This is a genomic window from Clostridium sp. AF17-21AC, assembly GCF_003461365.1.
In the GTDB taxonomy this organism is placed as follows: Bacteria; Bacillota; Clostridia; order Lachnospirales; family Lachnospiraceae; genus Coprococcus; species Coprococcus ammoniilyticus.
On sequence record NZ_QTWY01000007.1, the window covers coordinates 1 to 57,671 of the forward strand.

The following is a 57,671-nucleotide window of genomic DNA, read 5'->3' on the forward strand; positions in this document are numbered from 1 at the left end:
CAAATCAGGTACTAAAGGATTATCTGGCATCTGTGTAACATATGTTTGACAAACCTACATACCTGACATTTTAAAAGGGTATTTTCGGAATTTGTTCCAAAAATACCCTGGATTCTTATTTTATATCAGTATTGTACCTCTTATAAATCAATTACTTTTAGAAATCAACCTCTGAATCATAATAACAGCACTTTAAGAGTTTCTCCATCTCTTCCTGACTTGGCTGTCTTGGATTTGATCCTGTACATGCATCCAATATTGCATTTGCTGCGATCTCAGGCAACCGCTCTAAGAATACATTCTCAGGTACAAAGCCCTGCTCTGCCGGATAGCTGTCAGCACCATAATGTTTGATACAGTGTGGGATATTCAGATCATCGTTCATCTTACGCAGATAGTTGATCAGAAGTGTTACCTTCTCATCTAATGTATCACCGCCAAGTCCCATAAAGTCTGCGATCACTCCATATCTTTCTTTTGCAGTTTCATCCTTTGCATTAAATGCGATGACCTTCGGCAGATACATTGCATTTGCCGCACCGTGAATGATGTGTGCGCCATAATCCGCAAATGCTGCACCTGTTTTATGTGCCATAGAATGAACAATACCCAGAAGCGCATTTGAGAATGCCATACCTGCAAGGCACTGAGCGTTGTGCATTGCGTCACGTTTTTCCATGTCTCCGTTATAAGAACCAACCAGATCATTCTGGATCATCTTAATAGCATGTAATGCAAGCGGATCTGTGAAATCACAGTTTGCGGTTGATACATATGCCTCGATCGCATGTGTCATTGCATCCATACCGGTATGAGCAACTAACTTCTGCGGCATCGTCTCTGCCAGCTCAGGATCAACGATCGCTACATCCGGTGTGATCTCAAAATCAGCGATCGGGTATTTGATACCCTTCTGATAATCCGTGATAATTGAAAAGGCCGTTACTTCAGTTGCAGTTCCTGAAGTAGATGAAATTGCACAGAAATGAGCTTTTTTACGAAGGGAAGGAATACCAAATACCTTACACATATCTTCAAATGTAATGTCCGGATATTCATATTTGATCCACATTGCCTTTGCCGCATCAATCGGAGAACCTCCGCCGATTGCTACGATCCAGTCCGGTTCAAACTCCAGCATGGCAGCAGCACCCTTCATAACTGTTTCAACAGACGGATCCGGTTCAATGCCTTCAAATAACTGAACTTCCATTCCTGCCTCTTTCAGATTCTTTTCTACTTTATCCAGAAATCCAAAGCGTTTCATCGAGCCACCGCCAACACAGATCATCGCCCTTTTTCCTTTAAAAGTTTTTAATGCATCTAATGCATCCTTTCCATGATAAATATCTCTAGGTAACGTAAATCTTGCCATCTTTCCATCCTCCTATTACTCTATCTTATTGGTACGACTAAGGAGCCGCAAACGGCTCTTGCCTATAAAAAACAAAAAGTAGTGTACTACTACACTACTTTCTGATTATATCACAATTCTTTTCATTTCTCATTATATTTTTGTGAAATTTAAACAACTGTTTTTGTGAAAAATTAAATTATCTAAACTTTTTATATAAAAAATGGCATTTTTCTAATGTTGAGCTACTTTCCTGCAAGAATCAGCTGAAGCAGGCTCTTATCCAACATTAATGCACGGTTCCAGGGATTCAGAATAATGCCCTCTATATCGTCCGTCATTAAAGCTGCCTCAAAGAGATGGCTGATATCTGCCATAAAGGTCGACATTACGGTTTCACCGCCCTTTATCTCCTCATCAAAGCTGGTAAATGCCATCCACCAGTACCTCTCATCCTCGGTCTGGATCGCCTGGATCTGCAAACTGCTCTCCGCACCCGCCGGTGGTATAACAGCAACAATGAACTGTCCATTTGCTCTCGCACGCCGTCTTATCACTGTAAGTGTATGTGCAAGCATTTCTTCTGTCGGTTCCTGCTGTAAAACAAGGATTGCTTCTTCAATTGTCTCATTTCCCTGTAAGCCTTCATCTACAGGTATCTGATCTTCATATTTTTTCGTATCCATATACCGTCTGATCTCCCAAATATCTTCTCATATTTCATCTTGAAAATCTTCTTTATAACACTCCCTGAATCAGAATGATCAGGATCAGAACAGGAAGTACAAACTGGAAATATGGTTTTAATTTTACGGACATTTTCACTCCGGAACCGGTATTTACTTCCTCAATATAATTATCAAAGCCCCAACCCCATTTCGTAACACAGAACAACAGATAGATCAGTGAACCGAGTGGGAGCAGAAGATTACTTACCAGGAAGTCCTCACTGTCTAATACATCCCTGCCACCGATCAGGTGCAAATCACTCCACACGTTGTATCCCAGAACACAAGGAAGACTTGCGATCAGTATGATGATACAGTTGATGAAAGCCGTTTTATTTCTGCTCCATCCAAACATATCCATCGCAAATGACATGATATTTTCAAATACGGCGATAACCGTAGAAAAGCTTGCAAATGTCATAAACAGAAAGAACAATGAACCCCAGATCCTGCCGCCTGCCATATTTACAAATACATTCGGCAGCGTTACAAATATCAGCTTTGGTCCTGCAGTGACCTCTACTCCATAGCTGAAGCATGCCGGAAAAATGATCAATCCTGACATAACAGCAACAAATGTATCCAGGGCACAGATTCGCACACCTTCGCCTGCCAGCGCATGATCCTTGCTCATATAACTTCCGAAGATCTCCATCGCAGCTACACCAAGACTCAGAGTGAAGAAGGCCTGATTCATAGCCGCGGAGATCACATTTCCGATACCGACTTTCTCAACCGTTGACAGATTTGGAATCAGGTAGAACCGTAAACCTTCACCGGCTCCTGATAAAGTAATGCTGTGAACTGCCAGTACCACGATCAGCACCAACAGTGCTGTCATCATAATCTTACTGATTCGTTCCAGACCATTCTGAAGCCCACGGCTGCATACGATAAATCCGACAATAACCGTCAGGATCATCCAGAAGCCCATCTGCTTCGGATCGGCAAGCAGATCCGAGAATACAGATCCGGTCGCATCCGCATCCATACCGGCCTTGAATTCGCCTGTGACAAATTTATAAAAATAAGATACCATCCAGCCGGATACGGTTGTGTAATACATCATCAGAACATAACAGCCAAGGATCGCAAACCATCCATGAATGTGCCATTTACTCTTTGGTTTTTCAAGCTCCTTATAAGCCAGAACTGCACTCTTTCTGCTGCCTCGTCCGACCGCAAGCTCCATCGTCAGAACCGGAAGCCCCATCGCCACAAGGAACAGCAGATAGAACAATACAAATATTCCTCCACCATTTTCTCCTACCACATATGGGAATCTCCATACATTTCCAATTCCAATCGCACATCCCGCACTTACTAATAAAAAGCCTAAACGGGATTTAAATGATTCTCGTTTCATATTTTCTACTTTTTCTCCTGTATTTCTTGCTTCTCTATGCCGATGCCTTAAGCATCCGATCTCGCATAAGAATTCTTCATCTGATTACTCAGTTCATATAAGACTTTGGAAAGCGTATTACCGGTCTCTTTCCGGAGGATATCTGCCATTTCCTGATTGGCCTGCTCTCGAAGCGCACTTCGTTTACCGACATCCGGTTCTTTTTCTATCTGCTCATCGTATCGGTTGATCACCTCATGCCCTTTCGCAAGCATGGTTTCCTGATACCGTTCGATATGAAACAGCGACTTGCTGTAAGATGCATCTGCCATCGCTGCGATCATCCGGCTGTTCCAGTAGAAATTATCGGTAGATACATCAGCGGTCGTGTTCGCCAGATATTCCGGTGTTGTGTCCACATTTGCATAAAATGGCACCATGACATTAAACGCATTTGAAGCAAATGCCACCCACTCGATCACACGGCTGTCCTCTGCTCCATATGGTCGCATCTGGATCGCAGACATGAAATCAGTCCGGTTAACGCCGATGGAACGATATGCACCTGCCATCTTCTTATCTCCATATGGAAGATATGGGTCATATGGTGTTCCCTGATAATGCGAGGACAACACATATTTGACATCCTCCATCGTCACCTTATACTCCGGAATCAGACTCCATGGAATGTCGTCCGATACCGGTGTGTAATCTGCATTTTCACCATCCCAGCGGTACGTCTTCGGATTCAGGTACCGCTCCATAAACCATGCTCTTGGCGTATTGTAGACATGATCCGAATCATCATGGCTGCCAAATATCTCTCTTGGATTAATGAATCTACCAAACGGCAGATCCGCATCTTCGTCCTTACGTTCTGTGCTTCTTCTAATAGTCAGATCCAGATGATTCTTCTCGATAAATTCCGCCAGATCTTTTGAGCACATATGTGCGTTCTGATCCGTTAATGCATCCTTCATATCAAATACATCCGTGCCGAACTGATTCGGCATCACAACATAGACATCATCCGGCACTTTCTTCGCGATCCAGTGATGTCCTCCGATCGTCTCCATCCACCAGATCTCATCCTGATCCTGGAATGCGATTCCATTCATCTCGTAGGTTCCGTACGTTTCAAGCAGATTTCCAAGACGTTCTACACCTGCTCTCGCACTTCTTATATATGGGAGTACCAGACAGACAATATCTTCTTCTCCGATTCCGCCCGATATTTCTTCGTTTCCGTTCTCTGCCGGCTGATACTCGACCAGAGGATCTGCACCGAGCACTCTCGGATTCGATGTAATGGTTTCGGTCGCTGTCATTGCAACATGGGCTGCATTTACACCGCTTGCCGCCCAGATGCCCTCACCATCGACTGCATTTGGCATCGAGGTATAGCGCATCGCTTCTTCCGGAAGCGGAATTTCCAGATGCGCCAGAACCGAATGGTAGATCTTTGGCTGTTCTTCCGGTTCTACGACTACAAATTTCTTCGGCATATAATGACCGGATCCTGAATCATCGTTTCTGGCAATGATCGTTGATCCATCATAGGATGCCTTCTTTCCAACTAATATCGTTGTACATGCCATCAGGCTTCACTCCTTTTTCAATCACAACTACTGTCTAAGTTTATTTTAACAGCTGCTCCTTTAACACCTTGATCACACCCTGATTGCGCATCGTATCTGCTACATGGGCTGCTACCTGCTTTACCTCATCTCTGGCACTTCCGATCGCATAGCTTTCCTTTGCACAGGCAAGCATACCAAGGTCATTGATATTATCACCAAATACCATAACTTCATCCGGTTTGATCTCATATTTATCAAGCAGAAACTGTAATGCACTTCCCTTGTTGATCGATGGTTCCGAACAGTCTACCCAGTAAACTCCGGCAGGTGCCAGTAGAATGGTATCCTTCCATTTGTCATAAAACCAGTCTTTTACGATCCGCTCTGCATCCTCCGGGTGAAATATCGAGATCTTCACGATATCATCATTAATATCGGTAAGATCCGGCACTGCCTTGATCTCATAGCGATATGCTTCCCGCATCCAGTTATACAGTCGTCCATCCTCGCTTCCAACATAGGCATAATCCCTTCCACAGAGCAACAGCTCTACATCCGGCAGCTTCTCTGCATCCTCCACGATCGCACGGATCAGGTCTTTCTCCATCGGACGTTTGAGCCATGTTTCGCCCTTGCTTCCTCTGACAAATCCGCCATTATCCGGGATATATAAGATCTGATCTGCAACCGGTGCAAATAACTTCTTAAGGCTCGCATACTGCCTGCCGCTTGCTGCTACAAAAGTTATATTCTTTTCTTTTAATGCCTTTATTACATCATAGATCTCAGGATTGATCTCAAATGTTCCGTCAGGAACAAGAGTTCCATCCACGTCACTTGCTACTAATTTTATCATTTTTACTTACGCTCCATTTTCATTTAACTAAAAACAGCCGTCCGGCAACATTCCTACAGGAAATCTCCTACAGGAACAAATGTCTCACGCCCTCCGCGTCAAAGGTCACCTGTGGTACATGATCTACCTCGATCTGGTAGAGTGCATTTGCTGCCAGATGCTCGGCTGCCTGCTCCAGATCACGGATACCGGAGGTATTCTTGAATTCTTCTATGACCGCATCCAGCCCATCCTCTGTAATGATACATTCATTCTCTTTCAGACCGATCCGCTTCAATACCTTTGGCAATGCAAATTTACTGAAAATGATCTTCTTTTCTTCAAAGGTATAATCCGGTATGTCGATAACCGCAAAACGTGACATCAATGGCGCACTGATATCTTCTTTATTATTTGCCGTTGCGATCGGATATACGCCAACGGTCGGGATCATACACTCCATATAGTTATCTGTAAATCCAAGATTATCAAGCAGGGTCAGAAGTACATCCGCGGGATTTCCATTTCCCTTTCCGGATGCAGCCTTATCAAGCTCATTGATAATAAATACCAGATTGGATTCTCCTGCGATCGAGAATGCTTCCATGATGATACCCGGCTTTGCATTTGCATAGATTCTGGAGCTTCCTGTAAGCTGCTCCGGATCATTGATCGAACTCATATCAAGGGTTGTCCATGGCAGTTTCAGAATACGGGCAACCGCATACGCGATCTGTGATTTTCCGGTACCGGCAGGTCCGACCAACAGAAGTCCATAAGCAGGAAGGGTATGAGTTCGGTTGATCTGGATAACCGTCTCCATGATCCTCTGCTTTACACGTTCCATTCCATATAATTCTTCATCCAGAATCCGTCTTGCTTCAACCGGATCGATCGCTTCAAAATAATTGCTCTTCCACTGAATATTCATCATGATCGAGAGTGCTCTCTGTGCATGACGACGCTCCTCCGGTGACACCTCGTTTGATCTGGCAACAGCAAGATTTCTTCTCGCCCAGAGACGGATATTATCCGGCATCGTTCTGCCCGCACATGTCATAAAATCAGAAATGCTCTGAAGACTGGTCAGCTTCATATCGTCGCCTTCCTCGTCTGCATCGTCATCCTCCTCGACTTCCTCTGATGCTGTACTTGCAAGCAGTCGTTCGATCATAAACTGTAAAAATCCATCTGCCGCAGATAACTTGGTTCCGCCACCAAATGCTGTCTCTCGGATTCTGTATACTGCATATCCGTCTTCCAGATTTTTACCGGACAGACGTACACTGATATGATTTTCTCCCAGCCATTTGATCAGACTGACAAATCTGGAATCAATCTTTAAAATATCTGCTGAAAATGTCTCCCCATTTTCCTTGAATTCAAAAGTAGTACGCTTTGCCGGATTTGTAAAAACGCCCAGCGCATGATGGATCCACTGTCTCTCACTGTTATCTAACACCAGAATCGGTTCCTCCGGTGTCTTTTCCTTTGCATTTGACTGAAATGCCGTATAGGTACAAACCGTATCCTCATTCTTTACCGGTTTATCACTGAAATCAAAAACTGGCATATATAATTTCTCCTTTTATCATTTTTTCTATTCTTCTACACCCGCAAGTGCTGTAATCTGTGCTTTTTCTCCTGTCAGTAAACATTTATTCTTATAAATGGCACCGTTACAGGTCAATATCAAGTTCTACCGGACAATGATCGGAACCCAACACCTCTGTATGGATCTTTGCATCCACAAGTCTGGATTCCAGAACCTTTGAGGTCAAAAAATAGTCGATCCGCCATCCGGCATTCTTCTCTCTTGCCTTAAAACGGTAAGACCACCAGGAATAAATGCCTTCTGCGTCCGGATTAAAAAAACGAAACGTATCAATAAATCCACTGTCAAGCAGGGTGCTGAATTTTTCTCTTTCCTCATCTGTAAATCCGGCGTTCTTACGATTGGTCTTTGGATTTTTCAGATCGATCTCTGTATGTGCCACATTCATATCCCCACATACTACCACCGGCTTTGTCTGTTCCAACTGCTTCAGATACTCTCTGAAATCATCCTCCCACTTCATACGATAGTCCAGTCTGGCAAGCTCATTCTGTGAATTTGGCGTATATACAGTGACCATATAAAAATTATCATATTCGAGTGTGATGACTCGTCCCTCATGGTCGTGTTCTTCTATACCGATTCCATATGCCACTGACAACGGCTCTTTCTTTGCGAAAATAGCAGTTCCGGAATATCCCTTTTTCTCTGCATAATTCCAATATTGATAATAACCCGGAAGCTCCAGTTGAAGCTGTCCTTCCTGCATTTTTGATTCCTGAATACAAAAAATATCTGCATCTGCCTCTTTAAAGAAATCCATAAAATTCTTTCCAACACATGCGCGAATTCCGTTCACATTCCACGATATCATCTTCATTGTAGTGCTTCCTCCTGTCTGATCTATATACATAAAAAGACCATCCGCTACCTTCTGAAAGCTCCGCTCTGCCTACGCAATAGAAAAAAGAGTCATGGGTAATACGGCAAATGCCGCACTTATTTCTAAACGAATGGTCATGTTTATTATACTACATGTGGTTTATCCGTCAAATAAATTCATTGCATTGTCGGTATTTCAGATTACTATATCTATAACCGGTATCAGAATTTTATCTGTTCATCGGAATCTCAATATCGAACTTTTTTATATCGATTATCGCATTTCCATCACAGAAAAACGAAATGCCATCTGCTGTCTGCGGCGTATAAATTGCTGTACTCATTGACAACTCTCCGTCATTCACAAACAGTTCTACCGAATTGCGGTCAAGAATAAACCGTAATGTTATCTGCTCTGATTCTGATTCTACCTCTGCCCGCCTGATGCAGGCTACATCCCGGTTCATTCCGGCAAATGTCCGGTCAACTTCGATCTCCCGTTTTCTTCTGTTATATGTAATTCTGGTATAATGCTCTGCATCTTTTGCTACATCAATGTAAAACTCCTGAAATTCACCGGATTTTATTGTTACTGTCATATCCAGCGTTCTTCCCTCTATCCCATCAAAGTTCTGTCCGCCTTCTACCTTTTCATTCGAATAGGAAACCGGCCGAACCCGATATTGCTCCAGTTCTTTCACAGGCTTCTGGATGATCCTGCCATCTGACAGATATAATTCTCTTGGAATTGTCATCATGCCCTGCCACTCCTGTCCATCCGGGATAAATGAATTATGCCATGACTGCATCCATGCGATCAGGATTCTCCTTCCATCCGGAAGTTCTGTCGTCTGTGATGCATAAAAATCCAGACCTTTATCAAGTGTATGTGGCTGCCCCATTTGAAACTGCTTTTTTGCATGATCATATGTTCCAACAACATAGATCGCATTATTACCATTATGCAGTTCATTTCCCTGCGCCTGTACATCAGGTGGTGAAAACAACAGCACATCTTTTCCGTCTAACCTGAAATAATCCGGACATTCCCATACGCTTCCTAACCGTTCCATGTGCTCTGCAAATACACCTCCATATTTCCAACAACCTGCTGCTTTCTCAAAGGCTTCTGTCTCCTGTTCGGTAAGCTCTGTTTTTTCCAGATATTGATATATTTCAGAATTTGAAAATAACGCGATCATTCCTTTATTCTGAGCATCCCGGCTGCAGGTCAGCATATAGTAAATACCATCTTCTTCCCATACCTTCGGATCTCTGAAATCAATATGGCTGAATCCCTCCGGCATCACCGCTCCTGTGAGAACAGGATTGTTCTTCAGCTTCTTATAACCTACACCATCTCCAACTGCCATACACTGATTCTGAAGATTGCAGCCACCATTCTTATCTTTACTGACTCCTGTATAAAACAGCACATGTCCAAGATTTGTCATAACTGCCGAACCGGAAAAGCATCCTTCCTCATCATATTCCATATCCGGTGCAAGTGCCGTCGGATACTGCTTCCAACTTATCATATCTTCACTTACCTGATGCCCCCAATGCATCGGTCCCCATACATTGCTATATGGATGATATTGATAAAACAAATGGATTTGTCCCTTATATACTGAAAATCCATTGGGATCATTCATCCAGCCGATCGGTGGTGTCACATGAAATAACGGTCTTTTATCAGCATCAACTTCATATTCTTTTTCATATTTTCTGGCTACTTCTAATGTATGCATATTCTTTCTCCTTATCCAAGCTCCAACGCTGTCTTTGCAATCGCCTCCGGGATACCCTTTCCCAGTTTACACGTCATCTCATGCCACTGTTCGCCGCCCCACGAAGAAACCGACATGCCGTTATCCTCGTATCCCATCTTCCGGTACATGGCAACCTTGGATTCCAGGCAGGTAAGGATCAGTCGCTTTCGTCCATTCTGTCTTTCCCTGTTCTTATAACATTCCATCATCTCGGAAGCCAGCCCGATCCTGCGGTATTCCGGCAGGACATCAACACCAAGGATCATTACATTTTCTCCGGCAGGATCATACAGATCTGCATTCTGAAAGAATTCATCACGCAAAACCGTTTCATTTGTAGACAGCCCATTAATAAATCCTGCAATCTTACCTGTCGCTTTATCTACCGCAACCAGAAACATTTCCGGTGCCTTCTCTACACGCAAATACATCATCTCTGGAGTACATGCCTCATTCGAAGGAAAACAGATCCGTTCGATCTCTGCTGTTTGCTCTGCTTCATTCTTTTTAATATTTCGGAACTCAAATCTTACTAAATTTTCCTGTGTCACTGTTAAACTCCTTTTTGCTATTTGTTATGAACTCTGTATTATAGATAATATAGGAACTATTTTTTCAGGAGGTACTATTATGGGTATTAAAGACATCGATATAAACAAAGACGGGGTTACACTCGGCGATCATATTGAAAACATGAAAGAAAATCAATATATCTTTGGAATCTCCGCATTCTGCGGGATTCCATATTTTTTCCGGAAGACTTTCAGATCTTCTTTTCCACGGATCAACATGACATCTTCAAATGTCCCGTTATGAATATCCTGAAAACCTGCGACCTGCTCACCGGTGCAGATGCTGCATTTGATGACCGGTCGTTTTTTCTGACTATCATATGATGCCTGCTCTTTCTTTTTTCGAAATAATCCCATATTAAACTTCCTTTACATTTCAGGTTTTAATTCGCCAGTTGATATTCTTTTAACTGCTTCCGTCTCGCTCTATAGTCCGGGCAATACCGCGCTACCTCTGACCAGAATTCTTTGGAATGATTCATATGACGTCTATGTGCCAGCTCATGCACTACCACATAGTCAAGTAATTCATCCGTCAGATAATATAACTGATAATTAAAATTCACATTTCCGGCACTGCTGCAGCTTCCCCATCTGGTCTTCTGGTTGCGGATCGTGATGCGCCCAACTGTCACCTGCATAACCGCACAATAATACTTTACCCGATCTGCTATCTTATCCTTGATCTTCTGAATCTCTGCATCTGATAACGCATCCACAGATGGAACCTTAATTTTCGTTCGTGCATCCGCACGCTTTTTTACCTGATCCACCTTCTTTAAGATCCAATCCTGTTGTTTCTCTATAAATGCTTTTAATTCCCAGTCAGATAATCTCGCCGGAATCCTTGCAAGTACCGTTCCATCCGGTCGCACCTCCAGACCAAGACTTTTTCTCCCGGATCTTATAACCTGTACCCGGATGTTTTCATTTGTCACTTTGTCATTCAGTATTATCTCTGTCAGCATATTTATAGCCGTCTATATTCCTACGAATTGTAGACGTTCTTCACCTCATATTTATAACTTCATTTCTCATACTAAACTATATGTGCTATCAATTACAGACAGCCTTATATTTTCTACATAAAAACTGCCTGCAATACCTTTCTTTATTACAGTGTCAGCACACTGTACTCTTCCAGATTCCACACCTTTGTCACGATATCCGAATAGAACTCCGGCTCATGGCAGACTAACAAAACCGAACCGTGATAGTCTTTCAATGCTCGCTTCAATTCGTCCTTTGCATCCACATCCAGATGGTTTGTCGGCTCATCGAGGATCAACAGATTCGTCTCCTGATTGATCAGTTTACACAGGCGTACCTTTGCCTGCTCACCACCGCTTAATACCTTTACCTTACTCTCGATATGCTTGGTTGTCAGTCCGCATTTAGCAAGTGCCGATCGCACCTCATACTGTGAAAATCCCGGAAATTCCTGCCAGATTTCTTCCAGACAGGTATTTTCTGTTCCGGCCATTTCCTGTTCAAAATAACCTTTATACAGATAATCACCCAGATGTACCGTACCGGATATCGGCTTGATGATTCCAAGCAAACTCTTAAGCAGCGTACTCTTTCCTATACCATTTGTACCAACGATCGCGATCTTTTCTCCACGCTCCATTCGCAGGTTGATCGGTTTGGAAAGTGGTGCCTGTTTGTCATACCCGATCACCAGATCCTCAGTTTCAAATAACATCTTGCCCGGTGTTCTCGCTTCCTTAAAATAAAATTCCGGCTTCGGGCGCTCCCTGGCAAGTTCTATCACATCCATCTTGTCCAGCTTCTTCTGTCTGGACATCGCCATATTTCTTGTGGCAACACGCGCTTTATTTCTGGCAACGAAATCCTTCAGCTCGCTGATCTCCTGCTGCTGTTTCCGGTAAGCAGCCTCCTGCTGTGCCTTTCTCGCCTCGTATACTTCCAAGAATTTGTCATAGTTGCCGACATAGCGGTTCAACTCCTGATTCTCCATATGATAGATGATATTTACGACATCATTTAAAAATGGAATATCATGGCTGATCAGGATGAATGCGTTCTCATACTCCTGCAGATACCGTTTCAGCCATTCGATATGTTCTGCATCCAGATAGTTTGTCGGCTCATCAAGCAACAGAATCTCCGGCTTCTCAAGTAACAGCTTTGCAAGCAAAACCTTGGTACGCTGACCACCGCTCAGATCTGTTACGTCATGATCCAGTCCAAGTTCCAGAAGCCCCAGCGCTCTCGCTACCTGTTCCGTCTTGGCATCGATCATATAGAAATCATGATTTGTCAGAAGATCCTGCAACGTGCCGACTTCCTCCATCATTTCCATGATCTCATCATCCGTTGCATCCGCCATGCTGTCATAAATCTGGTTGATCTTCTCCTCCATCTCAAACAGATAAGAAAATGCTGACTTCAACACAGATTCGATCGTCATTCCCTTTTCCAGCACCGCATGCTGATCCAGATAGCCAACACGCACATGCTTGTTCCATTCCACCTTACCTTCATCCGGCGCAAGTGTTCCTGTCACAATATTCATAAAGGTACTTTTACCTTCACCATTTGCTCCAACCAGTCCGATATGTTCACCGGCAAGCAGCCGGAAAGATACATTATTGAAAATGGCTCTGTCTCCAAAACCATGTGTCAAATTTTCTACATTTAAAATCATTCGTCTTACCCTTTTCCGTTTATTTCGTGATAAGGTTACTATACCTTATGGATGGGATTCAGACAAGATAACTTTTCCCATTCCTTCGATTTTCTTTTTCCCCCACCTATGCTAGAATGTGATTGCAGATGGTATTCGTGTGTGCACTTATCTACTTCTATATTTGTGTATCCTTAACATTCCCAATCAGGGGACGCTTCCGCTCGTTTCGGTCTGCAGCGGTACTAAGATGCCACTTATGTGCCATCAAGTACCGGCGACCTCAAATGCCCCTGTATTGGCAAGTTAAGATACACAAATAACATATAGGTTACGAATGCACACACGAATATCATCTGCAAATACAGCAAGAGGTGATTTTTATGATTCAGATAGATTTGATCACCGGATTCTTAGGCTCCGGTAAAACTACTTTTATAAGGAAATATGCCAAATACCTGATCGATCAGGGCTTAAATATCGGCATTCTTGAAAACGATTTTGGTGCAGTGAATGTCGATGCCATGCTGTTACAGGATATCCTTGGTGATAACTGTACACTGGAAATGGTTGCCGGCGGTTGTGATGCCGACTGTCACCGCAGACGATTCAAAACCAAGCTGATCGCAATGGGAATGTGTGGTTATGACCGCGTTCTGGTAGAGCCATCCGGCATCTTCGATATGGATGAATTCTTTGATGCCCTGCACGAAGATCCGCTTGACCGTTGGTACACGATTGGAAATGTTATCACGATCATCGATGCCACACTGGAGCAGAATCTCTCCGAAGCTTCCCGTTATCTTCTGGCTTCTCAGGTGGCACAGGCCGGCACTGTCTTATACAGTCATTCACAGGAAGTCACACCGGAACAGTTAACCTCTACCAAAGATTATGTAAAACAGTCATTTGACATTCTGCATTCTAAGTCCACGCCAAAGCAGATAGTTCTGGAAAAGGACTGGAAAGATCTGACCGATGAAGACTATAAAGCGATCCTCTCATCCGGCTATCAGGATGCCAATTATACGAAACTCTGGTTTGACGACAAACAGACCTACGACAGTCTGTACTTCATGAATATGGATTTTACAGAGGATTTCTTAAAAGAAAGCTGCCAGAAAATCCTGCTCGATCCAGCCTGTGGTAAGGTCTTCCGGATTAAAGGATTCCAGAAGCTCGCTGATGGAAGCTGGATATCCATCAACGTCACACACCAGAAGACCGAGATTGAGCCGATCCCAAATGGACAGGCAATCCTGATTGTCATCGGCGAAGGGTTGAATCAGGAAGCTATAGAAGGATATTGGGGAAAATCGAAGCCTTGAGCAAATTTTCTCTATATTTTCTCCCCTCTCTGTGGTATTCTCTTATAGGGCACTTCATTTTCTTAAGTGTCTTCCGTATATTGATTAATTTACGAAGGAGAATTTCAAAAAATGAAACGCATTGGCTTCGACAATGACAAGTACCTGTCCATGCAGTCTGCGCACATCAGGGAACGTATCGAACAATTTGGAGATAAACTGTATCTGGAATTTGGCGGCAAATTATTTGACGACTATCATGCCTCCCGCGTACTTCCGGGATTTGCACCGGACAGCAAATTACAGATGCTCTTACAGCTTGCAGATCAGGCAGAAATGATCATCTCGATCAACGCCGCCGATATCGAGCGCAATAAGATCCGTCACGATCTGGGAATCACATACGATCAGGATGTTATCCGTCTGATCGATGTATATAAAAAGAAAGGGCTGTATGTCAGCAGCGTGGTTATCACACGATATGCCGGACAGCCATCTGCCGATATTTTCCAGAAGAAACTGGAAGCGATCGGCATCAAGGTCTACCATCACTATTCCATCGAGGGTTATCCGAATAACATTGACTATATCGTAAGTGATGAAGGCTATGGAAAAAATGATTATGTAGAGACAACCCGTCCGCTTGTCATTGTTACCGCACCGGGTCCGGGAAGCGGCAAGATGGCGACCTGTCTGTCACAGCTGTACCATGAGAACAAGCGTGGCATCAAGGCCGGCTATGCCAAATTTGAGACTTTTCCGATCTGGAATATCCCACTTAAGCATCCAGTCAATCTGGCTTATGAAGCTGCTACCGCAGACTTAAATGATGTCAACATGATCGATCCTTTCCATCTGGAAGCTTATGGTGAAACAACCGTCAATTACAACCGTGATATCGAGATCTATCCGGTTCTGGCTTCCATGTTCGAAGGAATCTATGGATACTGTCCATACAAATCTCCAACCGATATGGGTGTAAATATGGCGGGAAACTGCATCATTGACGACGAAGCCTGCAGAGAAGCGTCCAAGCAGGAAATTATCAGACGATATTACCAGTCTCTGAACCGTTTCGTCAAAGACGAAGCGACCAAAGACGAAGTATACAAACAGGAACTTATCATGAATCAGGCGAAGATCACAGTCAACGACCGCGCTGTTGTTCCGGTTGCAAATAACCTTGCACAGGAAAACGGTTCAGCCGCCGCAGCCTTAGAACTGCCGGACGGAACGATCGTTACCGGTTCCACTTCCGATCTGCTCGGTCCTGCATCTGCTGTATTATTAAATGCAATTAAGGTACTTGGAAATATTGATAAAAATACACATCTGATCTCACGTACCTTTATAGAACCGATCCAGCACTTAAAGACCGGATACCTTGGCAGCAAGAATCCTCGTCTTCATACCGACGAAGTTCTGATCGCATTATCCATGTGTGCTGTATCCGATCCAAATGCAAAGCATGCATTGGAACAGCTTCCAAAGCTGTCCGGCTGCCAGCTCCATGTATCATCGATCCTGTCCACAGTCGACATGACAACCTTTAAGAAGCTCGGCATTGAACTTACAAACGAAGCCGTATACGAAGGTGCTGCTACGCAGGAGAATGCATAGAGAATCATAAAAAAGCCAGATAAACACAATAATTAATGTTTATCTGGCTTTTTTGCCCTATAACGCTCTTTTTATAACCGCATATTTAACAATATCCTGCATGTCCTGATAACTATCCAACACCATATCACGGACACCCCTACTTCTTCAGAAAATGCTCCCGGTTCGGGAATTCCTGTCGAAAGGCTTCAAGTGCTGCCTGTTGGAATACCGCAAACTCCTTATCCATATGAAGCATATGCGGTGTGGCAAATGCGATCGTGCTGACCTGATCTGCGATCTTCTTTGCTACACTTTCATCGGATAACTGCCCCATGCCAAATACAACAGAAGTAAATCCACGTCCGTTCTTGCTGACACCGATCAGCTTCAGGAAAGCATTTTTAATCTCATAAAATATCATTTCCTGCTTCTCGATATCCAGATTGTCATAGTTTCCGAGGAATAAACCTGTCAGGACTTCCGCAGCCTGCTTTCTTTTCTGTGCGCCAAGGCTCATGCCGCCACCTTCTGCGATATATTTCATCTGCATCAGATAGCCCACAAATGCATCATTCTTTGGTTTTCGTTTGCCATACCGGGCAATCCAGAGCTTCTCTCGAAATGCGTCCAATTCGTCCTTTGGATCTCCTGTATGTTCTTTTAGAAATGCCTGTCGTTTCTCAGCATCAATTTCATTATAAAAAGATTCAATCCATATATCCTGCATACCTGCAAACCTCCTGTTGCATAGCTATTTTTGCAAAAATTCATCCACATTATCGACATCGACCTTACGATACTGTGCCATATAATACCGTTCATCCTCAAGTCCTAATACGCTCACATCATTTCCACGGAACAAGGCTACTGCAATCAGCGCAATCTTTCTTGCCTGTGCTTCTCTGTCATTATAGACAGTTCCTTGCATAGTGCCCAGCCGAACAGCTTCCAGCGCATCATCTAATCCATCGATACCAAAGATGACCGGATAATCACTCTGCATATATCCGGCATTCTTATAAGCCTCGACTGCACCGAGTGCCATCTCATCATTATTGGAAATAAGCATTTCTATCTGATCCCCATATTGACTGATCAACCGGCTCATTCGGTTCTCTGCCTGTGCGCGGTTCCAGTCTGCAAACTGATAGGTCAGTTTCTCAAGCTTCACACCATTTTCAAGAATGGTCTTTACCGAACAGTCTGTCCGGCTGATCGCATCCTGATGTCCGGCTTCACCCTCTAAGAGTACATACTGGATCTTACCATCCTGATTGCGATCCACCTCCGGATGATTCTTTATATATTCCGCAGCAATCTCCCCCTGCATCTCGCCGGACTGTGCTGCATCACATCCGACATAATACAGCTTATCCCATTGCAGCAGATCCTCTCTTACCGGCTCTCTGTTAAAGAAAATCACCGGAATATTATTCTGTCTTGCGAGTCTTATAATATTTGACGGAGCAGTTCGATCGACCAGATTTACACAAAGCACATCGCATCCGGCATCGATCATTTCCTCCACCACTTCATCCTGCTCCTGCTGACTGTTATCTCCGCTTCTGACTGATACGATAACCTTCATATCACTTGCTTCTAATGCTTTCAGATCCTCCTTCAATATATCTGTCATTGCATTGATAAACGGATCATCCGGCGTATACGTAACAACGCCGACCCGCAGAGTTCTGTCTTTCTGATTTTTCCTGCTGTCGCAGGATACCAGAGACATCATAACTGCCAATATGCATATACAGGCTATTATTTTTCTTATTTTCTTTCTATTCATACGAATATAAAAACCTTTCTGTCTCTTCCGAAAACAGGTCATCCTTATAGATTACCCGTATCGCTTCTTCATGACTTTTTAATGTATATAATGGTCGTCCAAGTTTCTTTGCGAGCTCATTTACACTCTCATAACCGATGCTGTACCCATCCGGCACAACAAGGCATTTAATCTTGTTGTAATCAAGCAGGGCTATGGATTTCATGCTTGTACCTACCCCATATATTTCTGCCCCTTTATAATACCCATTTTCAGCATTTTCTCCGAGTGTATCGAGAGCTTCTGTATCCATAGCTGCTATATAATCAACCGCTTCCAGAGAATCCACCGCCTTACAGGTATCTTTACCGCTATTCTGATTATATGTCCAGACAAACTCACAGTTATATCCTGCAAGTGCATCGGTAAGTCCCTTTACACGGCTGACACTTGCCTCAGTCTCTGCCCGTCCGACAATCACTCCGATCTTCTTGCCTGCCGACTTATCTGTATCATTTTTTATGATCTGCCTGCCGAGAGTATAGCCGATCTGATAGTTATCCGGCTTTATCGTTACAAATCCGGTCGATTCTGTGTCATCTGCCATATATGCATCCTCCGTTATCAGAACAAAGGTCTCTTTCTCCGCCTGCAAAGACGTAAGCATATCTTTTGTATCTGTTCCGGGAGCCGGACAGATGATAAATGCATCCACATCATTTTCAAGCTGTTCATCGATCAGCTCTTTTTCATCATCTGCACTTACGATCTCATCTGTATTACAGATGATCAAATGAATATTATTTACCTGCGCAGACTGCTTCAGTCCATTAACCAGACCTTCCCATCTGGTATTACCGGAATCCGGAAGAATAACTGCCACACGTTTCTGTGGATTATCTTCCCGAAAGATCCGGTTGATAAATATACCGGCAATGGCAACCAGGATCAGCTCTGCTATGAGGAAAGTAATTCTATTTCTCTTCATCTGTCACTCTCCCCTTTCCATAATTTTGTGTTTCAAGCTGTTCCCGATTCTCCTCTGTATATGGAATAGCCGGTATGTGGATCACAATCCTTGTACCCTCGTCCGGCTCACTGTAAACCTCCAGACCATATTCATTTCCAAACATCAACTGAATTCTGGAATGAACATTGATCAGACCGACACCTGAACCATGTTTTGGTACTTTGTTATTATCTTTTAATATATTCTCTACAATGTCCTCATTCATTCCCATACCATTATCTTCTACGGAAATATATATATCGTCGTCCTTTTTCTCTCCCCGGATCGTGATTTTGCCGCCGTCATCCTCATCCATATTCCCTACACCATAATAAATGGCATTTTCAAGAATCGGCTGAACGATCAGCTTTACTGTACAGTACTCATTAATCTCTTCATCAATATCAAATTCGATCTGAAAACGCTCCTTATATCGAACTTTTTGAATATTCATATAACTTCTGCTATGTTGGATCTCATCCGATATTCTGATCACCGTTCTGCCCTTTGACAGACTGATACGAAGCAGCTTTGCAAGCTCGGAGATCATAAACACCGCATCCAGGTTCTTCTTTGCTTCTACCATCCATGTGATGGATTCCAGGGTATTGTAGAGGAAATGCGGATTGATCTGGCTCTGCAGCGCATCCATCTCACTCTTTCTTCGTTCCGTCTGTTCCCGTATGATCTCCTGCATCAAAGCTTCGATCTGTTCATAGGATTTCTGAACGGAATATCCCAGATGACGGATCTCGGACGATCCACCGATGTAGATATCTGTCGGACCACCTGCCTCATATGCTTTGACTGATTCATTTAACTTCAGAATCGGCCTGGATATCTTCTTCGAAATAATACGGTTCACCCCTAAAAGCATCATCATAAGAATGATAACCGTTGTAATGATATAATACCGGAACCGGTTGATGCTCGCGATCTGTACACTTTCCGGTACTACACCGACCACCTTCCATCCGGTATAAGCAACACTGTTTACGATCACATTGCTTGTCCTGCCATTGAACGTAAGTTCATATGTTCCATCCTCATAGGTTGCTGCATCCCTGTATTCTTCTTTGAAATATCCTCTGTCCATATCGGTTCCGCGCGGATGATAGATCATCTGACCATCACGGCTGCACAGGTAATAATAGATGCCATTTGACGCATCATTGATCCGTGCCAATGTATCCTCTATCACCGAATATTTCATATCGACCAAAAGGACACCACTTCCCGGCTGCTCACCATCGTTAATATCAACTGAACGGCTGAGAGATACAACCCAGTAATATCGATATGTGCCATCGACAAACAGATTCTGGATATGCGGTATAGAGAAATGAATATTCTCGATATCTGCCTCTGCATCCTGATACCAGTCCTGCTCCGACGGTTCCACAGCATCCTTCTGTACCGCGACCGGTTCTGCCGTAAGAAGATTTCCTTTATCATCATATAACGCCATACTCTGGATTTTATCGGCATTAATCTCATATAACAGACTGAACTGCCGGTTAAAATCCCGACTGGAAATATCATATTCCTGAATAATATTATAATTCACCGCATTCGTAATCTGACGCACATTTAACAGATCCGCATCCAGCTTTTCAACAGTATTTTCCACCATATTTTCCGTATTCGTGACCGCAGTCTGCTTAATTGCCATCTTAAAACGATTATACAACAGCAGACCCATGATAACGGTTGTGATGATCGTCAGGGCAGTAAGCACCGTCATAATGATCGACTGAATATCAAAACCTATAAATCTGCCGTGATAAAACCACCCCCGAAGACGTCCGATAATAGAACTTTCATTTTTCTTCTTTTTATTCTTTCTTATATCCTTCAACACGCTTCCCCTTATTTACCCTTTATTTTTTCAGATGCTCCGTTCTGTATTTGGATGGCGATACCCCAAAACGCTTCTTAAATACATAACTGAAATAATTTGCATCAAGATAACCGACCCGCTCTGCAATCTGATAACTTTTCTCATTTGTTTCGAGAATCAGTTCTGCCGCATGATCCATCCGGTAATCAGTCAGATATGTTACAAATGCTTTTCCTGTCTCTTTTTTAAATACACTGGAAAAATAAGAATTCGATACTCCAAGTGCCGAGCACACGGTATCCAGGGAAAGATTCGGCTCCATATACCTGTCATGCACCAGATTCTGCGCATCCGTAACCATACGCCTCGATGTACTGTTTCTGGCATTTTTCAGCTCCTCACTGATGGCTTTTGCCGAATCGATCATCCATGCGGTTAATGTGCTTTCATCCATCTCCGGTACACGTTCGTATGGATTTCCGACATTACCGCAAAACTCATTAAAATCTATAAAATTATTAGCACAGAATCGATAAAATGCTCCCACCATCTCCATGATCGCAAGGTTATACTGGCTCACAGTCTGCGCATTATTGTGAAGCTTCTCCACTTCCTTCCGCACCGACTGTTCAAGTGTCTCCGGTACTCCCAGATGAATAGCCTTGAACAGATCATGCATCTTTGTATCCTCCGGCTGGATTAGGATCTCCTGCTCCTTCGGTGCGATCTCACCAATATTGATCGCACGGCTCGTTCCATATAACACGCGATAAGAAACTGCTTCTCTTGCTCCATCATAAGAAGAATTAATGCTGATCAGATTATCACAGACTCTTCCGATTCCCGCAGTCACAACAGCTCCCATAACACGATATGCCCATTTGCAGAATCGGTCACAGGCATCTGTAAATGCAACGACCATTTCTTCCGTTTCCAGTTCTATGATCATAAGCGCATTTCCCAGATATGTGAACATATGATTCTTCCATTCCGGTGCTAAACGATCCTTGATCTCATGCTCGACTGACATGGCAAGCAGCAATGGATTCATACCATCCGGAACATGATGCTCCGAGGTATGAAAGATCGCACAGCAATAATACGGTCCTTTTATATCGATCTGATACGCATTCAAAAATTTCTCGCAATATTCTTCATTTACACGACCCTCGATCAACGAAACAAACAGATTCGTCTGAAGCACCGGAAGGGAATCCTTTAGATAATTCTCAAGCTTTGTTACATTCAGACGTTCTTCTCTCTCCTTATCCAGCGTCTTTTTCAATCGTTTCATACATTCCGTAAGCTCCAGCGCATTGATCGGTTTCAGCATGTATTCCTCTACTTCCAGATGAACCGCTTCCTTCGCATATTCAAACTCATCAAATCCTGTAAAAATGATGATATGGATATTCTGATATTCTTTATTCAATCTTCTGGCAAGCTCCAGTCCATCCATATATGGCATCTTGATATCCGTTATCACGACATCCGGCTGCTGCTTCTCCACAAGCTCCAGTGCTTTCACACCATTTGTCGCACTTCCAACGACTTCAAATCCTAATATATCCCAATGAATTCTCTGTTCGATCGCATCGATTACTTCCACCTCGTCATCGACGAGTACCACTTTATAATTATCCATATCTCATTCCTCTTTTATTCTTTCTATCTGTTCCTTATTATAACAAATCTACGTTCAGAATGAACCCCAAAATCCCGTTTTACCGTATATATCCCAAATAAAATAGCAGCGTACTCCTGATATTTTAAAAGCCGCCCCGTTCAGTCTGGAGCCTGCATCTGTCAGCCTGACAGAAAGCATATCAAAGACGAACGGAGCGGCTTTTGATTTATATCGTTTTTTTTGTGAGCGATTATTACATTTCCTTACTTCTTCTGTACATACTTGAGACAGTCAAGAGTTACAGCCGCAAGGATGATGATACCTTCGAAAATGAACTGAAGGTTTGTATCAATACCAAGGATTGTCAGTGAGTATGTTAATGATGTGAAGATAAGTACACCAGTTACAACACCGGAGATCTTACCGATACCACCTGTAAATGATACACCACCAACTACACAGGCTGCAATGGCATCCATATCCCAGCCCTGTCCATAAGCAGCACTACCGGAACCTACCATTCTGTTACATTCAAGCCATGAACCGAATCCGTAAAGGATACCTGCAAGGATGAATGCGCCAAGTGTTACTTTGAATACTGAGATACCTGAAACTGCTGCTGCTTCCGGGTTTCCACCTACAGCGTACAGATTCTTACCAAATGTTGTCTTGTTCCAGATGAACCATACAACAATGATTGCTACAATTGCCCAAAGAATAATAGATGGGAAGCTGCCAAATGTAGGGATGAACATGCTAGGGATGGAAGAATCAATCGCACCGAATGATACACCCTTTGTTGCGTATGTTACTAAACCAAAGATAATCAGCATGTTCGCCATGGTCGAGATGAAAGGATGCATCTTGTACTTCGCCATGAAGAAACCTGCGATACTTGCAAATACTGTTGTAAGAATTATACAGGCTACCAGGGCAAGAATTGCTCTAGGAGCGGCCGGAATATTTGAGAAATCAAAGATATGTCCGAATACGCCACCTGTGTTAGGGCCGTTATGCATGATGATAGTTGCTGTAACCATACCCATACCTACCATACGTCCGATGGAAAGGTCAGTACCTGTAAGTAAGATCAGACCGGCAACACCGAGTGCAAGGAACATTCGAGGAGATGCCTGCTGTAAGATATTCAGGATATTGGTAACGGTTAATAACTGTGTATTCTTAACGATTGGTGTGATAATACAAAGTGCAATGAAGATCAGGATGATTACGATATACAGACCGTTCTTATAAAGGAACTGGGATGTATTAAATGTGTATTTGTAATTCTCGATCTTCTGAGCCTGCTTCTGACCAAATGTGTATTTGGACATCCGTAAGAGATCGATCAGATGGAACTTATGTGCAAATGCATCATGCTTTCTGTCCTTAATCTCCTGTAATCTGGATTCATGAGACATCTGTGCATCAAACAATCTGTTCTTATATACATATTTCTCATCTTTGATCTCATCTGCAGCGGACAGCTTGGCAAGTGTCTGTTCGTGCTCTGTCTTGATCGTTGCACGAACCTTCTCATACGCTTCGTTTTCTGCTGCTTTTTCTGCCTCGCAGCTTGCAACTACTTTATCATAGTATTTGCTGTTATAATTCTCGGAAAGGTACTTTTCTGCTTCTGCGATCAACTTGGATACTTTATCCTTGTTTGCTGCTTCCACACTCTTTGCTTTTTCCAGTCCGGCTTTTGCTGCTGCAACTGCTTTTGTTCTCTCATCCTTTGATAAGTTCTTGTCTTCCTTCGCAATTGCGATCTGGTTCTTATAGCTCTGAACCTTGTCAGATCCGTCTACACGGAGTGCATCGATCTGTGACTGTATTTTTCCTACATATTCATCAATCGGCTTTAAAAGCGCTGCTTCTGCATCAGCCGAAAGGATCTTACTTTTATCTGCCATAACCAAAACTCCTCTCTATTACAAATATTTCGCACTAAGTCTTAATAATTCTTCCTGGTTGGTCTCTTTTGTATTTACAATTCCTGCAAGATGACCGTTCGACATAACACCGATACGGTTTGTGATACCAAGGATCTCAGGCATCTCTGAGGATACAACGATGATCGTTTTACCCTGCTTTGCCATGTTGATGATCAGTTCATAGATCTCGTACTTGGCTCCTACATCAATACCTCTTGTAGGATCATCCATCATAAATACGTTAGGCGAACGCTCCAGCCATTTACCGAAGATAACCTTCTGCTGGTTACCACCGGAGAGGTTTGCGATCATATCATCCGGTCCCATACATTTTGTATGCATGACCTTGATCTCCTCTGCGGTTGCACGAACCATATCGTCATGGCTAAGTGCGATTCCGCTCTTATAATGGTTCATATTTGCAATTGTTGTATTAAATGTGATATCTGCTTTCAGGAAAAGTCCGTTTGCTTTTCTTTCCTCTGTGATCAGGGCAAAACCATGATCCATGGCATCCTTTGGTGATGAGAAGTTCATCATCTTGCCATTATAAAGTACATTTCCTGCTGCTCTTGTACGCATACCAAATATGGTTTCAAGGAGCTCTGTACGACCTGCACCTACCAGACCATACAGTCCGAAAATCTCACCTTTCTTAACATCAAATGTAATGTTCTGGAGCTTTGGTGCATACTTTGTTGACAGGTTCTGTACGGAGAGCACTGTCTCACCAGGCTCATTGTCTACAGGTGGGAATCTATTGTCAAGGGAACGACCAACCATTGCGGAGATCAGTTCGTTCATGTTTGTATCCTTACTGTCTTTTGTCATTACCAGACTACCATCTCGAAGAACGGATATCTGGTCACAGATCTCGAAGATCTCATCCATTTTATGTGATATATAAATCAGGGAAATACCCTGTTCTTTTAACTGTCTCATCATCTTGAACAGCTTTGCAACCTCAGGTGCTGTCAGTGAAGATGTCGGCTCATCAAGTACAATTACTTTTGAGTTGTAAGAAATAGCCTTTGCGATCTCACACATCTGACGCTGCGATACTGACATTTTCTTCATCGGCTGTGTCAGATTTACGGTAATACCGAGCTTTCTGAACAGATCCGAAGCTTCTTTTTTCATTCTGCCCTCATCGATCACACCGAGGGAATTCTTTGGGTAACGTCCCAGGAACAGGTTGTCCACAACGCTTCTTTCAAGACACTGGTTAAGCTCCTGATGAACCATTGCAACTCCGTTTTCAAGGGCATCCTTTGGACCTGAGAAGTTTACTTCTTTACCATCTAATATTATAGTTCCTTCGTCCTTCTGATAGGTTCCGAAGAGACATTTCATCATTGTCGATTTTCCGGCACCGTTCTCACCCATAAGACCCATGATCGAACCCGGTTTCACATTCAGATTGATGTGATCCAGAACCTTGTTTCTACCGAATGATTTGCTCATGCCCTGAATCGATAAGATGTATTTATTCTTATCTTCTGCCATATCTCTACTTCCCTTTCTTAGTAAAAGAAGGGTATCAAATCTTGTATCTGACACCCCTCTGAGTTAAATCATTATTGCCTGCCGATCCGTTATCTTATTTGTTAAGAAGTGTTGTGTATGATGCTGCATTATCTGTCTTAACCATGTTGATCGCAAATGCGTCATATTCGCCCGGGTTACCAAGACGGTTTGTAATGTTAGACTCTGTCTGACCATCACCACCGATGTAATCTACTTTCAGGTTGAGCAGATCATCGTAGTTCTCAAGAAGTGGCTGGTATGTTGAGCTTAAGAAGTTATCTGAAGCGTTGTAAATATCAAGCCATACTTTCTTTGTTGGGCTCTTGCTTGAATCAAGCTGTTTTGAAACCTTGTCATAAACCTTTGTTGAATCTGTGAAATCCTGATAGTTTTCAGCAGTTACTGCTACGTTTAATGCGTAGTATGATCTTTCTTCCTCGCTATATCTGTAATCTTCACCTTCTGTTAAGCAGTTGCCGGCTTCATCTGCTGTACCGATACCTGTATCAACGTCTACACCATCAAGTGCGTTACGAAGAACTCTGAGTGTTAAGTAAGCCTGAACATCTGCATGCTGTGAAATTGTTCCGCCGTAACCTTCTGCAATAGCTGCTACTGCATCGCTGTTAGCATCGTATCCAAATGTAGGAACCTTGTTATCCTTTGCCCATGCATTGAACATTGACATTCCCATACCATCGTTATTTGAAACAACTACATCAATCTGATCACCGAATGAAGCTGTCCATGTTCCAATAGCGTTTCCTGCTGTTGCTGCATCCCATGTAGCACCTGCTGAGTTCTTCATTTCCTGTGAAGCAAGCTCACGGATTGTATATGTCTTACCACCTACATCAAGCTTTGCATCCTGAACAACTTTTGCTGATCCGTCTACGTTTGTACCTGCAGGTGTTGAATCAACTGCACCATTTGCATCAACTCCTGTGCCAAGTGCTGAACGAACACCACGAGTACGAGCGATTGAGTCATTGTGTCCGATATCACCGATTGCTAAAACGTATCCGATAACACCATCACCGTTACGGTCGATTGTTGCTGCATTTGCTTTGATATAATCAAGTACCATCTGACCCTGAAGCTCAGCACCCTGGTTAGCATCGAAGCCTACATAATAAGTATCTTTGTTGAAGCTTAATGCTTCCTTATCAAGTTCTCCTGTTGAGCTGTTGGATGGCTGACGGTTGAACCAGCAAAGTGGCTTATCCTTATTTGCAACTCCGCTTGAGCTGCTTCCGCCTGATCCGCCTGATCCGCCTGATCCACATCCTACCATTGATAATGCAAGTGTTGCTGCTGCAACGACAGCTATAATTTTTTTCTTTCTCATATTTCATTCCTCCTGTTTGTACATTTTGTTTATTTTTCGCTCTGTCTCATTGACTAAATTCATTATAATGTGACAAGCAGGAAGAAAGAATAGAATATTTTTGGATTTATTAGCAATTTTTTTGGATTTATTAATATTTTTATGTTTATTTTGACGAACCAGTCTATATGTTCTGATAATAATTCATATATTATTTTACTTTTCTTTGTAATATAACTGACAATGGCAGTATCCCTCAAACTCCGGATCATTGATCTGATCCCGAAATTCTTTACAGATACATTTATTCTCCGGTATCTTTTCAAGCCTGCACGGACAATATCCATCCTTCCTTTTTAGTCCTTCTTTTACAGCTGCAACTATTTCTGTATTATCATTGAATCGTACTTTTCCCATTATTAATCCTCCATTGATCTGAATTCTCTTGATTTTTTCAGTCTATCATGAAGCAGTTCCGCATTCTACAACAGATTTTATTTTTTTGCATCCGCTACATGAATTGTCACTATATGTGCATGAAATGTCAGTCGATTTGATCAGAACTATGCTATAATGAACTCAGGTCAATGAGTACGCCTGTACAAATGACGATCAACGACCGGCTTATCATATATTTGTTAAGCCATGATAAGGAGTAGATTTTTTGATACATATAGCGATTTGTGACGACAGCAAACAGGAACGGCAGATACTGGCAGCGCTTTTCAAACGATATCAGGAGCTTCATGCCACACCGCTTCAGATCCATATATTTCAAAATGGCTTCTCATTACTGGATGCCATTGATCAGGGAAAACGATTTGATATTACGATCCTGGACATTTTAATGCCCGGAGAAAACGGAATTGAAATTGCAAGAAACATCAGAGCTTCCGGGACAGATACCGAGATCATCTTCCTGACAAGTTCTCCGGAATATGCGGTAGACAGCTACGAAGTAAAAGCCCAAAACTATCTGTTAAAACCGGTAACCGAAGGAAAATTTTTTGCCTCCATAGATTCCATTCTTGCCGAACTGGATGAAAAAGATACCGCAAGCTTCATCATTTATACGACAGAGAAGCAGTACAGCCGGATCCGGGTATCCTCTCTGGTCTATGGTGAGGTCACACACAGAACCATCACCTTACATCTGGCAGATCAGACCATGATCTCTGCCGTAATGACCTTTACGGAATTTCAGGATATTCTGAAAGCCTATCCGGACTTTATATATCCACATCGTTCTTATGCGGTAAATATGCATTACATTCAATATGTTACGAAAAGCGATATCATCCTGACAGATGGTCAGAAGATTCCGCTTTCCAGAAATAACTACACGAAGATTTCGGAACAGTTTTTAAATTTTGCCTATACAAACTCTTTTGGGAAATAAGGAGACAATGATATGAGTTTTCTCTGCGACAGTATTTATTTTATTACCGTATTCCTCTTTGGTACAGTAGCAAGCGTATGTTTTACCGGTGTTCCTTTTAACCGGAAAAACATACTCTCTCTGTCTGTTTTCTGTGCCCTCGACGGAATACTTCAGATCATTTCTTTCGCAGTCTTCGGACAGGAGATCTCCAGAGGGCTGTATCCGGTCGTTGTACATCTTCCGTTGGTGCTTTTTCTCTGGCTGATATACAAATGCTCATGGATCACTTCAATCGTCAGTGTCTTAACTGCCTATATGTGCTGCCAGATTCCTCTCTGGTGCGGACTGGCCGTTCGCTTATTTTCTGACAATAAGATCATCTATACGATCGTTTATGTCGGATGTGCCTTTGTAACCTTTTATTTCCTATACCACTATGAAGCAAATCTGACGCAGCATTTTATGCCAAAAGCAAATAAATCCGTCTATATTCTTGGCATTCTTCCGCTCTGCTACTATCTTTTCGATTATGCCTCTACGATTTATACCGATATGCTTTATACCAGCAACGAATTTGTAGTTCAGTTCATGCCGTCCATCTGCTGCATTTTCTATTTTGTTTTTATCTTTTATTATTATTATAAACTGGAAGAACAGGAACAGGCAGAACGCCTGGCAGAATCTCTTCATATGCAGCTTACACATGCTGCCATTGATCTGAATCATATGCGCACCATGCAGACACAGGCAGCCTCCTACCGCCATGATATGCGCCATCATTTTACTTATTTGCAGGCACTTGCAAGGACCGGGAATCTGGATAAGATCCGGGACTATATACAAACCGTCCAATCCGACTTAGATGCGATCACTCCAAAACGCTTCTGTTCAAATGAGCTGATCAATCTGCTTCTGTCCGCCTATGATACAAAAGCGGAATCAGAGGGCATCTCCCTGCTGGTTCAGGCTTCTATCCCTGCGGAGCTTCCTTTGTCCGACACAAAGCTATGTGCCATTTTGTCAAATGCTCTGGAAAATGCGCTCCATGCATCGATCGAAACAGAGGAAAAATTCATACAGGTTCAGCTCGCCGAACGAAATCAGACACTTCTGATCCAGATCAGTAATCCGTTTATCGGAACGGTTTCTTTTCAAAATGGAATGCCTGTCTCCACACAGACAGGACATGGATTCGGAACTAAGAATATTGCCGCAATCGCCGACTCCTATCATGGTCAGTTCCAGTTCTTTGCAAAAGACGAGATCTTCACCGTCAGAGTATTACTGCCACTGGTAGAAACCTGATACTTCTTACTCTGTCCGTCCGAAAAGCTCATATATGACCACATCACGCTATGATCAGCAACCAGCCATCATTCTCAGCTTCATTTTTCCATTTTACAAACAAATATACAATATAGAAATAGCCATGCAACTATTTTCTTTGTTCATCATTTTCCTTCGAACTGCCTTCATTTGCCTTTGCCATCCGTATGAGTTTTTCAAAGGATTGAGCAAAACGTAAATCATCATCTTCTGTACGTTTTCTCGGTCCTTTCATATGATGCTTATGAGAACTTCGCCTTGCTTTCTTGTTAAGATGCCGTTCCATCAGCATCTGGTCAATATTTTCATTTGTATACCACTTACCGGATTGATGAATGGCATATGCCCCTTTACCAAGTGCCATAGCAGCAACGCCATAATCCTGTGACACTACGATATCCCCTTTATGGCATATGCTGATCAGCTTATAATCTACTGCATCCGCACCGGCACCAACCACTATAACTTCACTGTAATCAGAATACAGCACATGGTTCGTGTCACACAAAAGTGTAGTTGGTATATTATATTTTTCTGCGATCGTCTCAACAATGTCCACTACCGGACACGCATCTGCATCAACAAATATCTGCATTATTATTTCTCCATCTAAATCATTCTTATCAGCCTTCACCCACTTAAGAAAAGCCTTATTCGCAATGACTTTGAAAAAATGTATGAGAGGGTATGTTCTCTGCCGGCAGCTTAGTTGGCAGAACTTCTCATTTTATTTTGTGCTAAATCTTGACACAGGACCAATGATTATTTTTTTGTTCACCAACCACATATTATAGGAAATGGAATTATGAGTCAATGCACTTTTGAATGATTATACTGTCCAAATGTTAGATTGTACAAAAAAGAAGACCGGAAACTCTCCGGTCTTCAGGGTTAAGGGAAAATTTTATGTGAAAAATTGTAGTACACTTACTTTACTGCGAGTCTCTCAAATGTCTCGCTCTCTTCAGGAATCGATCTGAGTCCTCCGCGCTTCTCGACACACAGGCTCGCCACCGCATTTCCATATCTCGCAAATTCTTCAAGCTCGTCTATACTGAATTCCTCCAGGCTCTTGTCCGCCCTTATAAGCTGCGATACAAATGCCCCCCAGAACGAATCTCCAGCTCCGGTTGTGTCGACCACATGGCTGACAAATCCAGGAACTTTTCTGCTGCCATCCCTGCTGCATATCAGCACACCCTCACTTCCCAGGGTGACCGCAACAAGTCTGACGCCTGTTCCAAGGAGATACTCCGCAGCCTCCTTCGGATCTTCAAATGGTGTGAGGAGTGCCGTCTCCTCATCCGAAAGCTTCATTATATCTACAAACGGGAGAATACTCTTCATTCTCTCCATCGCATTTTCTCTGTTGTCCCACAGCGGCTCTCTGTAATTTGGATCATAGGATATCACCGCTCCGTATTTTCTCGCCTCTCTCACCGCCTGGAATGTGGTGGTTCTGGCCGGTTCATCCGTGAGAGACAGCGAACCTATATGGAACACCTTTGTGTCTCTTAGCAGGTCGGCATCCACTTCCTTGTAACAGAGCATTGTGTCCGCTCCCGGCTTTCTGGCAAATGAGAATTCACGCTCTCCGTTCTCATCCAGAGTGACAAATGCCAAAGTGGTAAATACCGTGTCATCGACAACTATACCTCTGGTATCTATCCCTGCCTGCTTTGCCGTCTCAATAAGGAAATTGCCATGCATGTCATCCCCGACCTTTCCTATAAACGCGGTCTTAAGTCCGGCCTTGCTGACTGCCGTGAGCATATTTACCGGAGCGCCTCCGGGATTCTGCTCGAAGAGCTTCATCCCGGAATCAGTGCTTCCGGCAGGGGTAAAGTCTATCAGGAATTCACCAAGAGCCACAACATCATATTTCTTTTCCATGTTGGATCCTCCTTGTGAATTTTACTTTCCTGTGATCTCTATGTCATAGAATTCTACTCTTGCATCCTGTGCCAGAAGTCCTGTCTCAAACTCAGGCTTTGCATATATCCTGTATGTAAATGCCACCTGTTCTCCGACAAATACCTCCACCATATCATGGTCAACGATGATCTTCACATCTATCTCGCTGCCCTCTGTTATGTCAAATGTCTTCTCGCACACTCTGACTCCATCAGGGCCCGGCTCCGTTGCAGGAGGCACAGCCTGACAAGACTGAACCCAGAACGGGTCAACTCCCATAGGAAGATTTACCAATGACACTCTCTGCATGGCCACATCGAACTCAAGGAGAAGGCATCCGCTTGCTTCCTTGTCTGACTTGAGCAGTATACCGAAATGGTCATACACCTCTCTAGGCATGATCTTGCACTTCAGCATGTAGCTCTCCTCGTTGTGTCCAAGGAATCCGTATGTACATGTGCTTACTGAATCCATCTCAACCAGTCTGTCTCCGTGAAGCTCTGCATTTCCAAGTACAGGGATGTAATCCCATGCCACAGGCTTCTCAAATACATGCTCATATTCCTTTGGAAGCTTTACGTCAAGTCCTCCATCCGCTGTGGCAACTACCTCGTGCGGCACGCAGAAGGTTCCGCCCCAGTACCATTCACCTCTGTCGCTTCTGTCTGCTCTGTCGTGAGCCCAACCGAAGTAGAAGCGTCTGCCGTCATCATCCTGCATGGACTTGGCTGCGTAGAATCTTCTTCCGCCTATGCCATCCTTCTTTGGCTTTCTCCATGGGCCAAATGGCGACTTTGCAACTCTGTATATTGTATTTACATATTCTGAGAATCTTGAGTATGAGAGATACCAATTGTCTCCCATCTTGTACATCTCAGGGCACTCAGGACAGTTGGTGTGTCCCGGTGAATATATCGGTCCGTAATATTCCCAGTTGACCAGATCCTTTGATCTGTAGAGAACTATACATCCTCTTCTGGTTATCGGCATATCCAACCTTCTCGCTGATATGAGGATCCAGTAACATTTGTCCTCCTCATTGTAGAATACATATGGATCTCTCCAGTCAAGCTTCTCGTAAAGCTCTATCATAGGTGTGATGACCGGATTGGCTGCATCCTTCACCCACGTGATTCCATCGTCACTTGTAGCGTGGCATATGGTCTGCTGATACTCTGCGGTGAGGCAGTAGCCTGTATAGAATGCATGGTATTTGCCCTCGCCGTATATGACTGATCCAGTCCATACTCCTGATGCATCCGGCTCGTCGCCCTCGCCCGGATAGAGCGCTGTAGGAAGCTCCTCCCAGTGCACCAGATCATCTGATACACTGTGGCTCCATGTTGTTCTGAGTCTTGCCGGGTACACTGTTGTTCCCGGAGGGGAAGTCAGTGAGAATATATGATATTTGCCCTCGTGGTAGAAAGGTATTGCATCTCCCGTGGAATCCGCGAAGGACATCTTTCTAAAAATCTCCATATTATCATTCCTCTCTTTCTACTAGTTTGCTGCAAGTTTCTTCTTTTTGAGGAGCTCAAGCTTGCCCTTCTGTCCATCAAGGAGTACCGCACATGCGATGATGAGACCCTTGATGATGAGCTGCCAGTATGATGACACTCCGATAAGGTTAAGACCATTTGAGATGATTCCGATGACCATGGCACCAAATACTGTTCCACTGATCCTTCCTTTACCACCTGTCATAGAGGTTCCGCCAAGTACACAGGCCGCGATGGCATCAAGCTCGTATCCGCTTCCAACTGAAGGCTGGCCTGAGTACATTCTTGAACAGAGTACAAGTCCTGCGAATGCTGAGAGAAGTCCTGATATTGTAAACACTATGATCTCTATCTTCTTGATAGGTACACCTGAAAGTCTTGCAGCCTCGCGGTTACCACCTATCGCGTATACGTATGTTCCGAACTTTGTCTTACTGAGGATGAAGCTGAACAGTATGATGAGCACTACCATGTACACTACCGGAAGTGGAATCACATTGAACAGATATCCTGTACCGATCTCGATGAAGAGCTTGTTTGTGATACGTGTTGACTGTCCACCTGTGTAGACATAAGCTATACCACTTGCTATGTTCATCATGGCCATTGTGATGATGAATGCAGGCACCTTGAAATTGGCTACTATGAAACCACTTACAAAGCCAGCCGCTGTGCCGACCAGAAGGCCTGCTGCTATTGCTACACCGAGAGGAAGTCCCTGATTAACTATAAAACCTACGGTCAGAGTTCCCGACATAGCTACTATCGATCCAACTGACAGGTCAATGTGACCAAGTATGATTATGAGTGTCATTCCAAGTGCTATGTATGTGTTGATCGATATCTGTCTAAGCACTGATATGATGTTGTTGGTCGTTAAAAACTTGTCTGTGGCAAGTGCTACGGCCACACACATGATTATCAGAACCACTATGATTCCTATGTTGCCCTTGACTATGGATGTCAGGGGATTGTTTTTTAATATAGAAGTTGCTTTTGAATTCTTCTTTGTCTCGCCCATATTATTCGATACCTCCTGCAGCGTATTTCATTATCTCTTCCTGTGAGAGCTCGTCCTTTGACAGCTTCTTCACGAGTTTTCCGGCTCTGACCACACATACGTTGTCGCACATGTTGATGATCTCAGGAAGCTCACTGGATACCATGATTATCGCTATGCCTTCCTTTGCCAGTTCATTGATTACTGTGTATATCTCAAATTTTGCATTTACATCAACGCCTCTGGTCGGCTCATCCAGAATGAGCACATCCGGCTTGGTTGCAAGCCATTTGCCCAGAACTACCTTCTGCTGATTTCCACCTGACAGGCTGCCCGCCTCGATCTCAGGTGACGCCGCCTTGATCCGCAACCGCTTTGAATAATGGTCTATGACCTCACCGCGCTTTTTCTCGCTTATGGCGATTCCATTCATATAGAATCTGAGGGATGAGAGTGTAAGGTTGAACGCCACGCTGTTGCCGAGCACCAGTCCCTGCTTCTTTCTGTCCTCAGGAACCAGGGCTACGCCTGACTTAATCGCCTGCATCGGATTCTTGAAGTGTACCAGCTTTCCGCCGAGTATCACCTCGCCTGATGTAGGCTGTGTGGCACCAAATACCGCCTCCATGATCTCGCTTCGTCCGGCACCGACCAGACCTGAGAATCCCAGGATCTCACCCTTGTGTACCGAAAAACTTATATCTTCAAAGACACCTGTCTGCGAAAGGTTCTTTACCTCCAGAGCAACCTCTGCCTTGTCCATGTCACAGTAATCCCTGGCATAGAAGCTCTCCAGATCTCTTCCTACCATCATCGCAACCAGCTCATTCGGGTTGGTCTCAGATGTCTTTTTTGTTCCTACGTATGCACCATCCCTGATGACGGTAACTCTGTCAGATATCCTGAAGAGCTCCTCCATTCTGTGGGAGATGTAGATTATACTTACCTGTTTCTTTCTGAGATTCTCAATGATCTCAAATAACTGCTCCACCTCTTCATTTGAGAGTGATGAGGTAGGCTCATCCATAACTATGATCTTACCGTTGAATGAGACCGCCTTGACGATCTCCACCATCTGCTGCTGTGCGATGGTCAGATTCTCTACTATCGTGTCTGCTTTTATATTCACACCGAGGGACGATATCATCTCCTCTGCTCTTCTGTTCATCTCTGCAAAGTCCAGCGTTCCAAGCTTTGTCCTTATCTCTCTGCCGAGAAACAGATTCTGTGCCACCGAAAGATATGGAACAAGTACGATTTCCTGATGTATTATTCCTATACCATTTTCTCTGGCAGCCGGAACTCCGTTGATCTTGACCTCCTTGCCATTTACCTTGATGATTCCGCTGTCGGGCTGGTAAATTCCGCCGAGGACCTTAATCAGTGTGGACTTTCCTGCACCATTCTCACCGAGCAGTGCATGTACCTCTCCCAGCTCAAGGGAAAAGTCGATGCCACTTAAAGCATATATTCCGGAGAAGCTTTTCTTTATCCCTATCATTTCCAGAACTGTCTGTCCCATATTAAACCTCCAAGTTTCTAAAATAGATCTTTTGTTATCCTGCTTTTTCGGGATCTCGGCCGGAGATCTAAGATCCCCGGTCTCTCCCGTGTTATATACACCTATGTTGTGTCATGTATGTCCAGCCGGGGGCAGCCCCGTGCTGTTACTGCCGGCTTCGATCCGGCCTTACTGCCAATCGTTAACTGTCTGCTCAGCCTCATCCTTGAGTACGAGGTGTGAGTCAAGATATACCTTCTTCTCGTCGATCGTTGTATCTCCGCCCACATACTTCTGTGCTGCGTTGAATGCGTACTCAGCAATCTGTACAGGAACCTGACATGCAACTGCTGTGAACTCGCCGTCGAGGAGTGCCTGCTTGCCATCTGGTGAAGCATCGATACTGTATACACCAATCTGGCCTGTCTTGTTGGCTGCCTTAACTGCTGCTGCAGCGCCAAGTGCTGAAGGATCATTGATACAGAAGAATGCCTGAAGATCTGTGTTTGCTGTGATGATATCCTCTGCAAGGCTCATTGATGCATCAAGTGCTGCCTCGCCATCCTGCTGTGCTACGATGTTGAACTTATCCTTGTTATCACCGAGTCCGTCAAGGAAACCATTTACACGGTCTACACAACTCTCATTTGATGGGAAGTCAAGGATCGCAATGTCTGCTCCGTCCGGATAATCCTTAGCCATCTGCTCACCGACAAGCTGTCCTGCCATGTAAGCATTTGTTCCAACGAACTGTGTTACGAAGTTCTCTATGTCATCCTCGATAACTGCTGTATCTACATTGAAGATTGGGATTCCTGCATCCTTGATCTCTGCAAGACCTGATGTGATACCTGCTGAATCAACCGGGATGATGAACACTGCGTCGTATCCACTATTTGCCACGTCTGATAACTGGCTGAGCTGTGTGTTCAGATCGTAGTCAGGATCAAGACATGTATATGATATTCCGTTCGCATCGCAGAGCTCCTTGAGCTTGGCATCAATTGAACTCTGGAATGTATTGTTGAGTGTGTTTGTACAAAATGCAAATGACAGGTCAGATGACTTTGTGCTCTCCTGCTTTGTACCTGAATCAGATGAACCGCTGCCCGAAGCGTTTCCTGATCCTGATCCACAACCTGCCAGTAAACTGAGTGACATGCACAGGCATGCTCCAACTGCTAATAACTTTTTAAATTTTCTCATAATTTTTACCTCCACTATCATGTGTTTTCTTTGCTAACTCGTTGTCGAAAAACTGTTTTTAACCGGTTTATTTACGTAATTTTTAAACTGTTTTTCGTCCCTTGCATGTTTTGATGATATAACCTTTGTCGGTTATTGTCAATATCAAGTGTTTTATTTATTGTTTATTCGTCATTTTGCACAAATGAAGCTCGATTGCATTATAGGGTTCGCAGGTCTTTTATAGTTTTTTACGTAAATATTTTGCCAGATGTCATACTTATGGGATTTGTAGTGTATGATTGGCACCCGTTACTTGTCACCTTGTCTCTTGTGTATAAACGCAAAAAATCCGCCAGAAAGATACAATTTTCTCTCTAACGGATTCTTTTTTAGATAAAAAGATACAGTTTCTAACTCTGTCCGACACAGGCTAACTAAAGATGTCATATCACCTCAATCTGTCCGGCACGGACTAACTAAAGATGTCATATCACCTCAATCTGTCCGGCATGGACTCATGGAAGATTTCCTTCCATGCAAGCCTGAGCTGTTTTGGCTCAACCTGATACGGCTGAACTCCCACATACTTTGGAAGCTGTTCTTCACTTACCAGGGACTTGGCAACAACTGCCGCGGCCGCTCTTCCCTGCTCGTATGGTCTCTGCGTGCTGAGTCCCTTGACGATTCCTTCCTCCATGCACCTGGCAATTCCATGATCAAGGTCCGTGGTGAACACCGCCACATCCTCCCTGCCAAGCTCCTTGAGTGCCTTTATAACCAGAAGTGCCGGGCGATCCCAGCTCACATACATTGCCTCAATTTCAGGATTGGCAGTTATCACGTCCTGGGCTACCTGATATGCATTGGATATCTCTCCAAAACTCCTGATCGTAACTATGTCAATATCAGGATAACTGTCCTTGATTATCCTCTCAGCGGCGTTATCCCTGACTCTTGTTCCATAGAATGCCGCACCATGAATAATGAAACCTGCCTTTTTTTTCTTGTTCTCCTTGCAGTATTCCCCCAGCATTCTTCCCGTGTTCGTTCCATTCTCCGACTCATTTACTGATACACAGGACACATAGCTGTTCTTGGACATGCCATCCGGAACATTGCTTATGAACACCAGCTTTGACACTTTGGAAAGTTCCTGAAACTTCTCTCTGGTACGGCTGTCATCCGCCGGAATAGCTATAACTGCGTCCGGCTTCTGAAGTCTTATTCCATCAAGCTGCGCATTCTGCAGTTCCGAGTCAAAGTGCGCATCCATAACCGACACCACGTCTATCCCGAACTGCTCAAGCTCCTCACGGATACCCTTCTCATGAAGCTCAGCCCATGACGTACCTGTGTAATGGAATGATATGGCAACTCTGAAATGTCCTGCCTTCAGCCTCTGTTTTTCCTCCTTCGTCAGCACCACGGAATCAGGGGCAGCTGCCTTATCTCCAAATGGTCCATTATCCAGCATCTTGGTGGATTTCCTGACAACCAGTTCCACATCGGCATAGCAGTCATGGGATATGACCGCCCCTGTGTTGATTTTCTCAAAAAGCATTCCAACTGCCTTGGTGCTTAACCCCTTCACATCTCTTCTGATTATGGTAAGCGGAGGATATGTAAGTTCTGACCAGCTCTCATCACCAAACCCAACCACAGATATCTCTCCCGGACAGTCGATTCCCATATCTCTCAGTGTCTTCATGAGGTAGAGCGTTATTCTGTTGCCCCCCGCAAGAACTGCGGTCGGCCTGTATCTGCGGAGCGCCTTCTGGATGACGAGCATACAGTCATCTTCGCCATTTTCCAGTGTCACATCCACTATATTCGCATCGTTTGTATTTATATTGTATTTCCGCAGAGCACTCAGGAAACCTTTTGTTCTCTCATCCCTGGTGGTACTGTCCGTACTCTCTCTGAAAAACAAAACATTCTTGTGTCCACTCGCGAGCAGATAATCTGCGCCCTTAAATATAGCCTCCCTGTCTCGGAACTCAACTGAGTCTATCCCTGATCCAAGTATATTTCTCTCCACGCAGACAAATGGAACGCCTGACTGTATAAGCTTTGTGTAGTTGGTTGCCACATCGCTCACCGGCGCATGTATGATACCGGCAACCTTCTTGTTGACCAGAAGTCCGGCAAGCACCTGTGTCTCCTCCTTAAGATCATTGTCTGTTATCGCCACAAGGAACTGATATCCCTGTACACTGACAAGCTGCTTCACATAAGCTACCATATCTCTGTATATCGTACTTTCAATGTTCGGAATGACTGCAACAATCGTAGACTCTCGGCCAACCAGCAGTTTTCTCTCCTTATCTGCTATCTTATTCTGATATCCCGTCTCTACAATAATCTTCTCTATCTTATCCACAAGCTCAGGTCTTACATACCTTGTCCTATTGATAACATGGGAAACTGTAGCTATGGACACCCCTGCCATATCCGCAATCTCTTTTATTGTAACCTTTGACTTGCCCATATCTCGTCCTTTCTCCTTTATCACAGATATAACTCTGGCTTCCGTACATTGCCACTGGCAACGCCCTTTTCCGATATTATAATCTACTTTTCTATGTTTGTGCAACCACTGTCATCATCCAGACTACTGGCTCTGCGATGGCTACTGACACCATGCAGTTGCCGGCTCCACCATTACATAAAACAGCACAAATTTTTCGCAAAATGCAGAAATGCAGATAAAAACGCCAAGTTATTTCCTGGTATTTCCCGGGTCCCGGGGCAGCAGATACTTAGTTCTGCCAGTTGATGTTCTCCCCCTGCAGCAACGGATATCTGGCAAGTTCTGTGCCGTCCTGCCCATATATCTGAATTCAAACGGATAATTTCTCGGAGTCACGGTGATCTCATCGCCGTACGAGAATTCATAATCCAGCGTTCTTCCAAAATAGGAATCCTTTGTCTTATATGTCGCCGCTGTACACATATTTTGTCTTCTTTCCAATCTCCTCAGATAATTTATATCATCAGTTCAAAGCCATAACAGCTCTTTTCAAATCCATAGTGTTCGTAGAAGCCATGTGCCCCTGTCCGCGGAAGACCGGAATCAAGGGTGACGGCCTTGCACCCCCTCTGCTTTGCAAGCTCCTTTGCATGATCCAGGAGTGCCACACCATAGCCATTTCCGCGGTCCTTCTCTCTTGTTATAAGGCTTGACACATAGCATGTGAGTCCCGACATCCAGAATGTATTGAAATAGTCTCCATGGCACATGCCCCTGCAAACGCCTTCATCCCATAATAAAAACGCAAAGCTGCGTTCGTCATTTATGACGTCCATATATACTTTGCGTATTTCTTCCCTGTCATATGTATTATATGTCCATAATTTCTCTATAAAATCAAATACAATATCAAAATCCTCTGCTGCCGCTTTTCTGATCTCCATAATTATATTCTCCTTTCCCGCTGAGTTTCAGACCACTTAAACTGACTTTGCACCATCAACTAAATTACAACCAATGCTTACATTATAAAATATCAAAGTGATTATTAACAGACCGCCACCCATAAATTTATTATAAAATATCCCGGAAAATACTTAGGCAATACTTACATGACTTTTTGTCACATTTTCCTAATTTATTTAGTATAATGTAAATGTTTCGGGCTGACTTTGGTCACATTTATGACGCACAGCATATATCAAATAATATCGGGTGCTTTGCATTTGCCGGCACCTAAAATATGGAGAGAATCTTGACAGTGTTTCCACATCGTCCATATTTATCTCACTATTATTTACAAAGTCAGCCGACATAACCTCCTTGCCCTATCGGTTAAATCCCTTTAATGAGCCATGCGTTTCCTTATAATTCGACATTACCTTATCGACAACCTTGCCGAGCAATGTCTCCTTCTGTTCCTCGCTCATACCAGGATTCTGCTGTTCAGACCGCTTGCACGCATCTGCAATGGCAGTAATCAGATCTACGCTGACAGTCACAATCGCCTTTCCTGTCTAGAACGACTCCTGCGTCAATTCATCGACCATTGTTCTGTCCTCCTGTTATATATTTTCCTGCTGCTTCTGTCTGTGGGTGCTCTCACCCATAAGATACACATTTTAATGCACATCTCGTGTTCCTCCTTGATTTCCTCTATCTGAACTTCTGGACAAAATGTCCTAAAGTTACATTCATATCCATTGCCCAACGGGCACAAAAAAAGAGCATCTATGTTTCAATCACATAAATGCTCTAACGCTGTTGTTTATAATAATATGTAATATCGGTTGAAACTGCATTACTACTAGCTAGTATACCATAAACATACTGTTTTAGTAAGAAATGTCCTATTTCATCCATGTATGCATATTGTCAAGTGTATGTGTCATATTTTATATTCAAAATAAAAAAAGCTGCTACTCTCTAAAAAATAACAGCCTTTCTTACTATATCAGCCTTTTGGAATTTGACCATCGACATACAGAATGTGATTAACTAACCGCTATGTGAGATATTTTAAAGTTCCCATAATCTGTTCATCTTGATCTTCTACCTCATCATTGTGTTGTTCTGTAACCTTAATATGTATAAATGCTTTTAGCATTTCCATAATCCATGCAGGTTACAATATGCATATACTTCTTCTACCTGTTCACCATCGCAAAGACAAAAATCTGCTGCCGGCTCCTGCCCTGGATTTAACTGTTTTCTATATATTCCCTGGTTTGTATTTAATGTAATCCACTCAATGAAATGCTCTTCAAGCATTGGATGTTTTGTCTCTCCGACCACGACATGAACATGACTGCCTTCTATCGTATATACAGGTACATGCTTCTCGACAGCAGCATCTGTCACTCCGGCTTTTAATTCCTGCATAGGTTCTCCGCAACAAATTACAGGTACACCCTTATCCTTTACCTTTTCAACAATGTTTCCACAATGCTTACAAATATAATACCTTACTTCCATGACTTTTTCTCCTTCCATGTGTAAAATTTATAATTCAATTGTCTCCATAATCTTTTTCAATGAATCTGCAGATTCCTTAAGCTTTAACGCTTCCTCGCCACTTAAATTAATAGGTATATCAGACTCAATACCATCTGCACCTACAATAGCTGGCATACTTAACGATACTCCGTCAATGTCATATACTCCATGAATCATGTGTGATACAGGAAGTATTGATTTTTCATCTCTCATAATCACTTCACAGATTCTTTTTACAGACATTGCAATTCCATAATATGTAGCGTGCTTTTTGTTTATAATCTCATAAGCACTGTTCTTGACTTCTGTAGCTATTTCTGCCGTGTTTTCCTTGTGCTTGTAATGTCCACGCATTTCACACATTTCACTTAATGGAACACCAGATACATTGGCTGATGACCATGCTACAACTTCGCTGTCTCCATGCTCACCTATTATAAATGCATGAACACTCCTGCTGTCCACAGATAAATGCTCACCAAGCTTATATCTTAATCTGGCACTATCTAACACAGTACCCGATCCAATAACCCTGTTTTCTGGAAGTCCTGATAACTTTATGGCTACCTGAGTCAGGATATCTACCGGATTCGCAACTACAAGCATGATACCTGCAAAATTTCTCTTTGCTATTTCAGGAATGATTGACTTAAATATTGCTACATTTTTATTTACGAGATCAAGCCTTGTCTCTCCCGGTTTCTGTCCCGCTCCGGCAGATATGACAACAATTGCAGCATCAGCCACATCATCATAATCTCCGGCATATATTTTCATCGGACTCGCAAATGGAATACCATGACTGATATCCATCGCTTCTCCTTCTGCCTTGTTCTTATCTGCATCGATAAGGACAATCTCTGTAAACAAGCCACTCTGCATCAGAGCAAATACCGATGCAGAACCAACAAAGCCACAGCCTATCATTACTGCTTTTTTTGAATTAATCACTTTCTTCTTCGTAATAATCTCATCTCCTTAATAATTCTCTTCATGTACTTCAAAATAGCTCTGTGGATGATTACATACCGGACATACTTCAGGTGCCTTAGTTCCTACCACAATATGTCCGCAGTTACGGCATTCCCATACCTTAACTTCGCTCTTTTCAAATACTTGTGCAGTTTCAATATTCTTAAGAAGTGCACGATATCTTTCCTCATGGTGCTTCTCAATCTCACCTACTGCCCTGAATTTTGCTGCAAGCTCAGGGAATCCTTCTTCCTCAGCTGTTTTAGCAAAGCCATTATACATATCTGTCCACTCATAATTTTCGCCTTCTGCCGCTGCCGCCAGGTTTTCCTTTGTATCACCAATTCCTGCTAATTCCTTGAACCACATCTTTGCATGTTCTTTCTCATTATCTGCAGTCTTTAAAAACAATGCTGACATCTGCTCGTAACCTTCCTTTTTCGCTACAGATGCAAAATAGGTATACTTATTTCTTGCCTGTGATTCCCCTGCAAATGCCTCCTGTAAATTCTTCTCTGTCTGTGTTCCTGCATATTTGTTTTCTGCCATCTCTTTTACCTCCGTTTTCTTTACTACTTTTTCAAAATCTGATGCCGGGTGCTTGCACAAAGGACATATAAAGTCATCCGGTAATTCCTCGCCTACATATTCATATCCGCAAATTCTGCAACGCCATATTGTCTGACCATCCTCTGTTTTTCCAACCTCCTGTGGCTTAGGCTTAATATTATTCTGATAATAATCATATGTTACTGAAGGAACATTGCTTAAAACTTCCATATCGGTTATCTCACCAATAAACATCGTATGTGAACCCAAGTCCTCTGTTTTAGTAACTGTCACAGAAATGTATGCATTTGTACCTTCTGTAATATAATAAATACCATTCGTGCCTCTGGCACACTGCTCAAATGTTTCAAACTTATTGGTATCTCTTCCTGATTGGAAGCCAAAATGTTTGAACAATTCAAATTGTGCCTTCTGACTTAAGACTGATACAGTAAATTTTCCGGTTCTTTGAATCATATCATGCGTATAATTTGACTTATTTACACAGATACTTAGCTGGTTTGGTTCCGAAGCTGCCTGAATGGCTGTATTAATGATGCATCCGTTATCTTTTTCTGCTTCTTTAGCGGTCAATATAAACAGTCCATAACTCAACTTATACATTGCTTTCCTATCCATGCTGTTCCTCCTTTACCTTCTCCCTGCATTTCGGGCAAATGCCTTTAAATGAAATATCGTAATCCACAAATTCAATTCCATGAGTGTTATGAATTCTTTCCAGCAAATCCGGTATTTGATCCATATCCACATCAAAAATTTCACCGCACTTTATACATCTTACATGGTAATGATTTTTCAATGTAAAATCAAATCGGTTCGGTCCATTCAGAACTTCAACCTTTCTTAATGCACCTTCCTCTACCAATATATCAAGATTTCTATATACAGTTCCTTTTCCAATTGATGGATATGCTTCTTTTATAAATTCATACACTTCATTTGCCGTAACGTGTCTTCTCATTTCGTATACGGTATTTCTTACGAGATCTTTTTGAATGGTATTTCTCCTTCTTGTCATTCATCCTCCTTATTGGGAATAATTCTTAATAAGGATTATATGCCACTATCATCCTGTTGTCAATAAAAATAGTAATAATTCTCATTATTATAAAAGCTGCCAAACTGAACATCTTTTACCTGAATAACTATTTTATTTTGCGTTCAAATACATATTCTGAATCTGAAGATAAATCAGACCTAAACGAGTATCCGAGTCTGTCAAATTTCTGAATCTCCACCAGATTTTCAATATTATTTTCCGCTATGAATCTGACCATTTCACCACGAGCCATCTTGGCATAGGTACCTTTTGTTACCAATTTATCTCCGGATAACTCACAAAATACAATCGTAATATATCTGTCCTGTGGTGTCAGATACTTTTCTATACATTTTGAGTATTCTTTTGATGCAAGATTAATGATAATCCTACTGTCATCGATTACTGAGCGGTATAACAATTCTCCCCAGTACTCATACAGATTTTTTGCATCTCCAATTCCAACCTTTGCCTGCATTTCAAGACGATAAGGAGTCACACCATCCATTGGTTTTAAAATGCCATAAAACGCAGACAAGATTCTTAAATGATTTTGCAAATACTCAAACTGCTGGATTTCAAACACAGATGGTGCCATATATTGAAATGCAATCCCTTCATATGCTAAAACAGCCGGAGTAAGCCCGTTATAAAGATTCATATTTTCCAATCTGTTAAAGTTCTGCTCTGCAATCTTGTCATTACATTTCCAGATAGCTTTCAGTTCTTCTTTTGATTTGCTTTTCATCCAGTTTAATACTTCTGCTGTCTTATCAATATAGACAGGCAGTCCAACCGGTGCTAAGTTATCGGTATCTACTATCATCTTTTTTGCAGGTGATAAAATAATCTTCATTATGCCAATTCCTTAAGCATATTTTCAGGATCATCTGCCGCCTTGACTTTATCATTTGCCTTTATAATGATTCCCTGCTCATCAATAAGATAAGTAGTTCTTACTACACCCATAGATACTTTTCCATAATTTTTCTTTTCTTTCCAGACATCATATGCTTCAATAACTTTACGATCCGGGTCTGCTAATAGCGTAAATGCCAGTCCGTATTTTTCTTCAAATCTCTTGTGAGACGCTACAGAGTCCTTGCTCACTCCGAGAATAACAGCTCCCTTCTCATTAAACTGTGGATAACGCTCAGAAAAGCCACATGCCTGCTTCGTACATCCTGGTGTATTATCCTTTGGATAAAAATATAGGATCACTTTTTTTCCTGCATAATCGCTTAATTTATGCATTTCTCCATTCTGATCCGGCAATTCAAAGTCCGGTGCTTTTTTTCCTACTTCTAACATATTTTATTCCTCCACTTCTTTCATTCCCATCTGTTTTCTTGTCCTCTTATTGCCAGAAATCATTTTATGACCAGAATAGACTGCCATAATCAAGCATATCAGAGAGCCAAATGCAAAGTATTTGTGTGCTGCTTTTAACCCTTTATATCCTGTATAAAAAGTTCCAACCATTGTAACTATTGCTCCGATTGACCAATATTTATGTGCTTTCATTTTATACCTCCAAATTGATTAAGCTGTTTCCAAAATAAATATCTCTGGATCATTAACAATATTGTACATTCCATCCATTACTTTCGACAAGTAGTGAAAGAAAAATAATCATTCCAAATACAAAAGGATGTATCACGATAATTCTGGCATTACCTTGACGCATCCTTTCGTGTTGTATTTTTTTCTTCTTAATGACAGCTATGGCTTCCGCATCCATGCTCACCACACGTATGTCCTTCCTCATGGTTGTGCTCATGGTGAGAACACTTCACATCCGAATTATAATCAAGCGTATCATTGATAAAAGCTTCTACTGCTTTATCCGCATCTCCTGAAACTCCGCCAAAAAGCTTAATACCCGCTGCCGCTAACGCAGTCTGAGCACCTCCTCCGATTCCGCCGCAGATCAAAACATCGGCATTTAATGCATTAAGAACTCCTGCCAATGCACCATGTCCGCTTCCATTCGTATCTACTACTTCTGAATGTAGCACTTTTCCTTCCTCTACATCGTAAATCTTAAATGTCTCTGTGTGTCCAAAGTGTTGGAAAATCTGTCCATTTTCATATGTTACTGCTATTCTCATGATACCTTCTCCTTTTTCTACTGCATATTTTTGATAAATCTCATGATTGTAACATCCTCCAAAGCTACAGTCGCTGCTCTGACCGTCACAGATTATGAAATCCCCACCCTCAATTTTAAGCGGATGTCCATCAATGAGAGCATCTGCTATTTTCTTTCTGGCAATCTCGTAAATCCGTTGGACCGTCGTTCTTGCGATCTGCATAGATTCCGCACACTGCTCCTGACTGTAACCTTTCTTGTCCAAAAGACGGATTGTCTCGTACTCATCTACCGTCAGAACAATGGGCATTTTTTTCTCAGTATCATCTGCCGGAAGGAATTCTAAAACATTTGGGAAATGGCAGACTTTTCTGCATTTTACTGGTCTCGGCATGAAATTGCTCCTTTCTCGCTTTTCTTATATAATAGTCCTATAAAGGGCATATGTCAATTATTCGATTGACGCATCTTAAAAAAGCAAGTATACTATGTTCATAAAGGAGATAACTATTATGAGCTTCGAAAATTATTTTCCACTATGGAATGACTTAAATACAGCACAGAAAAAACTAATTTCAGACAATTTGATCACACAGCATGTGAAAAAAGGAACAATCATTCACAACGGGAACATGGATTGTACCGGATTATTACTGGTTAAATCCGGGCAGCTTCGAACTTATATATTATCAGATGAAGGACGAGAGATTACACTCTACCGTCTGTTCGATATGGATATATGTCTTTTATCTGCCTCATGTATCATACGATCCATTCAATTTGAAGTAACCATTGAGGCAGAAAAAGATACTGATCTTTGGATCATCCCTGCTGAAATCTATAAGGGCATCATGAATGAATCTGCTCCTGTCGCAAACTATACCAATGAGTTAATGGCTACCCGTTTTTCTGATGTCATGTGGCTGATTGAACAAATCATGTGGAAGAGTTTGGATAAGCGTGTTGCTTCATTTCTTTTAGAAGAGACCTCTATCGAAGAAACAAATGAATTGAAAATCACTCACGAAACTATCGCCAACCATCTTGGTTCCCACAGGGAAGTTATCACTCGAATGCTTCGATACTTTCAAGGCGAGGGTCTCGTCAAACTCTCCCGGGGCAAAATCACAATCCTTGATCCAAAAAGACTGGAAACACTCCAAAGGTCATAAAACTGTTTTTCTGTAACATATAAAGAAGAATCCTCCATTTATCAGAATTATGAAAGTCATTCTAATAAATGGGGGATCTTTTTATGCTATAAGAAAATTATAAAAATATCGTGATTATTTTTTAATAATCCATACCACATGCATATGCCCTTTCAATCAGCGCACGGTCATTGACCACTGCATCATAGAATCGGAATCCGCCAGAGAAATTATACGTTTCATAACCGTTTCCTTCCAGAATACGGCTCGCAATATAACTGCGCAGACCACTCTGGCATATCAGATACACAGGCTTTCCTTTCTCAATTTCACTAATTCGTTCTCTCAGTTCATCTACAGGTATGTTTTTGAATCCATCTATATGCCCCCTGCTGAATTCACCTACAGTTCTCACATCTAGCAACTCCACATCTTTATCTTTAGAAATCTTGTCCATATCTTCCAAATGCCATTGCTTTAATGTCCCTTTTGCAATATTGTCTATCATAAATCCAGCCATGTTTACCGGATCCTTAGCAGAAGAATAAGGTGGTGCATATGCCAGATCCAGATCTTTCAACTGGGTTGCATTCAGCCCCGCATGAATTGCTGTTGCCAGCACATCAATACGTTTATCAACTCCTTCATATCCAATAATCTGAGCGCCAAGCAAACGATAGCTTTCTTTTTCAAAAACCACCTTCATGGTCATCTCTTTTCCACCAGGATAGTAACCGGCATGACTCATAGGAGAAAGAATTACTGTATCTACCTCTAATCCTGACTTTTTGGCATTGGTTTCATTGATACCTGTAGTGGCTGCTATCATATCAAACACTTTTATAACGGAGCTTCCCTGACTGCCCAGGTAACGACTATCACCGCCACAAATATTATCAGCGATGATTCTGCCCTGTTTATTGGCCGGTCCTGCCAAAGAAATCAGCGCATCATTACCCGTAACATAATGTTTTACCTGAACTGCATCACCTGCAGCATAAATATCCGGTACAGAGGTTTCCATTCTGTCATTCACTACAATACTTTCCTTGATGCCAAGTTCCAGACCGGCTTCTTTTGCTAATACTGTGTCTGGTGTGACTCCGATTGCCAGAACTACCATATCAGCCTGAAGGGATGGATTATCTTTCAACAGAACCTCCACTCCGTTGTCATTTCCTTTAAATCCTTCTACTGTATAGCCCAGTATCAGTTTTATCCCATGCTTTCTCATTTCATTATGGATCATGGATGCCATATCCGGGTCAAAAGGGTTCATCAGCTGCTTAGGCCCCTGGACAATCGTAACATCCATGCCAAGCTCCCTCAAATTTTCTGCCAGTTCCAGACCAATAAAACCGCCACCTGCCAATACAGCCGATTTTGGATGATTCTTATTTATATATTCCTTTATCCGAAAAGTGTCTTCTACAGTACGAAGTGTAAAAAGTTTATCAATACCTACTCCGGGAAGTCTCGGCTGTGTAGGCTTTGCACCTGGAGATAGGATTAGCTTATCATAGTTTTCTTCAAATATTTCACCGTTTTCTAAATTCTTCACTGAAACAGTTTTACATTCGGGATGTATTGAGATAACTTCATGATGAATTTTCATGTTAATACGGAAGCGTTTAAAAAAACTCTCTGGTGTCTGTAGTGTAAGTGCTTCCGGATCTGTAATCACGTCTCCAATATAATATGGAAGCCCACAATTCGCATAGGATATGTATCCGGATCTTTCATACACAGTAATTTCTGCATGTTCATCCAGTCTGCGTATTCTTGCTGCGGCTGTAGCTCCTCCTGCTACACCTCCTACGATTATTACCTTCATCTTATTTTTCCACCTTTCCTGAGTAAGCTGCAATGCCACCGATATTATTTACTTTAGAATATCCCATTCGTTGCAACATCCCAGTTGCCTGACGGCTCCGGGAACCGGAATAACAGTATACAAACAGAGGGATATCCTTATTCTTCGCTACAGAAACAATATTGTCTAGTTGCTGCAACGGCACATTTTTACTTTCTGGTATATGTCCTTCCTGATATTCCTGCGGAGTACGGACATCCAGCAGAACTGCACCAGCAGTCCTTTTATATTCTTCTATGCCTTGATTAATATTCGACTGTTTAAAGAAATTAAAAAATCCCATTAGCACACCTCTCTAAAGCATTTCTAAAATCGCATTCTTAGATCTCGCCCCTGAAACCTGCTGTACAATCTTCCCATTCTTCATAACCACTAAAGTCGGAATGCTCATAATACTGAACTTATTTGCCAGTTCAGGCTCTTCATCTACATTAATCTTTCCAACTTTAATATCCCTACGCTCACCTGCAATCTCCTCTACAATAGGTACTACCATACGGCAAGGCGCACACCAAGATGCCCAAAAATCTAAAAGAACGGTTTTATCGGAATTCAGTACTTCGTTCTCAAAATTATTTTTATTGATATTAATAGCAGACATTTTACAGTCCTCCTTATCTTTTTCTTTTTGTAGCTTTATTATAGTCTTAATTTCATTTGTTTTCCGTGATTACATCACCATACAACATTAAATTAACTTCTTGCCATACCATCTACACTTAATATAACACCTGTAATGTAACTCGCCTCATCTGAAGCAAGAAACACAAACGCATTGGCAATATCTTCTGGCTGTCCAAGACGACGCAATGGAATTCTTTCAATCATAGGTTCGATAACTTCCTTTGGCACAGCTTTCATCATATCAGTTTCTGTAATCCCAGGTGCAACAGCATTAACACGAATACCTTTGCTGGGATAAGGTCCTTAAGTTTTGGTACAAGAAGCGCACCAATCAGCATAACACCGGCACCCGCCATAAACTGCTTCATGCCCTGTGACTTTACTGATGTGTGATAAAGAAGTAATAGAAGTGTAAAAAATTTTGCCGTTCCTATCCGGCACATGAGGTATGTCGGATAGGTCGGGCGGTTATTCGGGCAAGTCCACCTTGCCAACAAAAGAATAATAAATCTCAATGTCCTGCCTACGGGTCTTGTTCTCGTCATAGCTGCACTCATGCACAACGATTTTCTCTACAAACTCCCGCAACAGAGTAGGGGTAAGTTCTTCAAAGCTGGTATGCCGCCGGACAACATTCATAAACTTTTCTGCGTTCACGGTGGCTTCCTGTGCTTTGGAAAGCTCCGCTTGGATAGCAGCGGCTCTTTCTTTCAGCTCCCGTTGTTCTGCTTCATAGTCTGCCGACAGCTCTGTGAAACGCTCGTCTGATATGCGCCCGGTCACGCTGTCCTCATACAGCCGCTTGAAGATAGCGGATAACTCGGCTATGCGTTTCTCGGCGGCTTCCAGTTCCTTTTTCTTAGCGGCGTTCCTGCGCTTGCCCCCGTCCTCGTTCTGCTCAATCAAGAGCTTCATAAACCGAGCTTCATGCTTTGCCGCATAGCTTGTCACTTTCCGCAGATTGGAGAGTACGCCAGCGGTCAAGAGGTCGGTGCGGATAAAGTGCGCCGTACAGTCATGGGTGCGTTTCTTGTAGTTGCCGCAGATATAACAGTCCTGCTTGCGCTTGTCCGTCTGGTATCGCTGCTGATACATGACACTGCCGCAGTCCGCACAGAACAGTATGCCGGAGAACAAGCCCACTTCATCATAGCGGTTCGGACGCTTGCGCTGTTTGCGTAATTCCTGCACACGCTCCCATGTCTGGGTGTCAATGATAGGCTCATGGTGGTTCTCGAAAATTGCCTGTTTCTCAATGGGATTTTCTACGCTGTGTTTGGTCTTGTAGGACGGTTTCTCCGTCTTGAAGTTCACCAGACAGCCCATGTACTCCCGATTTTCAAGGATATGCACCACAGTATTTGTCGCCCATTTGCATTCATAGCCGGGGTGATAGCGGCGTGTGCTGCCCGTCCTGCGGTATTCCAGCGTCCCCGGCGTGGGGATTTGCTGCTCTGTGAGCATACGGGCTATCTTGGTCGGACCATTCCCGGCAAGGCAGAGGTTGTATATCTGCTTGACTACGGGTGCGGCTTCCTCGTCAATAATGAAATTTTCGTCCTCGTCCATGAGGTAGCCATACACAGGCTTGCTTGTGATGGGCTTGCCACTCATGCCTTTTGAGCGTTTTACTGCTTTGATTTTCTTGCTCGTATCTCTCACCAGCCATTCGTTAAAGATATTCCGCAGCGGGGCAAAGTCATTGTCGCCCTGTGCGCTGTCCACTCCGTCATTGATAGCGATGAAGCGGACACCTTTCTGTGGGAAAATCATTTCCGTGTACATTCCCACTTGCAGGTAGTTTCGCCCTAACCTCGACATATCCTTTACGATAACGGTAGCCACTTTCCCGGCTTCAATGTCCGCAAGCATGGATTGAAAACCCGGTCTTTGGAAGTTCGCACCAGAATAGCCATCGTCCGTGTACCAGCGCAGATTGGAAAAACCGTTCTGCTTTGCGTAGGTTTCAAGAATACGCTTCTGGTTGGAAATGGAATTGCTTTCGCCTTGCAGCTCGTCCTCATGGGATAGTCTTGGATAAAGGGCAGTGATTTTCTGGGTGGTCTGTCTTAACATAAAATCCTCCGTTTCCGACAGCCAGCCCCACTATTCCGTACCTTGATTGTACCACATGGGGCGGCTGTCTGTATAGCGGCAAAAGCGTCAAATCTGCTTCTTTATGGTCGGTCAAATCGCTGTTTTTTGTGTAGCAGCTTCCGCTTCCAGCACTTTCATCATCTTGTCGGCTGCGGTATCGGTTGCGCCCTGCTTGAAGAAGCCGGAAACGGTAAGGACGGAGTTGCCCATGCGGATTTCCGTTACACAGTCCGGACGGCGGTCTGTTTTGGTGGTGCTTGTCTGTTTCGTTTCTGTCATAGGCTCTCCTTTCGCTGCTTCATCAGTTGCTTTAATCGTTCCAGCTTTTCCTGTGCGGTTTCCTTTCGGAAATTGCTGCCCGTGAAGCGGACGGGGGCGCACATAGAAAGCAGCCTGTCATAGATACGGGCGTGGGGCGTGTCCTGCGGGTGCTGCAATTCCTCCAGCGTGAGGTTGGTCGTGGCGATCAGCGGCTTGCCACTTCGGTAACGGCTGTCAATCACGCTGTAAACCTGTTCCAGCCCGTATTCCGTCCCTCGCTCCATACCAAAATCATCAAGTATCAGCAGGGGGTAGCTGCAAAGGTGGGAAATATACTCATTCCTGCCCTCAAAGCTGGCGGCAAGGTCATTCAGTATCGTTGCAAAGTTTGTCATGCACACCGGGACTTCCTGCTCCATAAGGGCGTTGGCGATACAGGCAGCAAGGTAGCTTTTTCCTGTCCCCACGCCGCCCCAAAACAGGTAGCCGATATTTTCAGCCTGCATGGTTTCCCAGCTATCCACATAAAAGCGGGCGGTTTCGGTCTGTGGGTTTCTGCCGTTGTCATGCTCAAATGTCCAGTTCCGCATAGCGGGGTCGGTAAAGCCCCGGCGTTTCAAGTCCTCCACTGTTTCAAGGTGCTTCTGTCGGCTTTCGGCGGCTTGCTGGTTTTCACGGGCTGCCCGCTGGCAGTCGCAGTCTGTTGGGTGGCGGTCACGCCCGAAACAGGTCTTTCCCTCTGCAAAGTAGGCTTCTTTGGGCGTATGGCACTTGCCGCAGTATAAAAGCCCGTCCTCGCCTGTGTAGTCCTCCGCTTCGGCGGTAGTGGTTGTAATGTCCGTAATCATAGCTTCAATCTCGTTTTTCATAAGCTCTCGCCCTCCTTGCATGAGTAATCGGGTATGCCCTGTTTCGGGGCAGCCTTGCCTTTGGCAGCGTCCTCCTGCGCCCACTTGTAAATGGTGGCTGCATGGCTGTGGTACTGCTTCCCGGCGGAAGCGATATGGCAGGAAAGCCGGTCAATATAATACTCCCACTTGTCGGGCAGCTCTGTTTTCAGCCCGGAAAGCTCTGTATCGGTCAGTATCACATTGTTGTATCTGCCATAAGCGGCGGGGGCGGGGTGTCCCGTTTCTCCCTCTCTCTCTTTTTCTATCTCTATCTCTTTCTCTAACTCTAACTCTATCTCTGGTGGACGAATGTCGGACAAATGTCCGCCTTTTGTCCGGGGCGGTAAAAGTGCCTTGTTTTCCAGCCTTGCAGCCCGTTTTCGCTCGGCTTCGGTAGAGGACTGTCCTATCATCAGCTCAATGTCGGTCATATAGAAAGCCCCGCTGTCAAGCTGCTCCACAAGCCCCAACTGCCGGAAAATCTCTAAAGCCCTCTCAACTGTCCCTATCTGGTGGCGGGTCAGTGTTGCTATCATCTGCGCTGTGTAGGGGATATGCTCGTCAAGCTGCAATTTCCCGCCGTTTTTCAGCGATTTTAAGTACAGCTTCAAGAGGATATTGGAGTATAAAATCCCGTCTTTCATATCTTCCAGCAGCACAATGGAGTCGCTGTCAAAAAAGTTCTCTTTCAGCTTGAGGTAGTAATATTTGCGGTTATCTGCCATTGTCCCTGTCCTCCTTTTTCCGGCGTTTGGAGTAGTAGCGGGGGCAGAGTATGATAACCGCCCGGAAGCTCTGCTTGCAGCTATGTGTACAGCCCCGGCAGAGGTCGTTGTATGTGATACGGTCGCAGGTGGTATTCCCGACTTTCACTTGCCGCAGGAAAAAAGACCATTCCAGCCGCCGTTTCTTGCTCATTCTTGGCATGGGTGCGCTCCTTTCTGCCGTTTCCGCTGGTGTGGCGGTATCGGCGGTAATTCTGTATCATCTCGGTATCATTTTCGGGGATTTTTTGCCCTGTACGCCCTGTTTTGAGGTCGGGGAGTATTGCGGATAGGGGTAAGGGCATATCCCTGTTTTTGTTTGGTTCCGGTATCATTTCGGGGCGGTTTTTAACGCTCCTGTTCCTGCCTTTTCACAGGCTTGCGCTCCCGGCGTAAAATCTGGTCGATATTGCCCTTGACGGTCTGTAAGCGGCGGTATTCCTCCCGTTTTGCCCGGTAATCGTTGTAGCCGCTGTTTTTCTCTTTGATAAGGCTTTCAATCTCTGCTTGCAGGGATTTATAGCTCGGCAGCTTGGAAATGCCGTTCTCCCTGAAATAACGGGCGGCTGCGTCTGCTATGATAAAGTCACTTTCGTGCTTCTGTCGGTAGGCTGCTTTTGCTTTGGCGTTTTTCTGCTGTTTCAGCCCGTCCCGGACAGGGCGGGTCTTGGAATAGGCAAGTACCTGCCGTTGCAGCTCCTTTTTCCCGTTCAGCGTCTTTTCCACCTGCTTCAGCTCTGTAAGGCTTTCCTGCATGGCGGCATAAGCGGCAGAACAGGCTTCGTCCAGTTCCTCCGGGGAAGAAAAGCCATACTGCTGATAGGCGGTAACGGTAGCTGCCATTTGCTTTAGGTTGTGCTTTGCCGCCCAATGGTCATAGCCCACGCCCTTGCCCTCGGCTCGCTTGGCTTCCCGGTCAACCATGCGCTGCAAGGTGTTGTCTGCCGGGGTGGTTTTTTTGGCTTTTTCCTCCCGCAAGCGTCCCTTTTGGGTGTGGGGGTATTCGGGTATGGCTGTGGTCTGTTCGGCGGCTCTGTGGGCGTTCTGCGTGAGCAGGGCAAGGACAGCAGCCTTGTCAAAATCGTCCCCCAGCTTCCGGGCTGTGATAGGCTTTGTCCTGTCTGGCGTGAGGTAGGAAAGACGCCCCCGGCTCTCCTTGACGGTCACGCCCTCCCGCAGCAAGAGGAAAGAAAACTCGTCAAAGCTGGTAGCTTGGGAAAGTGCCTGCCGTATCGTCCGGCGCAGCTTCGCCTTGTCCGTTTCAAACTTGGTGGGCTTGGTCGGCTGTCCGGCGGCTTCTCTGGCGGCGTTCTCTTTATCAAGGGCAAGCTGTCCTTTCTTTGCCGCCCAGTATTCCCGTTCCGTTATCCGTTCCTTGCTGCCGTTCAAGAGGTCGATTTGGTAAAGCCCCTCCCGGTGGCACATCTCCATGACTTCACTCTTGAAATATTCCATAGCGGCATTGGTACAGCGGTGCTTGCAGCCCTCCCTTGTGTCGGCTGGTCTGTCCATGTAGGGCAGAAGCGGGACTTCGTAAATCCGCAGGGAGTTGATGACGATATGCACATGGATATTCCCGCTGTGGTTATGCCCGTCCGGGTGGGTGCAGATTAGGGCTTGGTGTCCGGGGAAATGTGCCTTGCAGAACTGTTCCCCCAGTTCCTGCGCCCGGTCTGTGGTCAAGCCGTTGTCTGTTCCGTCCCGTGGGTCAAAGCTGATGATATAGTGGTGGCTTTTCACATCTTCCCGTTTTTGATTTTTCTCATGGCGGAGATTGGCTCGCATACAGGCAACGGCGAAATCCTCGCCCCCGCAGTTAAGGGAAGAAATGCGGTAATCCTCCCTCGGTATCAGCCGCCCGTTTTCATCAAGGGTGGGCTTCATGGTAAACTCGTCATGCTCAAATGTGAGGTAGGCTTCCGCTGCGCCATAGTCCGCATTTTTAGAGCTGATATGTTTGAATGTTGCCAACAGCGTCACCTACTTTCTGCAAGACTTCAAACTTTAGGGCAGCAAGGTCGGAAACCGCCGCCCGTACCTCCCCGGCAAGCTGCGGGTAGGGGCTGTGCCACTCGTTCAGCGTCCGGGCTATCTGGTTTAAGTTGCCGCCGATCCTGCCGTATTCGGCGGTCAGCTTCCCGACAGCGGCAAGCAGCTCGTCGTTGACGGGGGAAACGGTTATGATGGGGCGTATGGCTGCCCCGGTTATGGCTTGCCGGATAAACTCGGCTTGGCTCATGTTGCAGGCAGAAAGCCTTTCCGCAAACTCGACGTATTCTTCCTCGGTCATGCGTGTCTTGACTACCCGGCTGCGGTGCGGCGTGTTGTATCGTTTTCGCATGGTAAAACCTCCTTTCTGTGCGTGGTGTCCTCTCACTAATAGGAGAAAAACGGGGTGTGAAGCGGAACTGTTTTTGAAAAATCCGAAAAAATATTTTGAGGGATTTTTAAGCGGCGCAAGCCGCATAAGCAGGGTTTGGGGAAGGCACTCCCCAACAAGATTCCCGCAGGGGCAAAATGAGCGAAAAGCGAATTTTGGTACTGCGGTAGAATCTTGCTCTAAGAAACTGCCGGACTGCCGCTCACTTGCTACTGCCACTTTTTCGGGAAATCATAACCAACTTTTTCTTTCGCAAATAGAGCGTTGGGCTGTCTGCGTTTTGCCCGCTGTATGAAAAAATCAGCAGCCTTTTTCGGGCTTCACTCCTTACTACGGAACATTTTGAAATTTGCCAAAAATGGGTGCAAAAAAGCAGTAAATCGGTTTCAGACTTACTGCTTCATGTGCCGCTGTGGGGCGGCGGTTATTCAGTTGTAAATAATAAAAGAGGGCGGTAGCACTTTGGGCTATCGTCCTCTTGGCTGCTTATCAGCAAAGCCAGACGGGGCTGTCAACGGTGGGCGAAGCCCATTCACTTGCCGTTGACTGGCTCGGCTGGGTTTGCTATTTAGCAAAAATCAGGGATTGTTATGCAACTCAATGTGTGTTGTTTTACCGTACATGAGCATTCTGCCGAAACACCATCAACCAATGAAACCTTTGTAAGAAACAAACCATAATATTAACAAATGGGCTGGATAAAAAACGTAAAAAAGATATTTATAATCTTTTCCTTTCTTTCCGTTATATACTTTAAGCAAAATAAGTGCGACTGCTGCAAATAGTTGTATCCACATAAATTGTAATGACATAACGCATAAAGATAAAACACACCCTATCCAATAGCAAGTTTTCTTTTTATGAAATAGATACATAGATGCAATAAGCAATATTCCTCCTATTCCTCCATCTGAAAATATTGCAAATAGAGCAGAAATGCTTATCACGATAATTGTTAAAAGA

55 protein-coding genes and 2 pseudogenes (1 of these 57 running past the window's edge) are annotated in these 57,671 nt (G+C 43.7%); 5 read left to right on the plus strand and 52 right to left on the minus strand.

Translation table 11 applies throughout. From position 1 onward, the window contains the following. Window positions 1–157 precede the first annotated feature (157 nt). From DWW85_RS10485 to DWW85_RS10540, 12 genes are all read right to left on the minus strand, one after another. Window positions 158–1,375, minus strand: a complete 1,218-nt coding sequence (locus DWW85_RS10485; RefSeq protein WP_021944524.1) for an iron-containing alcohol dehydrogenase — start codon at window positions 1,373–1,375, stop codon at window positions 158–160. Between the two features lie 224 nt (window positions 1,376–1,599). After that, entirely contained in the window at window positions 1,600–2,040 is a 441-nt protein-coding gene (locus DWW85_RS10490) for an SseB family protein (protein ID WP_117808595.1), read from the minus strand. 52 nt (window positions 2,041–2,092) lie between these two features. Continuing rightward, complete coding sequence (locus DWW85_RS10495) at window positions 2,093–3,448, minus strand: sodium-dependent transporter (RefSeq protein WP_117808596.1); 1,356 nt, start codon at window positions 3,446–3,448, stop codon at window positions 2,093–2,095. Between the two features lie 47 nt (window positions 3,449–3,495). Next, window positions 3,496–5,025, minus strand: a complete 1,530-nt coding sequence (locus tag DWW85_RS10500) for a C69 family dipeptidase (protein WP_117808597.1) — start codon at window positions 5,023–5,025, stop codon at window positions 3,496–3,498. 40 nt (window positions 5,026–5,065) lie between these two features. Beyond that, complete coding sequence (locus DWW85_RS10505; protein ID WP_117808598.1) at window positions 5,066–5,863, minus strand: HAD family hydrolase; 798 nt, start codon at window positions 5,861–5,863, stop codon at window positions 5,066–5,068. 67 nt (window positions 5,864–5,930) lie between these two features. Continuing rightward, entirely contained in the window at window positions 5,931–7,415 is a 1,485-nt protein-coding gene (locus DWW85_RS10510) for an AAA family ATPase (protein ID WP_117808599.1), read from the minus strand. A 106-nt stretch (window positions 7,416–7,521) separates the two neighbouring features. Continuing rightward, complete coding sequence (locus DWW85_RS10515) at window positions 7,522–8,277, minus strand: exodeoxyribonuclease III (protein WP_117808600.1); 756 nt, start codon at window positions 8,275–8,277, stop codon at window positions 7,522–7,524. 232 nt (window positions 8,278–8,509) lie between these two features. Then, the gene (locus DWW85_RS10520; RefSeq protein ID WP_117808601.1) at window positions 8,510–10,030 is read right to left on the minus strand and encodes a glycoside hydrolase family 32 protein; all 1,521 of its coding nucleotides are present in this window, start codon (window positions 10,028–10,030) and stop codon (window positions 8,510–8,512) included. Between the two features lie 11 nt (window positions 10,031–10,041). Then, the gene (locus DWW85_RS10525; protein ID WP_117808602.1) at window positions 10,042–10,602 is read right to left on the minus strand and encodes a GNAT family N-acetyltransferase; all 561 of its coding nucleotides are present in this window, start codon (window positions 10,600–10,602) and stop codon (window positions 10,042–10,044) included. Between the two features lie 153 nt (window positions 10,603–10,755). Next, a complete protein-coding gene (locus DWW85_RS10530; RefSeq protein ID WP_117808603.1) occupies window positions 10,756–10,980 on the minus strand; it encodes an aspartate dehydrogenase in 225 nt (74 codons plus the stop codon). A 26-nt stretch (window positions 10,981–11,006) separates the two neighbouring features. After that, on the minus strand, window positions 11,007–11,591 hold the full coding sequence (locus tag DWW85_RS10535; RefSeq protein ID WP_179960547.1) for a M48 family metallopeptidase: 585 nt from the start codon (window positions 11,589–11,591) through the stop codon (window positions 11,007–11,009). A gap of 146 nt (window positions 11,592–11,737) precedes the next feature. After that, window positions 11,738–13,294 (minus strand): ABC-F family ATP-binding cassette domain-containing protein, encoded by a 1,557-nt coding sequence (locus DWW85_RS10540; protein WP_008402300.1) that lies wholly within the window; start codon window positions 13,292–13,294, stop codon window positions 11,738–11,740. A gap of 362 nt (window positions 13,295–13,656) precedes the next feature. On the opposite strand from DWW85_RS10540, the gene DWW85_RS10545 reads away from it, so the two are divergent. Both DWW85_RS10545 and DWW85_RS10550 read left to right on the plus strand, forming a co-directional pair. Then, complete coding sequence (locus DWW85_RS10545) at window positions 13,657–14,601, plus strand: GTP-binding protein (RefSeq protein WP_117808605.1); 945 nt, start codon at window positions 13,657–13,659, stop codon at window positions 14,599–14,601. Between the two features lie 111 nt (window positions 14,602–14,712). Then, window positions 14,713–16,200 carry a DUF1846 domain-containing protein gene (locus DWW85_RS10550; RefSeq protein WP_117808606.1) on the plus strand — a complete coding sequence of 496 codons (1,488 nt, stop codon included), beginning with the start codon at window positions 14,713–14,715 and terminating at the stop codon, window positions 16,198–16,200. Between the two features lie 139 nt (window positions 16,201–16,339). Here the strand turns inward: DWW85_RS10550 and DWW85_RS10555 are convergent, their stop codons facing one another. The 9 genes from DWW85_RS10555 to DWW85_RS10595 all read right to left on the minus strand — a co-directional run bounded on the left by DWW85_RS10555 (window position 16,340) and on the right by DWW85_RS10595 (window position 27,637). Next, the gene (locus DWW85_RS10555; RefSeq protein WP_117808607.1) at window positions 16,340–16,909 is read right to left on the minus strand and encodes a DUF6553 family protein; all 570 of its coding nucleotides are present in this window, start codon (window positions 16,907–16,909) and stop codon (window positions 16,340–16,342) included. A 24-nt stretch (window positions 16,910–16,933) separates the two neighbouring features. Then, window positions 16,934–17,974, minus strand: a complete 1,041-nt coding sequence (locus DWW85_RS10560; RefSeq protein ID WP_117808608.1) for a galactose ABC transporter substrate-binding protein — start codon at window positions 17,972–17,974, stop codon at window positions 16,934–16,936. Continuing rightward, the gene (locus tag DWW85_RS10565) at window positions 17,967–18,941 is read right to left on the minus strand and encodes a substrate-binding domain-containing protein (RefSeq protein WP_117808609.1); all 975 of its coding nucleotides are present in this window, start codon (window positions 18,939–18,941) and stop codon (window positions 17,967–17,969) included. The genes DWW85_RS10560 and DWW85_RS10565 overlap by 8 nt, the downstream gene beginning before the upstream one ends. Beyond that, window positions 18,928–20,823, minus strand: a complete 1,896-nt coding sequence (locus tag DWW85_RS10570; protein ID WP_173783647.1) for a sensor histidine kinase — start codon at window positions 20,821–20,823, stop codon at window positions 18,928–18,930. Before DWW85_RS10570 ends, DWW85_RS10565 begins: the two co-directional genes overlap by 14 nt. 19 nt (window positions 20,824–20,842) lie before the next feature. Beyond that, entirely contained in the window at window positions 20,843–22,447 is a 1,605-nt protein-coding gene (locus DWW85_RS10575) for a response regulator (RefSeq protein WP_117808610.1), read from the minus strand. Between the two features lie 245 nt (window positions 22,448–22,692). After that, the gene (locus DWW85_RS10580; RefSeq protein ID WP_117808611.1) at window positions 22,693–24,345 is read right to left on the minus strand and encodes a galactoside ABC transporter permease; all 1,653 of its coding nucleotides are present in this window, start codon (window positions 24,343–24,345) and stop codon (window positions 22,693–22,695) included. An 18-nt stretch (window positions 24,346–24,363) separates the two neighbouring features. After that, entirely contained in the window at window positions 24,364–25,872 is a 1,509-nt protein-coding gene (locus DWW85_RS10585; RefSeq protein WP_008402285.1) for a sugar ABC transporter ATP-binding protein, read from the minus strand. Between the two features lie 94 nt (window positions 25,873–25,966). Beyond that, window positions 25,967–27,241, minus strand: coding sequence for a substrate-binding domain-containing protein (locus DWW85_RS10590; protein ID WP_117808612.1), 1,275 nt, complete (start codon window positions 27,239–27,241; stop codon window positions 25,967–25,969). Between the two features lie 195 nt (window positions 27,242–27,436). Next, the gene (locus DWW85_RS10595; protein WP_021944545.1) at window positions 27,437–27,637 is read right to left on the minus strand and encodes a Ferredoxin thioredoxin reductase subunit beta; all 201 of its coding nucleotides are present in this window, start codon (window positions 27,635–27,637) and stop codon (window positions 27,437–27,439) included. Between the two features lie 247 nt (window positions 27,638–27,884). On the opposite strand from DWW85_RS10595, the gene DWW85_RS10600 reads away from it, so the two are divergent. Together DWW85_RS10600 and DWW85_RS12985 are read left to right on the plus strand one after the other, a co-directional pair. After that, window positions 27,885–28,619, plus strand: a complete 735-nt coding sequence (locus DWW85_RS10600; protein ID WP_117808613.1) for a LytTR family DNA-binding domain-containing protein — start codon at window positions 27,885–27,887, stop codon at window positions 28,617–28,619. Window positions 28,620–28,631: 12 nt separating this feature from the next. Continuing rightward, window positions 28,632–29,906, plus strand: a complete 1,275-nt coding sequence (locus tag DWW85_RS12985) for an ATP-binding protein (RefSeq protein ID WP_242996170.1) — start codon at window positions 28,632–28,634, stop codon at window positions 29,904–29,906. Window positions 29,907–30,036: 130 nt separating this feature from the next. Here DWW85_RS12985 and DWW85_RS10610 read toward each other — a convergent pair whose 3' ends face one another. From DWW85_RS10610 to DWW85_RS10700, 18 genes and pseudogenes are all read right to left on the minus strand, one after another. Further along, a complete protein-coding gene (locus tag DWW85_RS10610) occupies window positions 30,037–30,522 on the minus strand; it encodes a YaiI/YqxD family protein (protein ID WP_117808614.1) in 486 nt (161 codons plus the stop codon). A 332-nt stretch (window positions 30,523–30,854) separates the two neighbouring features. Next, window positions 30,855–31,820, minus strand: coding sequence for a carbohydrate kinase (locus DWW85_RS10615; RefSeq protein WP_117808615.1), 966 nt, complete (start codon window positions 31,818–31,820; stop codon window positions 30,855–30,857). 21 nt (window positions 31,821–31,841) lie between these two features. Beyond that, window positions 31,842–33,320: a glycoside hydrolase family 32 protein gene (locus DWW85_RS10620; RefSeq protein ID WP_008402272.1), complete on the minus strand. Its 1,479-nt coding sequence runs from the start codon at window positions 33,318–33,320 to the stop codon at window positions 31,842–31,844. A gap of 21 nt (window positions 33,321–33,341) precedes the next feature. Further along, window positions 33,342–34,361, minus strand: coding sequence for a ribose ABC transporter permease (gene rbsC / locus DWW85_RS10625; protein ID WP_008402271.1), 1,020 nt, complete (start codon window positions 34,359–34,361; stop codon window positions 33,342–33,344). A 1-nt stretch (window position 34,362) separates the two neighbouring features. Beyond that, window positions 34,363–35,862 (minus strand): sugar ABC transporter ATP-binding protein, encoded by a 1,500-nt coding sequence (locus DWW85_RS10630; RefSeq protein WP_008402270.1) that lies wholly within the window; start codon window positions 35,860–35,862, stop codon window positions 34,363–34,365. A 168-nt stretch (window positions 35,863–36,030) separates the two neighbouring features. Continuing rightward, a complete protein-coding gene (locus DWW85_RS10635) occupies window positions 36,031–37,047 on the minus strand; it encodes a sugar ABC transporter substrate-binding protein (protein ID WP_117808616.1) in 1,017 nt (338 codons plus the stop codon). Between the two features lie 472 nt (window positions 37,048–37,519). Continuing rightward, entirely contained in the window at window positions 37,520–39,622 is a 2,103-nt protein-coding gene (locus DWW85_RS10640; RefSeq protein ID WP_242996172.1) for a LacI family DNA-binding transcriptional regulator, read from the minus strand. A gap of 231 nt (window positions 39,623–39,853) precedes the next feature. After that, window positions 39,854–39,982, minus strand: a pseudogene (locus DWW85_RS10645) (linear amide C-N hydrolase); the annotation flags it as partial. Between the two features lie 32 nt (window positions 39,983–40,014). Next, window positions 40,015–40,443: a GNAT family N-acetyltransferase gene (locus DWW85_RS10650; RefSeq protein WP_117808618.1), complete on the minus strand. Its 429-nt coding sequence runs from the start codon at window positions 40,441–40,443 to the stop codon at window positions 40,015–40,017. A 384-nt stretch (window positions 40,444–40,827) separates the two neighbouring features. Beyond that, complete coding sequence (locus DWW85_RS12990) at window positions 40,828–41,001, minus strand: hypothetical protein (protein WP_226801022.1); 174 nt, start codon at window positions 40,999–41,001, stop codon at window positions 40,828–40,830. 598 nt (window positions 41,002–41,599) lie between these two features. Beyond that, window positions 41,600–41,974 (minus strand): desulfoferrodoxin family protein, encoded by a 375-nt coding sequence (locus DWW85_RS10665; RefSeq protein ID WP_044945872.1) that lies wholly within the window; start codon window positions 41,972–41,974, stop codon window positions 41,600–41,602. 27 nt (window positions 41,975–42,001) lie between these two features. Continuing rightward, window positions 42,002–42,946 (minus strand): L-lactate dehydrogenase, encoded by a 945-nt coding sequence (locus DWW85_RS10670; RefSeq protein WP_008402259.1) that lies wholly within the window; start codon window positions 42,944–42,946, stop codon window positions 42,002–42,004. A 27-nt stretch (window positions 42,947–42,973) separates the two neighbouring features. Then, window positions 42,974–44,155 carry a rubrerythrin gene (rbr, locus tag DWW85_RS13060; RefSeq protein ID WP_008402258.1) on the minus strand — a complete coding sequence of 394 codons (1,182 nt, stop codon included), beginning with the start codon at window positions 44,153–44,155 and terminating at the stop codon, window positions 42,974–42,976. Beyond that, a complete protein-coding gene (locus tag DWW85_RS10680; RefSeq protein WP_008402256.1) occupies window positions 44,148–44,555 on the minus strand; it encodes a transcriptional repressor in 408 nt (135 codons plus the stop codon). Before DWW85_RS10680 ends, rbr begins: the two co-directional genes overlap by 8 nt. Window positions 44,556–44,682: 127 nt before the next feature. Further along, complete coding sequence (gene yaaA / locus DWW85_RS10685) at window positions 44,683–45,432, minus strand: peroxide stress protein YaaA (protein ID WP_008402255.1); 750 nt, start codon at window positions 45,430–45,432, stop codon at window positions 44,683–44,685. Beyond that, window positions 45,432–45,887: a thioredoxin-dependent thiol peroxidase gene (bcp, locus tag DWW85_RS10690; RefSeq protein ID WP_008402253.1), complete on the minus strand. Its 456-nt coding sequence runs from the start codon at window positions 45,885–45,887 to the stop codon at window positions 45,432–45,434. The genes yaaA and bcp overlap by 1 nt, the downstream gene beginning before the upstream one ends. Window positions 45,888–45,890: 3 nt before the next feature. Further along, entirely contained in the window at window positions 45,891–46,100 is a 210-nt protein-coding gene (locus DWW85_RS10695; protein WP_008402252.1) for a DUF6219 family protein, read from the minus strand. A 188-nt stretch (window positions 46,101–46,288) separates the two neighbouring features. Continuing rightward, on the minus strand, window positions 46,289–47,062 hold the full coding sequence (locus DWW85_RS10700) for a DUF134 domain-containing protein (RefSeq protein WP_008402250.1): 774 nt from the start codon (window positions 47,060–47,062) through the stop codon (window positions 46,289–46,291). A gap of 118 nt (window positions 47,063–47,180) precedes the next feature. On the opposite strand from DWW85_RS10700, the gene DWW85_RS10705 reads away from it, so the two are divergent. After that, complete coding sequence (locus DWW85_RS10705; protein ID WP_226801021.1) at window positions 47,181–47,840, plus strand: Crp/Fnr family transcriptional regulator; 660 nt, start codon at window positions 47,181–47,183, stop codon at window positions 47,838–47,840. Window positions 47,841–47,961: 121 nt separating this feature from the next. On the opposite strand, the gene DWW85_RS10710 is transcribed toward DWW85_RS10705, so the two are convergent. The 13 genes and pseudogenes from DWW85_RS10710 to DWW85_RS10770 all read right to left on the minus strand — a co-directional run. After that, window positions 47,962–49,653, minus strand: a complete 1,692-nt coding sequence (locus DWW85_RS10710) for an FAD-dependent oxidoreductase (protein WP_117808619.1) — start codon at window positions 49,651–49,653, stop codon at window positions 47,962–47,964. 1 nt (window position 49,654) lies between these two features. Further along, entirely contained in the window at window positions 49,655–49,975 is a 321-nt protein-coding gene (locus tag DWW85_RS10715; RefSeq protein WP_117808620.1) for a rhodanese-like domain-containing protein, read from the minus strand. 12 nt (window positions 49,976–49,987) lie between these two features. Next, a complete protein-coding gene (gene trxA / locus DWW85_RS10720) occupies window positions 49,988–50,293 on the minus strand; it encodes a thioredoxin (protein ID WP_008402246.1) in 306 nt (101 codons plus the stop codon). A 92-nt stretch (window positions 50,294–50,385) separates the two neighbouring features. After that, a pseudogene (locus tag DWW85_RS10725) lies at window positions 50,386–50,604 on the minus strand (SDR family oxidoreductase); the annotation flags it as partial. Window positions 50,605–50,619: 15 nt separating this feature from the next. Then, window positions 50,620–50,757, minus strand: coding sequence for a hypothetical protein (locus DWW85_RS10730; RefSeq protein WP_242996173.1), 138 nt, complete (start codon window positions 50,755–50,757; stop codon window positions 50,620–50,622). Window positions 50,758–50,784: 27 nt separating this feature from the next. Continuing rightward, window positions 50,785–52,392, minus strand: coding sequence for a recombinase family protein (locus DWW85_RS10735; protein WP_078784320.1), 1,608 nt, complete (start codon window positions 52,390–52,392; stop codon window positions 50,785–50,787). Window positions 52,393–52,503: 111 nt separating this feature from the next. Next, window positions 52,504–52,692: a transposon-encoded TnpW family protein gene (locus tag DWW85_RS10740; RefSeq protein WP_002569233.1), complete on the minus strand. Its 189-nt coding sequence runs from the start codon at window positions 52,690–52,692 to the stop codon at window positions 52,504–52,506. Beyond that, entirely contained in the window at window positions 52,689–53,543 is an 855-nt protein-coding gene (locus DWW85_RS10745) for an ATP-binding protein (protein ID WP_078784319.1), read from the minus strand. Before DWW85_RS10745 ends, DWW85_RS10740 begins: the two co-directional genes overlap by 4 nt. Then, window positions 53,540–54,289, minus strand: coding sequence for a phage replisome organizer N-terminal domain-containing protein (locus DWW85_RS10750; RefSeq protein WP_117808622.1), 750 nt, complete (start codon window positions 54,287–54,289; stop codon window positions 53,540–53,542). Before DWW85_RS10750 ends, DWW85_RS10745 begins: the two co-directional genes overlap by 4 nt. After that, window positions 54,279–54,491, minus strand: coding sequence for a hypothetical protein (locus tag DWW85_RS10755; RefSeq protein ID WP_005927784.1), 213 nt, complete (start codon window positions 54,489–54,491; stop codon window positions 54,279–54,281). Before DWW85_RS10755 ends, DWW85_RS10750 begins: the two co-directional genes overlap by 11 nt. A gap of 185 nt (window positions 54,492–54,676) precedes the next feature. Beyond that, window positions 54,677–56,299 carry a relaxase/mobilization nuclease domain-containing protein gene (locus DWW85_RS10760; protein ID WP_006555733.1) on the minus strand — a complete coding sequence of 541 codons (1,623 nt, stop codon included), beginning with the start codon at window positions 56,297–56,299 and terminating at the stop codon, window positions 54,677–54,679. Beyond that, on the minus strand, window positions 56,271–56,669 hold the full coding sequence (locus DWW85_RS10765) for a plasmid mobilization relaxosome protein MobC (RefSeq protein WP_117808623.1): 399 nt from the start codon (window positions 56,667–56,669) through the stop codon (window positions 56,271–56,273). The genes DWW85_RS10760 and DWW85_RS10765 overlap by 29 nt, the downstream gene beginning before the upstream one ends. A gap of 683 nt (window positions 56,670–57,352) precedes the next feature. Beyond that, window positions 57,353–57,671, minus strand: the final stretch of a protein-coding gene (locus DWW85_RS10770) for a TraX family protein (RefSeq protein WP_117808624.1). The gene runs 470 nt beyond the window's last position; only the last 319 of its 789 coding nucleotides appear in the window; its start codon lies beyond the right edge, outside the window; the stop codon is at window positions 57,353–57,355.

Excerpts from the sequence above, each read along its gene's own strand:
- DWW85_RS10510 (WP_117808599.1), bottom strand. The coding sequence starts at position 7,415 with ATGCCAGTTTTTGATTTCAGTGATAAACCGGTAAAGAATGAGGATACG.
- DWW85_RS10550 (WP_117808606.1), top strand. The coding sequence starts at position 14,713 with ATGAAACGCATTGGCTTCGACAATGACAAGTACCTGTCCATGCAGTCT.
- DWW85_RS10705 (WP_226801021.1), top strand. The coding sequence starts at position 47,181 with ATGAGCTTCGAAAATTATTTTCCACTATGGAATGACTTAAATACAGCA.
- DWW85_RS10745 (WP_078784319.1), bottom strand. The coding sequence starts at position 53,543 with ATGAAAAACGAGATTGAAGCTATGATTACGGACATTACAACCACTACC.
- DWW85_RS10620 (WP_008402272.1), bottom strand. The coding sequence starts at position 33,320 with ATGGAGATTTTTAGAAAGATGTCCTTCGCGGATTCCACGGGAGATGCA.
- DWW85_RS10515 (WP_117808600.1), bottom strand. The coding sequence starts at position 8,277 with ATGAAGATGATATCGTGGAATGTGAACGGAATTCGCGCATGTGTTGGA.
- DWW85_RS10635 (WP_117808616.1), bottom strand. The coding sequence starts at position 37,047 with ATGAGAAAATTTAAAAAGTTATTAGCAGTTGGAGCATGCCTGTGCATG.
- DWW85_RS10535 (WP_179960547.1), bottom strand. The coding sequence starts at position 11,591 with ATGCTGACAGAGATAATACTGAATGACAAAGTGACAAATGAAAACATC.
- DWW85_RS10580 (WP_117808611.1), bottom strand. The coding sequence starts at position 24,345 with ATGGCAGATAAAAGTAAGATCCTTTCGGCTGATGCAGAAGCAGCGCTT.
- DWW85_RS10585 (WP_008402285.1), bottom strand. The coding sequence starts at position 25,872 with ATGGCAGAAGATAAGAATAAATACATCTTATCGATTCAGGGCATGAGC.
- DWW85_RS10565 (WP_117808609.1), bottom strand. The coding sequence starts at position 18,941 with ATGAAGAGAAATAGAATTACTTTCCTCATAGCAGAGCTGATCCTGGTT.
- yaaA (WP_008402255.1), bottom strand. The coding sequence starts at position 45,432 with ATGAAGATTATTTTATCACCTGCAAAAAAGATGATAGTAGATACCGAT.
- DWW85_RS10715 (WP_117808620.1), bottom strand. The coding sequence starts at position 49,975 with ATGGGATTTTTTAATTTCTTTAAACAGTCGAATATTAATCAAGGCATA.
- DWW85_RS10560 (WP_117808608.1), bottom strand. The coding sequence starts at position 17,974 with ATGAATAGAAAGAAAATAAGAAAAATAATAGCCTGTATATGCATATTG.
- DWW85_RS10765 (WP_117808623.1), bottom strand. The coding sequence starts at position 56,669 with ATGCGAAAACGATACAACACGCCGCACCGCAGCCGGGTAGTCAAGACA.
- DWW85_RS10485 (WP_021944524.1), bottom strand. The coding sequence starts at position 1,375 with ATGGCAAGATTTACGTTACCTAGAGATATTTATCATGGAAAGGATGCA.
- bcp (WP_008402253.1), bottom strand. The coding sequence starts at position 45,887 with ATGTTAGAAGTAGGAAAAAAAGCACCGGACTTTGAATTGCCGGATCAG.
- DWW85_RS10695 (WP_008402252.1), bottom strand. The coding sequence starts at position 46,100 with ATGAAAGCACATAAATATTGGTCAATCGGAGCAATAGTTACAATGGTT.
- DWW85_RS10740 (WP_002569233.1), bottom strand. The coding sequence starts at position 52,692 with ATGACAGAAACGAAACAGACAAGCACCACCAAAACAGACCGCCGTCCG.
- DWW85_RS10520 (WP_117808601.1), bottom strand. The coding sequence starts at position 10,030 with ATGCATACATTAGAAGTAGCCAGAAAATATGAAAAAGAATATGAAGTT.
- DWW85_RS10665 (WP_044945872.1), bottom strand. The coding sequence starts at position 41,974 with ATGGAAGTAAGGTATTATATTTGTAAGCATTGTGGAAACATTGTTGAA.
- DWW85_RS10505 (WP_117808598.1), bottom strand. The coding sequence starts at position 5,863 with ATGATAAAATTAGTAGCAAGTGACGTGGATGGAACTCTTGTTCCTGAC.
- DWW85_RS10595 (WP_021944545.1), bottom strand. The coding sequence starts at position 27,637 with ATGGGAAAAGTACGATTCAATGATAATACAGAAATAGTTGCAGCTGTA.
- DWW85_RS10615 (WP_117808615.1), bottom strand. The coding sequence starts at position 31,820 with ATGGAAAAGAAATATGATGTTGTGGCTCTTGGTGAATTCCTGATAGAC.
- DWW85_RS10750 (WP_117808622.1), bottom strand. The coding sequence starts at position 54,289 with ATGGCAGATAACCGCAAATATTACTACCTCAAGCTGAAAGAGAACTTT.
- DWW85_RS12985 (WP_242996170.1), top strand. The coding sequence starts at position 28,632 with ATGAGTTTTCTCTGCGACAGTATTTATTTTATTACCGTATTCCTCTTT.
- DWW85_RS10590 (WP_117808612.1), bottom strand. The coding sequence starts at position 27,241 with ATGAGAAAGAAAAAAATTATAGCTGTCGTTGCAGCAGCAACACTTGCA.
- DWW85_RS10500 (WP_117808597.1), bottom strand. The coding sequence starts at position 5,025 with ATGGCATGTACAACGATATTAGTTGGAAAGAAGGCATCCTATGATGGA.
- DWW85_RS10490 (WP_117808595.1), bottom strand. The coding sequence starts at position 2,040 with ATGGATACGAAAAAATATGAAGATCAGATACCTGTAGATGAAGGCTTA.
- DWW85_RS10530 (WP_117808603.1), bottom strand. The coding sequence starts at position 10,980 with ATGGGATTATTTCGAAAAAAGAAAGAGCAGGCATCATATGATAGTCAG.
- DWW85_RS10710 (WP_117808619.1), bottom strand. The coding sequence starts at position 49,653 with ATGAAGGTAATAATCGTAGGAGGTGTAGCAGGAGGAGCTACAGCCGCA.
- DWW85_RS10680 (WP_008402256.1), bottom strand. The coding sequence starts at position 44,555 with ATGACAAGAAGGAGAAATACCATTCAAAAAGATCTCGTAAGAAATACC.
- rbsC (WP_008402271.1), bottom strand. The coding sequence starts at position 34,361 with ATGGGCGAGACAAAGAAGAATTCAAAAGCAACTTCTATATTAAAAAAC.
- DWW85_RS10610 (WP_117808614.1), bottom strand. The coding sequence starts at position 30,522 with ATGCAGATATTTGTTGATGCAGATGCGTGTCCGGTAGTGGACATTGTT.
- rbr (WP_008402258.1), bottom strand. The coding sequence starts at position 44,155 with ATGGATAGGAAAGCAATGTATAAGTTGAGTTATGGACTGTTTATATTG.
- DWW85_RS10630 (WP_008402270.1), bottom strand. The coding sequence starts at position 35,862 with ATGGGACAGACAGTTCTGGAAATGATAGGGATAAAGAAAAGCTTCTCC.
- DWW85_RS10540 (WP_008402300.1), bottom strand. The coding sequence starts at position 13,294 with ATGATTTTAAATGTAGAAAATTTGACACATGGTTTTGGAGACAGAGCC.
- DWW85_RS10495 (WP_117808596.1), bottom strand. The coding sequence starts at position 3,448 with ATGAAACGAGAATCATTTAAATCCCGTTTAGGCTTTTTATTAGTAAGT.
- DWW85_RS10700 (WP_008402250.1), bottom strand. The coding sequence starts at position 47,062 with ATGCCGAGACCAGTAAAATGCAGAAAAGTCTGCCATTTCCCAAATGTT.
- DWW85_RS10575 (WP_117808610.1), bottom strand. The coding sequence starts at position 22,447 with ATGGATAATTATAAAGTGGTACTCGTCGATGACGAGGTGGAAGTAATC.
- DWW85_RS10755 (WP_005927784.1), bottom strand. The coding sequence starts at position 54,491 with ATGCCAAGAATGAGCAAGAAACGGCGGCTGGAATGGTCTTTTTTCCTG.
- DWW85_RS10735 (WP_078784320.1), bottom strand. The coding sequence starts at position 52,392 with ATGTTAAGACAGACCACCCAGAAAATCACTGCCCTTTATCCAAGACTA.
- DWW85_RS10555 (WP_117808607.1), bottom strand. The coding sequence starts at position 16,909 with ATGCAGGATATATGGATTGAATCTTTTTATAATGAAATTGATGCTGAG.
- DWW85_RS10650 (WP_117808618.1), bottom strand. The coding sequence starts at position 40,443 with ATGGAGATCAGAAAAGCGGCAGCAGAGGATTTTGATATTGTATTTGAT.
- trxA (WP_008402246.1), bottom strand. The coding sequence starts at position 50,293 with ATGTCTGCTATTAATATCAATAAAAATAATTTTGAGAACGAAGTACTG.
- DWW85_RS10545 (WP_117808605.1), top strand. The coding sequence starts at position 13,657 with ATGATTCAGATAGATTTGATCACCGGATTCTTAGGCTCCGGTAAAACT.